The organism is Corallococcus sp. AB030 (assembly GCF_003668965.1).
Taxonomy (GTDB): Bacteria; Myxococcota; Myxococcia; order Myxococcales; family Myxococcaceae; genus Corallococcus; species Corallococcus exiguus.
This window is the reverse complement of sequence record NZ_RAWQ01000033.1, coordinates 1-57,427: the sequence shown is the minus strand read 5'-3', so window position 1 is coordinate 57,427 and position 57,427 is coordinate 1. Positions and strand designations below refer to the sequence as shown.

The following is a 57,427-nucleotide window of genomic DNA, read 5'->3' as shown; positions in this document are numbered from 1 at the left end:
GCGGCGCCGCGCCGGAGATGCGCTCCAACGCGCAGGTGTTCAGCGAGGACCAGAACTGGAACACCAGCATCATCGGCACCACGACGGACTACTTCTCCGTGCGCAGCTGGACCATGGCGAAGGGCGCGCACTTCACGGACGCGGACAACGAGGCCGGCGCGAAGGTGGCGGTGCTGGGCCAGACGGTGGTGGACAACCTCTACGGCAAGGGCTTCAACCCCGTGGGGCAGGTCATCCGCATCAACAAGACGCCCTTCACCGTGATGGGCGTGACGGCGCCCAAGGGCCAGTCGCCCGTGGGCCAGGACTTCGACAACACGGTGTTCGTGCCGGCCACCACGTTCAAGCGGCAGGTGCAGGCGCAGAGCCTGGGCGCGTACATCACCGGCGCGGTGTTCGTACAGGCGGCCAGCGCGGACCTCACGGCCAAGGCCCAGACGGACGTGACGAACCTGCTGCGCGAGCGTCACCGGCTGGGCGAGGACGACGCCAACGACTTCGACGTGCGCAACCTGGCGGAGGTGGCCAGCGGCCAGCAGCAGAGCACGGAGACGTTGAGCCTGCTGCTCGCGGCCATCGCGGCGGTGTCGCTGGTGGTGGGCGGTATCGGCATCATGAACATCATGCTGGTGAGCGTCACCGAGCGGACGCGCGAGATTGGCGTGCGCGTGGCGGTGGGCGCCCGGCCGCGAGACATCCTGGCGCAGTTCCTCATCGAGGCGCTGACGCTGGCGGTGCTGGGCGGCATCATCGGCGCGGCCGTGGGCCTGGGCGTGGCGAAGCTGCTCGCCGCGCAGTTCGGCTGGCCCATGCTGGTCCGTCCTGACGTCGCGCTGCTGGCCATCGTGTTCAGCGGCCTGGTTGGGGTCGTCTTCGGTCTGTATCCGGCGCGCAAGGCGAGCCTGTTGGATCCCATCGATGCACTGAGGTACGAGTGATGCGCGCGCTTCCGTTGACGCTTTCGTTGTGCGTCCTGCCCGTGGTCGCGGGGGCCCAGACGGCCCAGCCCGCCGCCCCGCGGACGCAGGCCCCGGCCGCCCAGGCTCCGGCGACGGCCCCGGCCGCCACGCCGCAGGCCCCGGCTCCGGCAACGCCCGTGACGCCTCCGGCCGTGCAGCAGTCCCTGACGATGTCCGCCGCCGAGGGGCGCGTCATCACCCTGGCGGACGCGGAGGCCGCGGCGCGCCAGTACCAGCCGTCGCTGCGCTCGGCGCAGGCGAGCACCGACGCGGCGTACGCCCGGGTGGACCAGTCCTTCTCCAGCTTCCTGCCGCAGGTGAGCGCCAACGCTGGCTACACGCTGGGCACCAGCAACCGGGCCGTCATCCAGAACGTGCCGGGCAGCGACACCGGCGTGGTGTCCAACTCCACGCGGCGCTTCAGCGGCAGCATCGCCGCCAACCAGCTCATCTACGACTTCGGCAAGACGTCTGGCCGCTACAACGCGTCGAAGGAGTCGGCGGGCGCGCAGGAGAACTCGCAGGAGCAGGTGCTCCAGGACGCGCTGCGGAATGTGCGAACGGCGTACTTCAACGTCCTCACGCAGAAGGCCCTGCTGGGCGTGGCGCGCGAGACGCTCCAGAGCGAGGAGGCCCGGCTCAACCAGGTGAACGCGTCCGTGCAGGTGGGCTCTCGGCCGGAGATTGACCTGCTCCAGCAGCGCACCGCGAAGGCCAACGCGCAGGTGGCGCTCATCCGCGCGCAGAACGCCTATGCCACCGCGAAGGCGCAGCTCAACCAGACCATGGGCGTGGAGACGTCCACCGACTACACCGTGCAGGACGTGACGGTGGCGGCCATCGCGGGCGAGGACGAGGTGCTGGACGCGCTGGTGACGCGCGCGCTGGAGGCCCGCCCCGACGTCGCCGCGCGCGAGCGGCAGATTTCCGCGCAGGAGTCCCAGGTGAAGGTGACGAAGGCCGGCCACCTGCCCTCCTTGAGCGCCACGGGCAACCTGTCCGACGTGGGGGCGAACCCGTTCAACGGCGCCACGCTGAGCGCGCAGGGCGGCGTCCAGCTGAGCTGGGCGCTGTTCCAGGGCGGGCTCGTCAACGCGCAGACGCGCGAGGCCAACGCCAACCTGCGCGACCTCCAGGCGCAGAAGGACGCGCTCCGGCAGCAGGTGCGGCTCCAGGTGGAGCAGGCCCGGCTCAACGTGGTGGCCACGCGCGAGGCGCTCACCGCCGCGGACGAGGCCCAGGTGAACGCGCGCGAGCGGCTGCGGCTGGCCGAAGGGCGCTACCGCGCGGGCGTGGGCAACATCATCGAGGTGAGCGACGCGCAGGTGGCCTTCTCCAACGCCGCCGCCCAGCAGGTGCAGGCGACGTACGACCTGGCCACCTCTCGCGCGGAGCTGGCGCGCGCCCTGGGCACGGTGGAGTTGACCACCCTGGCGTCGCGGTAGCGGCCACGACGCCACTCGGAAGCGGGTGGCGGCGGGGCGTGTATCTGGGCGGCACTGAAAACATGAGCCAACCCTGAAGGGTGGCAGTGGCGGCAGGACGCTTCAGCACCGTAGGAAACGGCGGCTCCAACGTCCTGGGTCACCTCCGGACAAGCCCGTAAACGCGCGGAGATGCACTTCGCGGAGGCTGTTTCCAGAGGGCGCTCCGTCTCAAAAGAGCCATGGGTGTCGGGGTTGCCCGGACTCCGAAAGTCCACCTCCCGCGCAGCGACCCTATGGGTGAACAATGGGAGGCTGACCCGGCAAGTTCTGTCTGTCTGCCTCTATACGTCCTATGCCGTCGGCCAAACGTTTCGGGTCGGCAAGCGAAGGCATGGACAAGAAACTCGCAACCACCATCGGCGCATCGGCACGGGTCGCCCGGGGCCGCATGGAGCTTACGCAGGCCGACGTCGCCGAGCGAATCGACGTGGCCACGGAAGTGTACGGCCGCCTTGAGCGCGGCGGCATGCTCCCCAGCGTCCAGACCCTGCTGAAGCTGTGCCACGAGCTGCACGTCTCCGCGGACGAGCTGCTGGGACTCGCGGCGCAGGGCGCTCCGCCGTCGCGCGCCAGCGAGGCCCCTCCGCCCACGCCGGAGCGTCCGGAAGTGCGCCGGCTGCTGCGCAGCGTGCGTCAGTTGGACCCCGGCCAGGTGAAGCTGCTGGGCCTGGTGGCCAACGCGCTGACGCGGCGGTAGCCACCCTCCACTCCCGCTTCAGAGGTTCGACAGGACGCGATCCAGGTCCGCGGGCCGCACCGGCTTGGTGAGGTGCACGTCGAACCCGGCCTTCAGGGCCTGCTGGTAGGCCTCCGGGTCGCCGTAGCCGCTGAGCGCCACCAGCCGCAGCCCCTGCCCCACGCGCGCGCGCAGCGTCCGGGCCACCTGGAAGCCGTCCATCCCCGGCAGGCCAATGTCCACCAGCGCCAGGTCCGGCGCGTGCTCCAGGGCCAGCTCCACGCCCCGCACGCCGTCCTGGGCCACAGCCACCTGGTGACCCCACAGCTCCAGCAGGTCGCGCATGGACTGGCGCGCGTCCGAGTTGTCCTCCACCAGCAGGATGCGCCGCGCGCGCCGTGCATCCAGGAGGTTCGTCCCGGCCGCCAGGGGGACGCGGTCCGCGGGGAGCAGGGGCAGCCGCACCACGAACTCACTGCCCCGGCCCGGGCCGCCGCTGGTGGCCTCCACGGTGCCGCCGTGCATCCGCACCAGCGTGCGCACCAGGGTGAGACCAATGCCCAGGCCCCCGCGCGAGCGCTCCAGGGACGTGTCCGCCTGGGCGAACAGCTCGAACATGGCGGGCAGCTTCTCCTGCGAGATGCCGATGCCGGTGTCCTTCACCCGCAGCACCGCCTGCGCGCCGCCGTCCACGCCCTCCTGGAACAGCTCCACGGTGACGCTGCCCTCGTCCGTGTACTTGGCCGCGTTGTCCACCAGGTTGGTGAAGACCTGCTCCAGGCGCGTGGCGTCGCCCTCCAGCCACAGCGGCGCGCGCGGCAGGTGGACCTCCAGCTTCAGGCCGCGGGCCTCCACGCGGGGGCGCAGGATGGCGAGCACCTGCTGGAAGGTCGCCGTGAGGCTCACCGGCTCCGTCCGCAGCTCCACCTTGCCCCGGGTGATGCGGCTGACGTCCAGCAGGTCATCCACCAGCCGCGCCAGGTGGTGCGTCTGGCGCTGGATGATGCCGTGCATCCGCGCTTCCTTGGTGTCCGAGGGCCCCTTGCGCTCCAGGATGCCAATGGACGTCATGATGGCGGCCAGCGGGTTGCGCAGCTCATGGGCCAGCATGGCCAGGAACTCGTCCTTGCGCCGGTCCATTTCAATGAGCTGATCCGTGCGCAGCCGGGCCTGCTGCTCCGCGTGGCGCAGGCGCAACAGCGAGCGCACCGTGGCGATGAGCTCCGAGGGTTCGTAGGGCTGGGTGAGGTACGCGTCCGCGCCGCCCTCCAGGCCCTGCACCTTCTTGTCCGGCGTGACGAACGTCGCGGACGTGTGCATCACCGCGATGGAGGCCGTGGCCGAGTTGGCCCTCAGCCGCGCGCAGACCTCATAGCCGCTGATGTCCGGCAGCTTCACGTCCAGGACGATGACGTCCGGGCGGTGCTCCTCCGCCATGAGGAGCGCCGCCATGCCGGTGGCCGCCTCCAGCACGTGGTAGCCGGACATCTCCAGGATGCGGTTGACCAGGTAGCGGTTGGCCTCGTCGTCGTTGACGTTGAGGACCGTTGCCAGACGCGACTCCTCAGCCACGGGAGCTCCCCTCGCGCAGCTCCCGGTTCCCCAGCCCCGCCTTGGACAGTGCGTCGCGGATGCGGGTGATGGCCACCTCGCGGCTGAGCGTGTGCTTGGCCAGGATGGCGGACGTCTCGCGCGCCAGCCGCTGGCGCTCCGGCTCCTGCAACTGGTGGGAGGTGTGCAGGATGATGGGGATGTCGCGCGTGCGCGGGTCCGCCTTCAGTTCGTCCAGCACGTCGAAGGCGGTGATGTCCGGCAGCACGAAGTCCAGGAAGATGAGGTGCGGGGCGTGCTCGCGGGCGATCCTCACGCCTTCGCGGCCGTTGGCGGCCTCCAGCAGTTGGAACTGCGTGTCCTTGAGCAGCTGCTTGAGCAGGTAGCGGTGCACGTCGTCGTCGTCGATGATGAGCACCCGCTCCACCGGCCCGGTGCGCGCCATCGCCGTCAGCTTCTTCTGCAGGCGCACCTCGTCCACGGGCTTGAGCCAGAACTCGTCCGCGCCCAGGGCGCGCGCCTTCTGCTCGCGGTCCGTCACGGTGACGACGAGGACGGGGATGTCGCGCGTCTGCTCCCCGTTCTTCATCTCCGCGAGGAAGTTCCAGCTCGTCTCGCCCTCCAGCATCACGTCCAGCACCATGGCCGCGGGGCGCACGCGCTGCATCGCCTTGCGCGCTTCCTCCACGCTGCGCACGGGCAGCACCTGGAAGCCGGAGCGCGCCAGGTACTTCTCGTAGAGGAAGAGCGTCTGGCGGTCGTCCTCCAGCACCAGCACCGGGGCGCGCGAGGGGTCCAGCGTCTCGCTGCGCTGGGTGAGCCCCGTCATCTCCGACACCTCCGGGTGGACGCGCGGCAGGGTGATGAGGAAGGTGGCGCCTTCCCCCAGCTGGCTCTTCACGGTGAGCGTGCCGCCCAACAGCTCCGTCAGCTTGCGCGCCAGGGGCAGGCCCAGGCCGGTGCCCTTCACGCGCCGCTGCAGGGGGCTGTCCACCTGGATGAACTCCTCGAAGACGCGGTCGTGGTTCTCCGGCGCGATGCCGATGCCCGTGTCCTTCACGGAGAACACCACCGTGTCGCGCGGGCCCCGGGCCGCGGACACCGTGACGGCGCCGGACTCGGTGAACTTGAGCGCGTTGGAGATGAGGTTGCGCAGCACCTGGCTGAGCTTGGCCTCGTCCGTCTCCAGCTCCAGGGGCTCCGCCGACTCCTCGAAGTCGAGCGCCACCGTCGAGTCCGTCGCCAGCAGGGGACGCGTCATGCCGCGCATCGCGCTGATGAGGTCGGACGCGACGAAGCGGGTGTGGCGCAGCGTCGTCTTGCCGGACTCCACCTTGGACAGGTCCAACAGGTCGTTGACCAGCTCGAAGAGCGCCTCCGCGGAGCCGCGGATGAACTGGACCTGCTTCTCCTGCTCCGGCGCGAGGCTGCCGTTGAGCGGGTTGAGCAGCACCTTGGACAGCCCGAGGATGGAGTGCAGCGGCGTGCGGAACTCGTGGCTCACGTTGGCCACCACGCGGCTCTTGATTTCGGACGCGCGCTGGAGGCTCTCCGCCTTCTCATCCAGGGCTGCGTGCAGGGTGCGCACGCCCTTGTTGGATTCCTCCAGCTCGCGGTTGAGGCGGGCCAGCTCCTCCGCGCGGCGCTTGAGCTCGTGCTGTTGGCGCTCCGTCTCGCGGTGGAGCGCGGACAGTTCGCCCAGCGTGGTGCTCACCTGGGTGAGCGCGGTGCCGTAGTCCTCCGGCACCAGGCTGCCCACCAGCGCGATGCCGCCCTCGTGCGGCCGGGCGCGGAAGGCGAACGTCGCGGGCTTGTGGTGGCTCTGGAGGATGAGCTCCCAGCTGTCCACGGCCTCGTCGCGCGCCTGCACGAGCAGCTTCTCGACCTTGCTCTCGCTGCCGTGGCTCGCCAGGCTCTGCAGCGTCTGGCCGGGCTTGACGTCCAGGAGGCGCGCGGCGCGCTCGTCGCGCCAGACGATCGTGCCTTGCGCATCACAGGCCAGAGCCAGCTCGCGGCTGAGGGATTCGAAGATCCCGGAGTCGCGGTCCTCTTCCTTCATCATGAGTGGGTCTCCTCCCACGAATCGGGCGTCCGCGCGAGCAACGTCCGCGCTTCAGGGGGGCCGTCCGCCAGGGCCGCCTCCAAGGCGTCCAGGAGGTGGGGAAGGGTCAGGGGGGACAGTCCCCGTTGGGGCCAGAAGCCCGCGTACCACTGCAGATGGGCGTTCCACAGGTCCGCACGACCCAGGGCGAGCGCATCCGAGAGATAGGACAACTGGAGCCGCACCTCTTGTTCCAGGCGGGGGCGGCTTCCGGAGGGAAGCGGGCCCTCCGTGCGCCGGACGACCACGCTGATGATGGCGGCGGCGTCCGACTCCACGGCGTGGGCGGGGCCGTCTTTGTACCGCAGGGCCTGTCGGGCGGAGTGGACGTAGGTGTGGGGCAGGGAGTCCGGGCCGAAGCCCTCCGCCTGGAGCGCGTGGGCGAGCCCGTCGAAGTGCTGATCCAGGTGCAGCGAGCACATGCCGCGCGTGACGAGCAGGGTGCGCAGCCAGCGCGCGTAGTCCTCGATGATGGCGGGGCGCGCAGCGTCCAGTGCCTGCACGAGGTAGCGCACGTGGAAGACGGCGTCCTCGTCACCGAAGCGGCGGGCGCGCTGGATGCCGTAGCGCGCGGCCCAGAACGGGTCTTCGTACAAAGCCTGAACAGAGTTGGATGCGAGGAACGCGGTCCGCGCTTCCACCTGGAGGCTCACGTGCGGCATGGCGTCAGACCCCCAGGAGGCGGCAGGCGGAGGCGACGAGCTCGCGGACGCTCTTGCCGAAGAAGGACACGGCCAGTTCGTCCTCGAGGACGGGGCCCCAGTCGAAGGCGAGCCCACCCACGGCGATGGGCAGGGACGGGGAGACTTCACGCACCTTGCGCACGGCCTCGCGGACCTGGGGCATGTGGAAGGGCATGGAGACGGAGAGGGCCAGGAGGTCCGGCGGGGACTCGCGCACCATGCGGGCCAGGTGATCCGCGGGCACGTTGGCGCCGAGGAAGCGCACGTTGAAGCCGGCCATCTCCAGGAAGTCGCTGGCCATGCGCGCGCCCACTTCGTGCAGTTCGCCCTCCACGCACGCCATCAACACGACCTTGTCGTTGGACGGGTCGCGGGGCAGGTGGCGGTACAGGTGGGCCAGGACGTACTGGGAGATGGCGGTGGCCAGGTGTTCCTGGGCCACGGAGATGACGTTCTCCTGCCAGAGCCGCCCGATTTCGTACTGGGCCGCCTGGATGACCTCCAGGTGGAGCTCCTGGAGTGGCACGCCGCACAGCAGGCCCTCGTCCACGAGCAGGCGCAGGGCCTCTTGCCGGTTTCCGGAGAGCTGCGCGGACAGATACCGCGCCCGCAGCGAGTCGATGGCAGGGGTCGATTGGAGCACGGGAGCGGGAGGCGGACGGGGCAGGGTAGAGATGTTCCAACTTCCGTTAAACCCCGGAGCGTTCTCCCTCTTCCGTAAGTGAACAGTCCCCTGTCCTGTGGATCGAACGGTCGCTTTTCTGCTTGCAGGTCAAGCGGACTCGCGAGTGGGTCTTGCGGCCTGAACGCGCTTTGCTGGAATTCATGCTTGGCCGCTCTTGCTGGTCTGGTTGGAGCCTCGTGGCCGGTCTGGGCCTGTTGGTGGGCTGCTCGGCTCCGCACCTGGCTTGATGCGCGCACCTAGCGGCTGGATGCGCTGTAGGAAGGCCGGATGCGAGGTCGGATCATGTCGCTGAAGACTGTTGCGTTGGTGCTGGGACTGCTGGGCTGCGCCCGGAGGCCCGAGCCACTTTCGGCGCCAGTGCTTGAAGACCGGACCGTCCGCTTCCCGGTCTCCTCCAATGCCGACGCGGGCGTCATCCTGGCCGGTGTGCCGGTCGTGCTGGATGGCGAGACCCTGCGTGCATTGTCGATTGTCTCGCGGGACCTGTTCCCGATGGGGAGCGCGGCGACGTCCTGTGACAGTCGGCCGGAGTCCTACACGTACCGGGTGCTCCGGCAGGACGGCCTGCTCTTCGTCTTCGTGGACGAGAACCCCGCAGCATGTGGACGGAGGTTTCCGTCGCTCGACTCCGGCGCGAAGTACGCCCTTCGCCCGGACGGGCGCATCCTCCGGCGCGTCGTCGACGGCGTGGACGCGGATGACGACCTGCGGGGCGTGATGCTTCCAGATGGTGGCGTGCAGACCGTCCTCGTGCCCCCGAGCCAGGGCTTGCTTCCGGGGGACGCAGGAGAGTGAGGGCCATGGGTGGGCGGGTGTGCTCCGCTCGCCCAGGTCGGAGCTGGCGGGCGGACGTGCTGGCTTCCTTTCCTGGCCCGGGGTGGCCCGGGTGGGGGGAAACGGGGTAGGCACGCCGCTTTCGTCAAAATGCCGGTGACAGGTTTTCGGGGCACCGGTGTTCCCCTGGTCCAACCGGGAGGCGCGTGCGGTGTCCGTCGATGTGGAGGCCTATTACCGACGCTATGGCCCCCAGGTGCTCCGGCGCTGCCGCTTCCTGCTGCGCGAGGAGGAACAGGCCGTGGACGCCATGCATGACGTGTTCGTTCAACTGCTGCGCTACCAGGCCGCGCTGAAGGACGCCGGGCCCTCCAGCCTGCTGCATCAGATTGCCACCCGCGTGTGCCTCAACCGCCTGCGCGGCTCCAAGCGGCGCCCCGAGGACCGCGACGATGAGCTGGTGCTCAAAATCGCCGCGTCCGGCGACACCGAGGCGCGCACCGCCGCCCGGGGCCTGCTGGACCGACTCTTTGGCCGCGTCCCCGCGTCCAGCCGCGACATCGCCGTGCTCCACCTGGTGGACGGCATGACGCTGGAGGAGACCGCCCGCGAAGTGGGCCTGTCCGTGTCCGGAGTGCGCAAGCGCCTCCGGGCCCTGTCCGCTGTCCTGCAGGAGCTGGAGGCCGCATGACGTCCCCCCACCGCACCCCAGACTGGCTGCTGGAGCGAATCGCCCTGGGGGAGCTGCCCCCGGACGAGCTCGCCGCCGCCCGCGACCGCCTGTCCCGCGAACCCGATGGCCCCGCGCGCCTCGCTGCCCTGGAGGCCGACTCGCGTGCCACCCTGGAGGCCCTGCCCCCCGACCGCGTCGCCCGCGAGGTGAAGGCCCGCTTCGCTCGCGCCGACTCGCCCGCCGCGCCTCGCGCCGAGGCCTCGCCATCGCGCCCTTCCTGGCGCTTCCTGCCCGCCCTGGTGCCGGTGCTCGCCGCCGCGACCCTCGTCGTCCTCGTCCGGCCGGGGGCGTCGTCCCAGGAGCAGGAGGCGCACAATCCGTGGACGGGCACCGGCGGCACTCCCGGCGTCCTGGAGCCCACGCGCAGCAAGGGACTCCAGCCCCGGCTCGACGTGCACCGCCAGGTCGGCACCCGCACCGAGCACCTCACCGACGGCGCCCCCGCCCAGGCCGGTGACGTGGTGCAGCTGTCGTACACCGCCGCCGGCCACGCCCAGGGCGTCATCCTCTCCGTGGACGGCCGGGGCACCGTCACCTCGCACCAGCCCGCGCTGGGAGACACGTCCGCGTCCCTGGAGCGCAGCGGCACGCACCTGCTGCCCCGCGCCTACGAGCTGGACGACGCCCCCGGCTTCGAGCGGTTCTTCCTCATCACCTCGGACACCCCCTTCGAACTGGAGGGTGTGATGGCCGCCGCGCGCGTGCTCGCCGCATCCCCCGAGGCGCGCACCGCGCCGCTGACCCTGCCCACGGGCCTGGGGCAGACCTCCTTCCTGCTGGAGAAGCCCTCCCCATGAGAGCGCTCGTCATCCTCCTGTTCGCGCTGGGCGCGGCCACCTCCGCCCACGCCGCCGAAGCCACGGCCGTGCGCCGGCTGGCCCTGCTCGTGGGCGTCAACGACGGCGGCCCGGAGCGCGTGCGGCTGCGCTACGCGGAGACCGACGCGAAGGCCTTCTCCACGGTGCTGTCGGAGCTGGGCGGCGTGCTGCCCCAGGACCGCGTGCTCCTCACGGACGTGGACCGCGCGGGCGTGCTCGCCGGCTTCGACCGCGTGCGCCGCCTGGCGGAAGGCGTCCGCACCGCCGGGGCCCGCCGCGTGGAGGTGCTGCTGTACTACTCCGGCCACTCGGATGACGAAGGGCTGCTGCTCAAGGGCCAGCGCCTGGACTACGGCGAATTGCGCCGCTCTCTGGAGGGGCTGCCCGCGGACGTGAGAATCGCGGTGCTGGACTCGTGCGCGTCCGGCGCGTTCGCGCGCAAGAAGGGCGGCGTCTCGCGGCCCGCGTTCCTGGTGGACTCCGCCATCCAGGTGAAGGGCCACGCCATCCTCACCTCATCCAGCGCGGACGAGGCGTCGCAGGAGTCGGACCGGCTGGGCGGTTCGTTCTTCACGCACCACCTGCTGTCCGGCCTGCGCGGCGCCGCCGACGTCACCCACGACGGCCGCGTCACCCTCACGGAGGCCTACCAGTTCGCCTTCCACGAAACGCTCGCGCGCACCGAGCGCACGCAGGGCGGCGCGCAGCACCCCAACTACGACATCGAGCTGGCGGGCACCGGCGACCTGGTGATGACCGACCTGCGCGCCACCACCGCGGGCCTGGTCCTCACCGAGCCGCTGGAGGGCCGCCTGTACGTGCGCGACGCGGTGGGCACGCTGGTGGTGGAGGTGCAGAAGCAGTCCGGCCGCGCCACCGAGCTGGGCCTGGCCCCCGGCGCCTACCGCGCCCGGCGCGAGTGGGACGGCGGTGTGTCCGAAGCGGCCTTCACGCTGAAAGAAGGCATGCGCACGCCGCTGTCCCCCGGCGACTTCCTGGGCGTGGGCCACGAGGCCACCGTGATGCGCGGCGGTGGCGGCGGCATGGCCCTGTCCCCCCAGGGCCGCACGATGCTTCCGGTGAACCTGAGTCTCGTGCCGAGCATGAGCACCAACACGCTGCGAGCAGGCCGCGCGCAGGTGGAGAACCGCTTCGCGCTGGGCGTCGTCAACGGCGGCGCGGCGCTGGGCGGCGGGCTGGCGTTGGGGCTCGCGGGCAACGTGTACGACGCGGAGGTGTCCGGCCTGTCCATGGCGCTGGGCTTCAACACGTCCGGCGGCGACGTGGACGGCGGGCAGCTGTCGCTGGTCACCAACGTGGCGGGCGGCGCGGTGCGCGGTGCCCAGGCGTCGCTGGGGCTCAACGTGACCAACGGGGACGTGGACGGCATCGGGCAGCTGGCCCTGGGCGCGAACGTCGCGCGCGGCGCGCTGGGCGGTGTGCAGGCGGCGCTGGGTGCCAACGTCACCACCTCGGACGCCACCGGGCTGCAGCTGTCACTGGGTGTCAATCACGCGAACGGCACGATGAAGGGCGTGCAGTTCACGCTGGGCGTCAACTCCGTGGCGACGGCCGCGCGCGGCATCCAGGGCTCGGTGCTGCTCAACCACGCGCCGTCCCTCACCGGCATGCAGCTGGGGTTGATCAACGTGGGCGGTGACGTGTCCGGCATGCAGCTGGGGTTGATCAACGTCGCGGACACGGTGCACGGCATGCAGCTGGGCCTGATCAACGTCTCCGACGAGGTGAACGGCGTGCCGGTGGGCCTGGTGTCCTACGAGAAGAAGGGCCAGCTGCACCTGGAGGTGTTCGGCAGCGACGTGCAGCTCACCAACCTGGCGCTGAAGTTCGGGGGCAAGCACTTCTACACGACGCTGCTCGCGGGCATTGGCCCGGATGACCGCTTCCAGCGCTTCAGCCTGGGCCTGGGACTGGGCGGGCACATCCCGCTGGGCTCGCGCTTCTGGGTGGACGTGGACGTCGCGGCCAGTCAGGTGCTGTCCACGCGAGACCCGTTCTCCAGCGCGTCCAACAGCCTGCTGTCGCAGGCGCGCGCCATGCTGGGCTTCCAGGTCATGCCCCGGCTGGCCGTGTTCGCGGGCCCTACCTACAACGTGGCGTTCACCTGGGGAGAGCCGGAGTTCGCGAAGCTGACCACGCTGCCGGTGCGCTCGCACGTCATCAACGCGGACACGCGCATGCAGCGCTGGCCCGGCTTCCAGGTGGGCGTGCGGCTCTGAGGCTTTGGAATCCGGCCGGGGCCGCGCAGGACGCGGTCCCGGTGGGAAGGGGCGCGCTCAGCCGACGATGCGGGTGGCGCGCAGGACGATGGCGTCGCCACCGGGGCCGGCCTTCAGCCGCTTGTCCAGCGAGCCCTCCACCTTGAGGCCGGGGCCGCCCTTGGAGGCGCGCTGCATGAGCTCACCCAGCTTCGCGTCGTCCCCGCCCGTGACGGCGGTCAGGTCGATCTCGTGGAGGGACTGGAGCTTCTTGTCCGGCGCGTCCGCGCTGAACAGGTCGTAGTGGTCGCAGGGCGGCGCGAAGCAGCGCTTCCCGTTGTCCTTGACGATGTAGACGGTGCTGGTGGTCATGGTGGCGTCTCCGGGTGAGGGGGTGGGGGCGGCCGTGCCGGGCTCGTTGGCGGCTCCCGTGGGCGCGTCCACGTCGGTCCGCTTCAGGTCGGCGGGGGCCTCCGCGCCGGACACGTCGCTGGAAGGCTGCGCGGTGGGGGACGAGGGCGTGCTGCACGCCACCGGGCCGAGTACGAGCACGGCGGACAGGAGCAGGGAGCGGGCGTTCATGGCGACTCCGGGAAGGAGAACGGGGGTGCCCTCCTACAACGCGGGAGGGGCACGGCCGGGTCCACTCTGCCCGGCCGCGCGCCCGCCCACCAGGGCAACAGGGGCCTTTTTCCTGCATGTCCCACCTGGACACCCGGACAGTCCGGAACCGGGCGGAGCATGCCCATTAAGGGGTGCCAAGACGGTGGAAGGGCCCCCCCGTTCGTTGTACACCCGCGCCCCAAGAGATCGGCCTCCGGGGCCGTGACCTGTAAGGACGCCCACGATGGAATTCCGCATCGCCGCCGACGAGCTGAAGAAGGCCCTCTACCGCGCCCAGGGCATCGTGGAGCGCAAGACGACGATGCCCATCCTCGCCAACGTGCTGCTCACGGCGAACAAGGGCAGCATCACGGTCACGGCCTTCGACCTGGACATCGGCATCGTGTCCGAGCACCCGGCGGACGTGTCCAAGCCGGGCGCCGTCACCCTGAGCGCGAAGTACGTCTTCGACATCGTGCAGAACCTCCCGGACGCGGAGGTCACGCTCAAGAAGCTGGCGAACAACTACGTCGACATCTCCTCCGGCTCCGCGCACTTCAAGATCGTCGGCATGGCCGCCGAGGAGTACCCGAAGCTGCCCAAGGAGGAGAACGCTCCCCTGGTGCAGATCTCCGGCAACGTGCTGCTGGAGATGATCAAGAAGACCCAGTTCGCCATCTCCAGCGACGAGACGCGCTACATCCTCAACGGCGTCTTCTTCGAGCCCCAGTCCAGCGGCAAGGTTCGCATGGTGGCCACGGACGGCCACCGGCTGTCGCTCATCGAGCGCGAGATGTCCGGCGACTTCAAGCTCAAGAGCGGCGTCATCATCCCGCGCAAGGGCCTGATGGAGCTCAAGCGCCTGCTGGACGAGGCCCCGGACGCGGAGTGCCACCTGGGGTTCGCGGAGAACTCGGCGCTGTTCAAGAAGCCGGGCCTCACCATGGTGATGCGCCTCATCGACGGGCAGTTCCCGGAGTACCAGCGCGTCATCCCCAAGGAGGGCGAGAAGGTCGTCCTCGTGCCCAAGGTGCGCCTGCTGGAAGGCCTGAAGCGCATCGCGCTGCTGTCCGCGGACAAGAGCAACGCCATCCGCATCGGCCTGGAGAAGGGCAAGCTGCTCATCACCGCCAGCAACCCGGACCTGGGTGAGGCGCGTGACGCCCTGGACGTGGACTACCAGGGCAACGACATCACCATTGGCTTCAACGCCCGTTACCTCATGGACGTCCTGGGCGTGACGGAGACGGACGAGGTCAGCTTCGAACTGGGTGACGAGCACAGCCCGGGCGTGCTGCACGGCCCCGGCGACCGCAGCTTCACAGCCGTGGTCATGCCCATGCGCGTCTGAGCCGACACAGTCGTCCAACTTCCCACGTCGGCGGGACGTCACCGTTCCAAGTCCGACGCTCCGCGCCATGGGGAGGCCTGCGCCCGGCGCGAGGGGCCCTTATGATGAGGGCGTGGCCACCCGTCCAGACGACCTGAGAGCGCGGCTGGAGGACCGGGCGGACCTCCTGGAGGCCACGCGCCTGCGCTACCGCGCACTCAAGGGCGTACTGGAGTCCTTCTTCTGGAAGGACCGGATCCGCAACCACTTCGAGCTGCTGCGCGAGGTGGCCGCCGACCAGCCGGAGGTGGACGCGACGCTGGCCGCGATGAGGCGCCGCGTGGAGGCGGAAGGCTGGCCACCCAACGCCGCCCCCGTCCGGTTGATGCACGAGGTGGAGCGCCTGCGAGAGGCGGTGGAGCGCGCGGCCGAGAAGCGGCTGTCCGCCAGTGCCTCCCCGGGTTCCGACGACGAAGACACCGCGGAGGAGGACGGCGGCCCCACCACGCTGGGAGAGCGGCTGCTGCGCCTGGAGACGAAGGTGCTGGACGCGGCGCCATTCCTGGGCGGCCGCGTCTGGGCCCAGGCGGTGGAGCTGTTGCCGCGCAACCTGCCGGAGCTGCGCGCCGCATGCGCCGCGGGCGAGGTGTTCGAGCGAGTGTTCATGCGCCCGGTGACGGAAGGGGCGCCGGCCTTCTCCGACGATGAGGCGCGGGAGCTGGCCCGAGCGCTGCCGCTGGGCGCCGCCGCGCTGGTGGCGCTGTGGGAGCGGCTGGAGCGCTACGACAGCCGGGGACGGGTGAAGGACTTCCTCCAGCGGCGCATGCGGCGAGCACCGACGCGGGTGGCGCGCAGTGGGCCGGAGCTGCTGTTGCACGCGGCCTTCTGGCACGACGTGGCGCGGGTGCGGGTGCGCGCGGTGCTGGAGGCGGAGCTCGCGCCGGTGGTGCCGCGCGAAGCGGAACTGCCCACGCTGCTGTCCTGGCGGGCCGCACTGTCGGAAGACCCGGCGCTGCGACTGTCCGCGCGGAGCGTCTTCACGGAAGGGCGCGCGGGGTTGGTGGAGACGGCGGCGGCGCTGGCGGCCCTGTCTCGCGAGCGGCCCCGGGGCGCGTGGAGTGAAGAGGTGGCGTGGTCGCGGCTGGAGCAGGCCGCGATGAGGGCGCGCGCGGAGGAGGGGACGGAGGCGGAGGCCCTGCGGGACGCCCTGCGCCTCTTCGTGATGCTGCGAGGCCAGGCACGCACACCCGCGCGGCTGTTCTCGCCGGAGCACGCGAAGCCCGCGGGGGGCGACGTGGCTCGGAATGGGGACCTGGTGGCGCTGGTGCAGGCGGCGCGGCACGCGGCGCTGCGGCAGGGCGGCTGAAGACAGACACCGGTTTGAGGGGGGCGGAAGGCTTCTGTTAGGTTGGGTGGGCCCGTTTCCCTTTCTCTGTCGCAATCCCCGCCCATGACCCAGCCTGTTCCTCCGCCGTCCGATGACGCGGCGTCGCTCCAGTTCGACCGCGCCGAGTTCACCGAAGCCCCCTCGGCACCGAAGTGCTCCGTCTGTCAGCGCGCCATCAAGAGCGTGTATTACGACCTGAACACGCGCCTGCTGTGTCCCGCGTGCCGCGAGGACGTGGAGGCGGCGATGACGGGCGGCTCGAAGGCGAAGCGCTTCCTGACGGCGTCGGTGTTTGGCTTTGGAGCGGCCATCGCGGGGGCGCTCCTCTACTGGGGGGTGGGACTGACGGGCTACAACATCGGCCTCATCGCCATCGCGGTGGGGTGGATGGTGGGGACCGCGGTGTTCAAGGGCTCGGAGTCGCGCGGCGGCTGGGTCTACCAGGTGTTGGCGGTGGGGCTGACGTACTTCGCGGTGGCGGCCTCGCTCGCGCCGGATGTCTACAAGGAGCTCACGACGCAGCCTCCGGCCGAGGTGGCCACCGACGCGCCGGCGGAGGAAACGGAGGCGGTCTCCCCCGCGGTCAACGTGGTCCTCGCGGGAGTGATTTCCGTGGCTGCGCCGGTGCTGGTCGGAATCAACAGCCCCCTCTCCGGGCTCATCTACGGCTTCGCGTTGTTCGAGGCGTGGCGCCGCACGAAGCGGACGGAGCTGAACATCGCGGGGCCGTTCAAGCTGGCGGAGGCGCCGGCCGAGGGTGAAGCCGCACCGGCGGAGCAGGAGCGGTCCGTTGGCTGAGGCGCTCGCGGTATCGCTCCTCACGCAGCGGTGTGAGGGGTGTGGTTCGGAGCTGGCGCCCCGGCTGCTCACGTGTCCGTCGTGCCGGAAGCTGGTGCACGGGAAGCGACTGACGCAGCTGGCGGCGGATGCGCAGGCGGCGTCGCAGCGGGGCGCTCCGATGGAGGCGCTGGCGCTGTGGCGCGAGGCGCTGGAGTTGTTGCCGCCGGACACGGCGCAGCACGCGCAGGTGACGGCGCGGGTGACGGCGCTGAGTCAGCAGGCGGATGCGCTGGGGTTGGCGGCGCCGCTGGCGGAGGCGGAGCGCAAGCGTTCGGGGATGCCGAAGGTGTTGGCCAGCATGGGCGCGGTGGGCCTGATGCTGTGGAAGTTCAAGTTCGTGCTGGCGCTGCTGTTGGGCAAGGGGAAGCTGCTGCTGCTCGGGCTCACGAAGGCGAGCACGCTGTTCTCCATGCTGTTCGCGGTGAGCGTGTACTGGACGGTTTGGGGTTGGCGCTTCGCATTGGGAGTGGTGGCCTGCATCTACGTGCACGAGATAGGGCACGTGGCGGCGCTGCGGCGGCTGGGCATGAAGGCGGACGCGCCCATGTTCATCCCGGGCCTGGGGGCGTTCGTGCGCCTGAAGCAGAATCCAGTGGATGAGCGCGAGGATGCGCGCATGGGGCTCGCGGGGCCCATCTGGGGCAGCGTGGCGGTGGTGGTGACGTTGGTGGCGGCGGTGCTGACGGGGTGGAAGGTCCTGGGCGCCATCGCGCACTTCGCGGCATGGATGAACCTGTTCAACCTGGTGCCGGTGTGGCAGCTGGATGGTTCGCGAGGGTTCCGGGCCCTGGCGCGCCAACAGCGGTGGCTGGTGGTGGCCGTGGTGGGCGCGACGTGGTTCGCCACGGGAGAGAACATGCTCCTGCTCGTCGGAGGGGTGGCGGCATACCGAGCCCTGCTCACGCCTTCGTCGGAGAAGGGCGACCTGCGCACCCTGGTGGAGTTCATCGCGCTGGTGGTGGGCCTGGGCGCGCTGGGCTGGGCCGCGCAGCACTGGACGGGAGCGACGGCGAAGCTGTGAGAAGACTCCTGCCAATGTAATTCCCACGGTCTCCATCGTTTCCCTGGTGAGAGAGGGAGATTCAACGATGCTGACCGTGGCGCAGGCATTTGAAAGGTTCATGCAGTCCCTCGAATTGCGCGAGGGTGAGGAACGCGAGGCGAAACGGCAGGAGCGTCAGGTCTTCGACGCCGTGCGCCGCCATCTCGGGCCCAAGGAATCCATCCTCTCTGGGTCCTATGGCCGGAACACGGCCATCCGGCCTCTCCACGACATCGACCTCTTCCTTATCTTCCCAGGGGGAAATGGAAGGGGAGAGCCGCTCTCGCCCGAGGCGTTCCTGCTACGCGTGAAGCATGCGCTCGAGGCGGAGTTTCGCGGCAAGGAGGCGCGCTTGCAGAACCGCTCGGTCAATATTGACTTCACGGGGACGGGCATCGGTTTCGATGTGGTCCCTGCAATCGAAGACCCGAGGCAGCGAAACCTCTACCACATCCCTGATCTGGACAGGGACACGTGGATCCTGAGTGACCCCCGTCGTCATCAGGCGATCTGTGACGCCGCGAACGAGCGCGCGAAGAAGAAGCTGAAGCCGCTCATCAAGGCCGTCAAGCGCTGGAATCAGCAACAGGGCCGGCCGGCGCGTTCCTTTCAGCTGGAGGTCATGGCCTACGAAGGCATCGCCACCCTGCCACAGGGAGCCAGCTATGCAGAGGGCATGGCGCACCTGTTCAAGTTCATGAGCGGGCGCGTCGAAGAGACGTGCCTGGAGCCGGCGGGGATTGGGCCTCCCGTCAACGCTGGAATCAGCCAGGGAAAGCTCCAGCAGGCCCAACAACGGCTTTCAGGGGCGTTGCGCCAGGCGGCCTGGGCGCTTGAGCAGGAACGCAGGGGGCAGATGGCTTCGGCGAACGAGGTCTGGCGCGAGCTGTTGGGACCCGACTTTCCGGTGAGGTAGATGCCATGCCCCTGCCGCGCGAGCTGACGCTCCAGTTGTTGCGTTCAGACAATCCCGACCAGGCGTATGCCTTCAACGGCAAGTCGCAGGGCTATACCGCAATCGACATGAACGGTCGGCCCGGACACGCCGTGCTTCCTTGGGACAAGGTGGCATCCGTGCAGCAAGCCTTGACTCGGTCGCACATGACGGAGGTAGAGCAGGTCCAGGTGGGGACGCTGCTGCGTGAGTTTCTAGAGGGGGCCCTGAAGAATCTGGGAGGCTGGGCGGCTTACGAGGCGGAGTTGCGCCGGGCCGAAGCCCAGGGGGAACCCGTACTGCTGCGGCTACGGCTCAGCTCGGTGGAACTATTCAACCTTCCTTGGCCCTTGACCCGGCTCTCGGACCAGCGCCGGCTGGGAACTCTCAAGTCCTGTGTCATCGCGTTGGAGTGGGTCGGACAGCCTCGCTTTCCGTCTCCAGGGACAGAGCCTGGGAGAGTGTTGTTCGCTTGGTCGGACGCGGGCGGACCCGTTGGTGATGGTCAGCACCTGGATGCTCTACGGCGTGCCTGCCCTGATTTCGACTCACGCGTGGATGAGTGCCCGGGCGTGAGCCTTGCGGCGCTCCGGGAGCGTCTCGATACCGCAATGCATGAAGGCAGGCCGTACCGGATCCTCCACCTTCTCTGCCATGGGACGAGGCTGGGTGAAGGGAGCTATGGGCTGGTTGTGTCGGATCCAGCTTGCGGTCAGAGGCCAGTGCCCATTGGGCTACACGCCCTTCCGGACCTGCTGGGCGGTGCGCATGCAGCCAACCTCCACGCGGTAGTTGTGAGCGCCTGCCACAGTGGGCATCCCGGAGAAATGGGGAGCATGATTGGAGGCGTTGCGCTGCCCCTTCATCAGTTGGGGATTCCAACGGTTATCGCATCCTTGATGCCCCTCTCGGTGGCGGGCTCAGTGGCGCTGACAGGTGCGTTCTATCGGGAGCGCTGCCAGCAGAAGCGCTCCCTCCAGGAGGCCTATCAGGCTGCACTGGCAGCGCTTCCAGCCGGCTCGCTCGATTGGGCTTCGCTCCAGTTCCTCGTGTCCCCTTCGAAGGAGCCTGAGGTGGCGGAGGGCCAACGCGTGCTCTTTTCCGACAAGGAGGGGCTGCCCATGGAGTTCTCAGGTGATCTCTCCCTAGCGTACGAGCTGAACTACAACGTTCCATCGTCCACGGTGCAGCGAGCACTGGGGGCAGGCGCAAGGGCCGCCCAGGACGTTCTGGTCCTTCAACCGCTTGGCAAGGTGGGAGAGTTCCTGCCCTCTTCCCCCGCTGAATGGCGCAAGGCTCTTCACCGCGCGGAGGCACTCACTGAGGCCCTGGGACCCAGGACTTCCCAGGTTCATCTCTTCGGACGCGCGCCCCTGCCCTTGATGTTCCACCTGGGGTGGCGTTTGAGCCAGATGGGTCTCAAGGTCTACCAGCCGCGAAGAGCGGGGAGTGATGAGTGGAGCTGCTACTACGACTCGGGTAGGACCGTTCCCCTGCCAATGGAGCCGTACTTCAAACAGGAGCCCTGGCCGACTCCGGAATCCTGTCACGAAGCCGGGGGCCGCTTGGCCATCTCCGTGGAGGTATCCCTGCCTGTCATCGAAGCGGACCTCGCTCGCTGGCTAGGGCATGAGCGACCTCCAGTCCTCCTTCGCCTCGTCGTCGCTGGAGGACCCTCCCAGACCGCGTTGAAGGGACCCGACGACTCCGCCCGGGCAATGGATGAGTTCTGGCACTGCCTGGAGCGCATCCGGGAAACACTGCCCCAGGTACAGGAGATCTGGCTGGCAATGGCCTGTCCGGCCAGCCTCGCGGCGGCCCTGGGGCGTGCCTACAACCCGAAATCACAGCCCCGCCTCAGGCTCTTCAACTTCCGGAAAGGGCCCGAAGGGTACGTGGAGCTGCCCTGGAACCCGCAAGAGGCCCCGAAGAAGCGGCGGCGATGACCCACCGTGGTGCGCGCGAAGGCCGACGTAACATCCGCCTGGTCCTCCGTTTCCCTGGTGGGGAAGGACCGGAGATGCGGTCATGACGAACGCCGGGGAGCGCGTGGCCCTTAATTACGACCACTGGCAGGACAAGTACTACCAGCTGTTGATGCCCATCGCGGAGCGACTCTGCCGGGGTGCCAAGGGGCTGGATCCCAAGGACCTTGTGCAGGAGACCCTCCTGCGCTTCATCAAGCACGTCGCGGGCTCCCTGAACGACCAGGGAGATGAGTCCATGGATGGATGGCTCATTGCCGTGATGAACCGTCACTTCGTGGACCTGCAGCGGAGCGCCATGGGTCGGAAACGCGCCGAGGACGACCCGACCATCACCCGCTGGACCCTGGGGCAGGGGGAAAGCACGTCCACCTATGAGCGCATCACGTCAGAGCGCTTCGATCGGGCCGTGGACCAGCTCCCCCAACTGCAGCGCGTGACCTTCCTCCTCCATGTTCAGGGTCTGGGCAACCAGGAGATCGCCAGGCGCCTGGGCGTCAAGCCGAATGCCGTGGCCAAGCGCTTGTTCGATGCGCGCCAGCGGTTGAACGAACTCCTCCTGCCTTATGTCGATGAAGGAACCCACTGATGTCCAAGCCCTGCGACCAACTGCCGCTCTTCGCGGATGGAGACCTGCCGCTCGCGGAGTCCCAGGCGTTTGGCAGACACCTGGCGGACTGCGCGCACTGCCAGACGGAGCTGACGCGGCACCTTCAGCTTGATCAGATGGGACGGCGCTACCTGGAACGGCACGGGCCCATCACCATTCCGTGGCACGCCATGCCCCGCAACCGATGGCTCGCCGCAGGGGCGGTCCTGGTCGCGGTCGCGCTCGGTGTGCTCCTGGGCGTGGGTGGAGTGGGCCGGCGGGTGTCCTCCCCAGAGCCCGCGCTGTGGGCTGGGACGTCGCGGGCGTTGGAGGCACGTGTCACCTACCCGGGAGCGGACCAGTACCGCCGACCTGCCCAGTCGTTGATGGGTGGAGCCACGCCCGCCACTCCCACAGGTCGACCTCTGGCGGTGATGAGTGAGCTGGAGCGACGGGGAGACCTGTCCCAACTCGTGGCCGCGTACCTGACCGCGGGTCCCCCAGAGCCCGATAACGCGAGGGGGCTGCTGCAACGGATGCAAGCCGAGCGGCAGGGGGATCCGGCCGACGTGCTCAGCGACCTGGGCGCGGCCTCCTACGCCTCCGCGAAGAAGACCCAGGGGTCTGCCTCGACGCTGCTCGAACTTCGAGAGGCTTTGCGACTGCTCCATCAGGCCCTCTTGCTCAAGCCCACCCATCTCCAGGCACACTGGAACCGCGCACTCGTGTACCGGGACCTGGGCCTGCCGTTGCTGGCCATCCAGGACCTGGAGGCTGTCGAGGGGCAGGAGACCCACCCCGGCTGGCGTGCCGAGGCCCGTGAGAAGCGCTTGAAGCTCGCGGAAGTGACGACGCGTCAGCAGCGATGGGAGGCCGCGAACAGCGCCGGTGCCGAGCTCGTGGCGCGCGGTGCCCAGGCGCTCGATGAGGCCATGCGGTACGCCGACGTGCCGATGATGCGGCGTGACTTCTACCATGCGGTGCGAAGCCGCACCTCGCGCGAGGAGGTGCTCGCGCTCCTTCCTCTGGCGGAAGCCCTGGACGCGAAAGCGGGACAGCAGACCGTGCTGGCAGACTATCTCCGCACAGTCGCGAGCCGGGACTTTTCGCGCCGAGCCTCCCTGGCGGAGGCCTACGGCCGGTGGGTGCTGGGGACGGTGGAGCCCTCTGGAAAGGAAGCCCTGCTGCGCGCCTTCCTGGCCTCGAACGAGGAGGACATCACGCTGGGCGCGTTGGTGATGTTCTCTCCCCGCGGTCCCGACTCGGAGTATGGGGAGAAGCTGATCGCGTTGGGCAACAGCAGCCCGGACCCCTGGTTCAAGGTCCTGGCGCTTCAGGAACGCGCGGACCGCTCTCGCCAGAAGGATCGATATGACCTCGCGCTCTCGGACCTGAAGCAGGCGCTGGAGCTCTGCACACAGGAGCACCTCGTCTATCGGTGCACGGAGGTTCGCAACGACCTGGCATATGTGTCCGGCTGGCGCTTCCAGCTCCAGGATGCAGAGCGTTTCGCCCGTGAAGGGCTCACCCAGGCGCGGCTGGGGCAGTGGGAGCAGGAGCGCATGTTGCTCCAGGCGCTTGGCAGCGTGGCTCGCATGTCCGCGGATGTGACGTTGGGCCGGGCCTATTTCGGGGAGGCCTTGCTGATGGGGGGCGGGAAGGGGCTCGCGCGCGACATCCATGAGAATCTGGCGCATCTGGCCATCACGGCGCTGGAATTGGATGTGGCGCGGGACGAAATCAACCAGGCTCTGGCCACCGGCCTGCCGTTGACCCAGCATGGAGTGGCAGCACTGGCGGACATCGCCCGGACCCATCGTGTGCCCGGAGACGTGGAGGCCGTGCAGCAGGGCTTGGCTTCGGATCCCCCGGTGACGGAAGGCCAGCGCGCCTTCGTCAAATCCCTGCAGGGGCGATTCCTCCTCGATGTGGATCCGGCGCAAGGGCATGCGCTGCTGATGGACGCCATCGAACAGGCGACACGTGCCGAGGCTGCGGCCAGCGGGGCCGGTTGGACGGACATCACGGCGCAACATGCCCGCGCCTACGGCTTCACTTCCCTCATCTTTGACGATGCCCGGAGATCGGACTTCCCGGCGGCCCTCGCACGCTTTGGGAACGAGCTGGGCTTCGACACGCCGGGAAGTTGTGTCCTGGGCCTCACCGAGGACACGGAGCGACAGTTGTTGGTGGGTCGCGGCGCGGATGGACAGCTCCTGAAGCAGTACATCCCGACGCGGACAGAGCGGATGCCGGTGGACATGGCCGACGTGGTCCCCCCGGACATGGTGAAGGCCCTACGTCCCTGCGGCTCGGTGGATGTGCTGGCTCGGCCACCCCTCCAGGGCCGTTCGGGCCTGCTGCCCGCGGACATGGCCTGGCGCTACCGGGCACTGGCCGCGGCGCGACAGCCTCCGGTGGGGCGGGGCACCCACCTGGTCGTCAACGAGGTCCGTTACGCCGAACAGCGCAACGAATCGCCATTGCGGTGGACCGCGCGTATCACGCCCGACGAGGACCTGGTGACCCTGACAGACCTGGCGGCCACGCCCAGCCGCGTGCTGGCGGAAATGCCCAAGGCCTCGGAGATCGACCTGGCGACCCATGGGAAGGTCGCGCCGGGGCCGAAGAGCACCTACTTGTTGCTGGCGCCCGAGACGAACGGCTCGGACATGCTGACCGAGGAACTCATCCGCAAGATGAAGCTGCTCAAGGCCCCCCTGGTCATCCTCGCGGCCTGTGATGCGGCACGGGGCACGACGGCCCTCCACGAACTCGGCAGCCTCCCCAATGCCTTCCTGGCCGCAGGGGCTCGCGGCGTGGTGGCGGCGACCTTGCCCATCCCCGACGAAGACTCGTCCGTGTTCTTCGGGAACGTTCGGGACCGCCTTCGCGCGGGAAGCCCGCTTGGCACGGCGGTCCGCGACGAACGGCAGCAGTGGTTGCAGCGAAGTGCATCCAACAACTGGGTCAACGGGGTCCTGGTCTTCGAATAGGCAGAAGCCGCCCGAACGCAGTCAACATCTTTCAGGAGAAGAGACAATGCATGGGAAGGCATTGAAGCCACAGGTGTATTCGAAGTGGGATGGCCGCCCGTTCTTCGAGGGACAACCCGAGGAGGGACGTCAGGTCTACATCGAAACGTCCACGAAGGGGTTCGTCGGGTCTGGGGTAATGGACGGAGTGGACCGCATCCTCTTTGAAGTGCATGGCACTCATTTGGAGCGTCCCCGCTTCGAGGCCCAGGTGCGGTCGGAGAGCGCCGCGGTCTTCCTGGGTCCTCCGCCGACCGACACCAATGCGGGGGGCACCAAGGCGGGCTCCGGCACGGACCGTCCCGGCCTGACGCTCCCCGAGGCCGAGAAGGCGTCGGCGCTCCGCCAGGGCGCGGAGGGCACCGCGAAGGTTCCGGCGCCCGCCGAGCGGCTTCCCGACGCGAAGAAGGAGAAGCCGTGACCTTCCAGCTGCTGCTGGCCCATTCCGGGAGCGGAAGACCCGTCCTGGAAGAGGGCCTCCCCTGGGAAGCTTTCGCGGACGCGCCGGCGCCGGCGCCGGTGCCCATTCCCTCCCATCTCCACAACTTCGCGGGACCGCCTGACCAATTGCGTGAACAGCGCTGGGCGCTGCTGGTCCCGGACACGCCGCGGGGGCGGGCCGTGGAAGTCCGTCTCGCGCGCCTGTGCGAACTGCGGTCCCAGGAGCAGGGTGCTCCAGTGGAGACCTACCGGGTGCCGCCAGGAATGGATGCGGTCCAGGCTGACGACTTCCGTGTTCGGACGTTGCACTCCTGGTCGCGTCCCGAGCGGGACCATGCGAGGTATGTGTTGCTGGCGGGAGGGTTGGATGAACTCTCGCTGGAGCTACAGACATCCCTCGTGGAGGACGGTGGTTGCTTCGTGGGCCGCCTGGCGTTCGATGAAGAGGCGGACTACTCGTCCTACGTCGAGAAGGTCCTGGCTCACACCTGTGTCTCCGAGCCGCACCGGCGGGCCCGTGCGGTGTTCCTCGCCGTCAACGACATGTCGCTCGCCACGCGGATGGGGCAGCGAAATCTTGTCGCGCCGACCGTCGGGCGGTGCCGGGAGGAGCACGGTCAGAACCACTTCCCCGCGAGCGAGTTCCTGGAGGAGACGCTTCCGGAAGGGGGGCTGGAGCGGCTCCTTGAAGTGGCCGGAGCGGCTGTTCCGAGCCTGCTCTTCACGATGAGCCACGGACTGGGTGCACCCGAAGGAGGCTGGAGCAGCGCGCTGGGCCAGCGACAGGGGCAGGGCAACATGTACATGGGGGGAGGCGTGGTGTTGACGCCAGAGGAGCTCCGGCGCCGGCCGTTCCTGCCGGGCGGTGTCTGGTTCTACTTCGCCTGCTTCGGGGCGGGCACTCCGCTCCAGAGTGTGTATGAGCCCTGGATGAAGCAGTTTGTGGAGTCCGGGAAGGCGTCTCCACGCATCCTGGAGAGCATCCGCCAGTCACGCCCGCAGGACGGCCGCTCGTTCAGCGCGGCCCTGCCCCAGGCCGCGCTGGCGAATCCCGAAGGTCCGCTCGCGGTCATCGCCCACCTTGACATGGCCTGGATCCACGCCTTCCACGACGTGCTGACGGGTCAGTCCCATGCCTACCGGCTCGAGTCGGTGATGACGAAGTTGCTGCAGGGCTATCGCGCGGGCGTGTCTCTCCAGATGCTCCTTCGTCACGCGGGCCAGTTGGACGCACAGCTGAGCCGGCACTACCAGCAGGACGCCGCGAAGCCGTCCAAGGACCCCTTGCCGCTGGACGTGCGCATCCAGCGAGCACGCCTGTGGATGGAGCGGCACGACGTCACCCGCTACGTCCTCTTGGGCGACCCGGCGGTGCGGCTCGTGGAGCCAGGCTGAAGGCCGGTGATGGGCGCGGGTAATAACGGCCGCGCCCATCGTGATCTTCATGCCATGAGCAATCCTCTTCCCACCTACTTCATCGACTTCCTCCAGAAGATCCGTCCCACCCCCGCGCAGCGCGCCGACATGATCCAGGGACACTCGCTGCTCCGGAAGCGCCTGCAGGAGGACACGGTTCTGGTTCCCGGGTTCGTCGGCATGTTCCTGCAGGGCAGCTACAAGCGGCGCACGGCGGTACGCCCCAAAGATGGGAACCGCGCGGATGTTGACCTCGTCGTGGTGACCCGGATGAAGGAGTCCGAGTTCACGCCCGACCAGGCGATGGACTGCTTCGAGCCCTTCCTGAAGCAGCACTACCCGGGAAAGTACCAGCGGCAGGGCCGCTCCTTCGGTATCGAGATGTACAGCGTCGAGATGGATCTCGTCATCACTGCGGCGCCGACGGAGGCGGAGGCCGGCATCTACAGCGACCTTGCGAAGGGTGAAACGCTGGTTCGTCTTGACGAGGAGTCTTCGGAAGAGCCCTTGATCAAATCCGATCAGGAGGAGGAGATCTGGAAGGCGCATTTGCTGCGCATTCCCGACAGGGCGGCGGGGGCCTGGCAGGACACCCATCCGCTCGCGCAGCTGCGCTGGACGAATCAGAAGAACGCTCGGACCTCCGGCCACTTCGTCAACGTCGTCAAGGCGCTCAAATGGTGGCGGTTGGTCCACCTGAAGGAGCTTCCCGAACGCCCCAAGAGCTATCCCCTGGAGCACCTGCTGGGAGATTGCTGTCCCGAGGGCATCACGTCCGTGGCCGAGGGCGTGGTGCGGACCCTGGAGGACTTCCATCGTCGCTATGGAGGGCATGTGGCTGCCGCGCAGGTTCCGTACGCGCAGGACCGGGGCGTGGACCAGAACGTCATGGCACGCATTTCCAGCGATGACTTCTCGAAGTTCCATACCCAGGTGGGCGTCGCCGCGAAGCTGGCGCGCAAGGCCTTCGAGTCCCCCGACGCCCAGACTGCGGCGCCGCTATGGCGGGAGCTCTTCGGAGACAAGTTCCCTTCCGCGCCCGAAGGAGGACCGAAGAAGTCGTTCACTCCCCATGAGGGAGGAAGCGGGAGCGTGGATTCCGGCAGGTTCGCGTGAAGCAGGTGCCGGAGCTGACGGAGGACCTGCGCATGGGGCGGCGGGTTCTGGATGGTCGATCCGACGTCGTGCTGCTCGGTGACCTGTGGTGGGACTCGGAGACGTCGGTCTGGGTGCTTCCGCTGCGCGTGCGGGCTGATACTCGGGGAAGCACCATTCCTGAGTGGACGGAGTGGTACTTCTTCATCGACGCGAGCTATCCCCTGGGGCGCATCGACGTTCATCCGTCGAAGACCGGGAGCCTCGAAAAAACCTATCCGCACCAGCGGTTGAACACGCCGGGGCCGGCCACCCGGCCCTGGCGCGATGGGCTGCTGTGCCTCCAGACGGGAAGGGCGTCTCTCGGCTTCAGGGTGGAGGAAGAGGAGGCTCGCGATGCCGCGGGCCGACTCGAGTGGTATGTCCACGCGCTTCAGGAGTGGCTCATGGCCGCGGCGCGCGGTCAGCTCCTTGCCCCGGGACAGCCCTTCGAGCTTCCGGACCTGCCTATTCGGGACCGTGCCCGGGTGGTCTTCAGTGAAGGTCCCGAGACGTTCTCCCTCTGGAACGCGCTCACGGATTCACGCGGGTGGGCAGAACTGGTGCCCTTGCCCGGCAACCCACGGGTGTTCGCGGTGCGCGCCTTCTATTCGTTCGAGGGGCACTGGCTGTTCTCACTGGAATGGGGAGATCTTCTCAACAGGGTCCCGCGCAAGCGACGTGTGCGGATTCCATGGATGCGCTGCAAGGAACTCCCCCTGCTCCCTGTCCACGCCGCGCCCACCACCTGGCAGGACCTGGAGCGCGCAGCCAAGGCCCAGCATTGGGACTTGAGGGACGACTTGATGGCGTTCGCTGAGCGACTCCGGGATGGAACGAGGCACCTCTGCCTCATGGGCTTCCCTGTGTCCGCGAGGGTAGGAGAGCCCGCCGTGCGGACGCACTGGTGGGCGGCGCGGCTGCCGGTCTTCTCCCACGGAGACGTGGCGCTGCGCGGGTACTCTCGCACCGTGCGGAACCGTCAGGCGTATGACCTGACGAACCTGTTCGCCAGACCGCTGCCTGTGGATTGGCTCCAGACCGATGACTGGGCTCCCGAGGAGCTTCGCAGCCGTGGGGCGCTGCCGGAGGAACTGCGGCGTTCATGGATCCTGCTGCTCGGTGCGGGATCGCTGGGGTCCGCGGTCGCGGAGATGCTGGTGCGAGGAGGCGTGTGCCGACTGGTCGTCATGGACCCTGACATCGTCGAGGGTGGCAACCTGGTGCGGCACACGCTGGACCTGACGGAGGTGGGAGCCTCCAAGGCCCGCGCACTCGCGGAGCGGTTGCGTTCCATCAGCCCGGACCTCCAGGTGCATGCCCTTGCGCAGTCGTTGGAACTGGCGCCCCAGCAGCCCCACTGGCTCGTGTCCCGGTGCGAAACGGTCATCGACTGCACTGCTTCCAATGATGTCCTCGAAGCGCTGGCGCGAATCACCTGGGATGAGCCCCGGCTCTTCTTCTCCGCGTCCTTTGGCGTAGGGGCGCGGCGGGTCCTGTGCTTCAGCGCCACTGGCACATCTTTTCCCGTGAAGTCTTTCTGGGCGCAGTGCGGGGAATGGATCCGCGAGGACTACAAGGAGTTGCTTCGCACGGACCTGCCACGAGAGGGCGTTGGGTGCTGGCATCCGGTCTTTCCTGCTCGGGCGGATGACGTGATGCTGGCTGCGGCCCTCACCGTGAAGGCATTGGTGCGGTCCGCGAAGCTGCGCCCCATGACCCGGGTGGAGACGTATTCCCGCGAAGGGACAGACGATGACTTCCAGGGGGTACGCCGAGGGGACGGCACAGATGCGCATGCCGGACCTTGAGTTTCATTCAGAGGATGCGTGCTTCCAGGTGCACCTGCCCCAACCCCTGCTGCGAAAGCTGCTCAAGCTCTGCCGGGCTTCTGAGCAGCACGAGACAGGCGGTATCCTGGTGGGGCACTACTCCGAGGCGCTCGACTGCGCCCGGGTTCGCAGGGTGTCCAGCCCACCGCCGGATTCGAAGCGAGGACTGGCATGGTTCGAGCGTGGAACGAAAGGACTGCAGGCGCTACTCGACCGCAGCTGGAGTTCCCGCCGCGACCACTACCTCGGGGAGTGGCATTTCCACCCGTTCGCGGCGCCGATCCCCAGTGCAACGGACTTGAGGCAGCTCATGTCGATTGCCCGCGATCCTCGCTATCGGTGTCCGGAGCCGTTGTTGCTGATTGTCGGTGGGGACCCGGCGGGAGAATGGTCCGTCAGTGTCCACGTCGTTCCCCGAGATGCCGAGGCGGTCCCGCTGCCGCGGGTGTGAGTGCGTCTTGGGGCGTGTCATTCCTGAGCTGTCATCCGTTTTTCATGTGACGTGACCCCATGGGCGAACAAAGCGCATCTCGAATGCAGGGCGACCGCTACCAGCACCTCTTCAGCTGGTACGTGTTGCTGTCGCTGCTGGACGAAGACAGTCCGTTCGCGTCCGCCTTCGTCGAACATCCCGAGGCGGGCGCGGCGGACGACGTCACCCTGCACCCTCGCCCTGGTATGAAAGCGGCCAGCCGGTACATGCAGGTGAAATGGCATGTGGACCACCGGGCGCTCTACACGCTGGAAGGGTTGACGGAAACGGTCGGCCGGGGACGGTCGCTCCTCCAGAAGCTCTTCGCGTCCTGGAAGACACTGCGCGAACAGGGGCCCGTGGAGGTGTGGCTGGTGAGCAACTGGCCCGCGGATCCAGAGCTGGGTCGATACCTCCAGGGGCGGGACTGGAGCCTCACCGAGGACTTCTTCGCGGAGGCTCCGACCGGGGTGCTGAAGATGGCTCGGATGCGATGGCTGGAGCACCTGGGGGTGGAGTGGGACGTCCTGCGCGTCTTCTGCGCGGACCTGCGGTTCCGCCTGGGCCTGGCGAGCATGGTGGAAATGGAAGAGCGCGTGGATGAGCGCATGCGCATGCACGGGCTGAGGCAGGGCCCGGAGCCCCGGGCCATCGCGTTGGATGGGATTCGGGAGTGGATCGAGGCCGGTGGCGAGGCCAAGCGGTTGGATAGGGCGAAGCTCCAGGTCTTCATCCGGGAGCGTGGGCTTCTGTCGCCGAGGACCGACACCCCAGGCGTGGGGTTGTGGATCCACGGGTGGGCCAGGCGCCAGTGGCGCGAACCACCGATGGTGGAATTGGACTGGACGCAGCAGTTCAACAGGGAAACCCGAGAAGTGCCGTCGGAGGCGGTCTGGCGTGAGCGATTGCTTCCTGAACTGCGAGAGGCCCGAGGCAGGCTGGCATCCCGACCACCGGAGGCGCTGATCGACTTCCGGGGCAAGGTGCCGTTGTCGGTTTCGCTGGCCGTGGGTGCCTGTTTCCCGGAAGTCGCGGGCGATCGCTTCCGGGTGGAACAGGCAACACGCGGCGAAACGGTGCTGTGGCGCTCGGACGCGACGCCAACGCGGCGGGAGCTGCGAAGCACCGAGCGAGAGGGAACACCGGACGCGAAGGACCTGCTGGTGGTGTTTCAACTCACGGGTGACGCGGGCCCGGACGTGGAGCGGTTCGAAGCCGAGCATCAGGGGCGCTTCCGCGCGGTCCTGGTGCTGGAGCCGGATGGAGGGCCGCACGATGGTGCGGTGGGCTCTGACGGAGACGCAGTCGCCTTCGCGGTGCGGGCACGTGAACTCATCCGTCAGTCCCGCGTCCGGTTTCGCACCGCCACCACGCACCTCATCCCCTACGCCCCAGCAGGCTGCTGCCTCTTTCTGGGCCAACGCCTCAATGCGATGGGCCTGGTGGTGGCCTACGAGCGGACTGCCAAGGGCGGTTACGTCCCTTTCTGGATGATGGAAACCGGGTGAAGGTCCATCCGCCTTCCAGTCGGCGCCACTCGCGAAGCCCCTCTCTGCTGTCCGCCTTCGTCGAGGGCCGTCAAGTCAGACCACCCTGGTAGTCATTGTCTCGCATGGCTGCGCGGTGGCTTCACGCAAGGCGAGGGGGCGATTCATGGGCGGAAGATGGGGCGTGGTGCTGTGTCTTCTGTTCTGGGCATGGCCTGACCGAGTGGCCGCACAGGAACTGGAACCGCCCAATGCCGCGGAGGACTGGCACTTCCTGACCCGGCTCGACGTGTCGACCCTGGCCCTGCTGCCTGGCGGCGACAGCGGGACACGCGAAGGTTTCATCCAGTTCGGTCCTACCCTGATGCTGGATGGTGGCGCGGGGTTCGGCGTCAACCTGGGGGCGCCGGTGCGGCTGCGCCTGTGGGGCGGCGTACGGAACGCGGGTGCCTTCCGCCAGGAAGACTGGGACAGTCTGTCCGACTGGGGGCAACTGATTCGGGCCCTCAAGCTGGGGTCGAATGAAGCGCCCCTGTCGCTGTGGATGGGGGCGCTGGAGCGCTACAGCCTGCTGTCCGGGCACCTTGTGCGGCGCTACTCCAACCGCATCAACCCCGACTACCACCCGGCGGGTGGCTTCCTCACCGGGACGCTCGGCCCCCTCTACGTGGAGGCGTTTGCCTCGGACGTCCTGGGTGCTCGGCTCTTCGGGGCGGAAGCCGAGGTGGACCTGGAGCACGTCCTCTTCGGGCGGCCCGTCCAGGCCGGAGGATACACGCTGGCCGTGTCCGCGGTGCACGAGAGTGGCAAGGGAGAGGGGACCTCGCCCAAGGTCACGCTGGCCCACCTGGATGGGACCGCGATGGTGTGGACGCGTCCGGGCTTCGAACTGCACCTGCTGGCCGGCTGGGGAGGCCAGCCTGGAACGGGTGGCGCATGGGGCGCGGTGGCCGGAATCGGTGCGGACGTGGAGAGCCCCGCGTTGAATGCGCGGCTGCGCTTGGAGGCGCGGCGGCAGCACGGAGGCTTCCGCCAAGATGCCTTTGGCCCGGACTACGAGCTGGCGCGCTTTCGGGCGGTGGGCGCTTCCAGTCAGCCCCTGGCGAAGGCGTCATTCCCGGACGGGGGATCTGTCTACGCCGAGGCAGACGTGAGCTGGGACGCAGAGCAGTTGGTGGGAAGGGTGCATCGGCACCTGACCTTCTCCTGGGCGGTGGAGGTCTTCACCTGGGGGCGCGTGGACACGGACGGACGCCTCGCGCTCCAGCTCTTCGATCGGAACCTGGAACTCGCCGCGAGCGTGCTGGGAATGGGCCTGGGCCAGCCGGGGGCCCGTGTCCTCGTGTCCGGAGACCTGCGCTGGCGCTTCGCAGGCAGGCTGTACGCGCTGGGGCAGGGAGGGACGCTGTTGTTCCCGGAGGCGGACGGGGCGCTGCGTCCGGGTGCCTATGCCTCGCTGGGTGTGGGAGTCGACAATGCGCGCTGAGGTGATGCTGCTGAGCGCGGTCCTGCTCGTCACGGGCTGTGTTTCCACAAGGCCGCAGTCCGGGCACTCCAGCGTCCTCAATCGAGGCTCGGGGGTCGCGCCCTTGCGTCGTCATCACGCAGAGCGCTCCCTGGACACGGAAGCCGCACGGAGCACACGGAGCCAGGTCGCCGCGCGGGCCGTCCGTCACGGCACCGAGGAGGCTGATGCCTTCGAGCGTTTGTTGATGCTCGCGGGGCTGGCCCCCTGGGACGAACTGCCCCTGCGTGCGTCCGCGCTGACGCCAACGCAGGCCGCGCGATTGTTGTCGGTGTTGCTGAAGAAGCCCGTGACCCTGGGCAACTTCCCGCCTCGCATGGGCGCGAGCCTGCTGCTGCGTGAGGTGCTGGAGGGCAGCAGCGTGTCGCGGGAAGAGCTCTTGCGCCGGACGACCCGCCTCGAACGGCTCGCGGTGTTGAGGCCCGACGGCTATCTCGCGTGGGTCATCAACGGGCGTACGCAGCAACGCGTGGGGCCGGTGGAGTGGAAGGACGGAGCCTTCGTCGCGCTGGGCTTCGAGCTGGGGCGCTTCTACGTCAACACCGGTGGCGTGTTCCGGCCGACGGGTGAGCAGCTCCAGCCCGTGTTCAATGGGTTCGTCGTGGAGGTGTACGACGACGCGGACATCCTCGGCCGCTCACTGGACGGCGACGGGGACGCGTTCTTCGAACTGGCCATGTCCATCGGGAAGTTCCTCACCGCTCCAACGGACAGCCTCCTGGCTCTTCAACACCTGCCAGAGGGCATCGCCGCCCTCGTCGCTTCCTCGCCCGAGTACCTGGAGCGCTTCACCTTCATGACGCGAGGAGAGCAGGTCAGGGCAGTCGCGAAGCTGTTGACGGCGCTCTATGCCGGAGGAGGTGTCGCGAAGGGCTCCACTGGCGCTCTGACCACGGCGATGGGAGGCGCGGACGCCATGCTCCCCGTGCTGTCCCTCACCGGCGAGGGGGCGCTGGTGATGGAGCGCGTCGCGATTCCAGTGGGACGGATGGCCCACGCGGTGGGGACAGGTGTTGGAGGGCTGTATGTCCTTGCCTCGGCGGAGCCAGGGGGCGGAAGCGGCTTGAAGGTCGCGCCACCCGAGCGTGTGGTGAACGACCTCAAGGACTTCTCGGGGAAGCGATTCCAGGCGGGCGCAGAGACGTTCCTTCTCGACAAGAAAGGGCTCCAGCACATCCTCGAGCGGCATCACCCCCGGTATTGGGATGGGACGACGAAAGAGGCGCAGAGTTTCTTTGGCGCGAAGATGGGCTTCGAGGACGTGATTCGTGCCATCGAGGCGGTCCTTCAGCAGAACCGGGCGCGGATGGTCGGGCGAGGAACACGCGGGATGTACCAACTGAGGGGGACTGTCGATGGAGTAGAGTACGTCCTGGGACTCAACCAGGGCCGAGTCGGTCAGTTCTACCCCCGATAGGTGAAGCAAGACGCATGGTCCAGATCGCCACCTACTTCAGGCAAGGAGAGGTCTTCGTACCAATCGATGCCTTCGTCGGCCCCATCCCCGACGAGGACTACATCGAGGGCGCGATGGAATTCTCCATGGGTGGGCGCTCGATGTTGACCCGCCAGGAGTGGGACTACATCGATCAGCTGTGGGCCTATCTCGTTGGAGGAGTGGCCGACCTTCAAAGGGGGGAAACGTTCCAGACCTTCTTCCCCGATCAACCCATCGAACTGAGCATCACACCCGATGGGGTCGGTGGGCATGCCACGATGCGTGTCGTCATCGGGGGAGACGTTCGCGAGGCATCCGTAGAACTCGCCGTCCTTGTTGCCGAGGTCCTGAAGGAGGCCAGGCACTTCTTCGAGCGGATTCAGAAGGTGCTGCCCCGGGAGGCCTACCAACAGACACTCCAGGAAATCTCCACGCTGGAGCGGATGCAGGGCTCAGCCTGAAGCCGCGCGCTTCCACCCGCCCCCACCAACCGAGCGTCACCCGCTGAATCCCGCGCCCCGCCGGCCGCCGCATCTGTAGTACGAAGGTCGGCCCCTTCACGGTGACGCTGTGCGCCTCCTCTCGCTCCAGGTCCAGGACTTCCGCAACCTCCCGGCGGTGCAGCTCGCACCCAGCCCCCACTCGACCATCGCCGTGGGCCAGAACGGGCAGGGGAAGACCAACCTCCTGGAGGCGCTCTACTTCCTCGCCACCCTCAAGCCCCTCCGCGCCGGACGCCTCTCCGAACTCGTCCGCTGGGGCTCCCAGGCCGCTCGCGTCACCGGCCGCTTCCTCCTCAAGGGCGCCGAGCGCGAAATCTCCGTCGAGGTCGGCGGCGGTACCCGCCAGGCCCTCGTGGACGGCAAGAAGGCCGCCAGCCTCGAGGACTACTTCGGCGGCGTCTCCGTCGTCGCCTTCACCCCGGATGACCTGGAGGTCATCAAGGGCGGCCCCGACTCCCGCCGCGCGTTCCTCGACCGCGCCGTCTTCAACCGCTTCCCCGCCTTCCTCCGGGAAAGCCGCGAGTACGCCCGCGCCCTCAAGAACCGCAACCGCCTGCTGCGTGACGGCGCCACCGTCGACGCCGCGTACCTCGACGCTTACGACGAGACCCTCGCCCGCGCGGGCGCACGCCTCTACGCCCGCCGCCGCTCGCTGATGGCCGAGCTCGCGCCCCGCGCCCAGGCCACCTTCGCGTCCATCGGCCGCACCGTGGACCCCGCCGTCTACGGCTACCACCCCGCGCACCTCGGCGCCGACTTCGCCCACGCCGACGAGGCCGCCCTCGCCTCCGCCCTGCGCGAAGCCCTCTCCGCGCGCCTGCGCCGTGACCTGGACCGCGGCTTCACCTCCGTGGGCCCGCATGTGGACGACGTGTCCGTGACGCTGGGCGGCCGCAGCGCTCGCGCCTATGCGAGCCAGGGCCAGCAGCGCGCTTTGGTGCTGGGTTGGAAGATTGCCGAGATTGAAAACCTGGAGGCCGCCATGGGCTTCCTCCCCCTGCTGCTGCTGGATGACGTCTCCAGCGAGCTGGACCCCGAGCGCAATGCCTATCTCATGGGCTACCTCGCCCGGAGCGGCGCGCAGGTCTTCCTCACCACCACCGACGCGGGGCTCGTCCGAGCCGCCGCCGCCAGTGACTCCCTCTGGCTCACCGTCCACGCGGGACAGGTGGCCACCGAGCCTCCGTCACAACCCTAGTGCACCCGCCGCCGGTGCCAGGGCCAGTGCACCGACCGGCGCGGATGGTGGGGCAATTCCTGCCGCGTCACGTGCCCGAAGTACTCGAAGCGGAACTCCGCCCAGAGCAGCCCGAACGCCACCGCGAACAGGAACACCGCCATCGTCAGCCACCACACGGTGCTCGTCGCCAACGCGACGATGAACAACACCCCCAGCGCCGCCGCCACCCCCAGCGACACGTCGCGCAGGCGCTTCGACTCGCTGAACGCCATCCCCATCGCCAGCATGGAGAGCGCCAGGAGCGGCCACGCCAGCCAGTACGAAGTGCGCGCGTACAGGTTGGCAATCGACAGCAGGAACAACCCGAATCCGAATATCGCCAGTCCGCCGTCCATCGAATCCTCCTCGGGAGAATCCCCGGCTCCCGGCTGAACATGGGACCTCCTCTTGTCCCCATGCACCCCGACTCCCCCAGTCCGACCGGGGACACGGCGGGAGAGCGACCCCGGTACCTCCTCCGGAATAGACGACGCCTGGCCCCGGTCTCCTTCGTGTTCCCACGAACGCGTGCGCACCTGTCGCCCGGAGCCCGTTCGGGGTGCCGGGCCCTCGGCAGGCGCGCGTCCGTGAGTCGACGTTCGCTCCGACGAAGTTCTTGCGGACCTGCCGGGCGTGCACCATGACCATGCCCGCCGTCCCACCGGGCGGACCCGGGACGAACGAAATGGTGCCATGTCGCGCTTGCTGCTGACGCTCGTGCTGTCCGCCCTCCTCGCGGGGTGCCACCGCGCGACGTTCGAGGACTCGGTGCTCCGGAAGTCCGACGTGAAGTACCGCGTCGGCCCGCTGTCCAACGACGTCTGGGAGCGCCGCGGCTTCGACGACAACGACCTGGCCTTCGTGGAGCGCGGCGACACCGGCCGCGTCATCGCCACCAACTCCACGTGCCGGGACCATGACGACCCGTCCCTCCAGGTCCTCACGAAGCACCTGCTCATGGGCTTCACCGAGCGCCAGGACCTGGGCCAGCGCACCTTCACCCTGGACGACCGCGAGGCCCTGCGAAGCCGCTACGTCGCGAAGCTCGATGGCGTGCCCGTGTCCCTGGAGCTCGTGGTGGTGAAGAAGGACAACTGCGTCTTCGACTTCAGCTACGTCGCCCCCGTGGGCGCCGCCGACGCGCGCATGGCGGACTTCGAAAGCCTCTTCCAGGGCTTCCGCGCGGAGCGCCAGCGATGATGCCCGAGGGGAAGCTCTTCTCCGGCGGCACCAGCCTCAAGGAGCGCCTGCGCGAGCGCATGGAGTCCCTGGGTGCCCTGTCCGTCATGACGGGCCAGGTGTTCAGCCGCGCCGTGCGCCCCCCCTACGACTGGGCCGGCCTCGTCTTCCACACCGAATCCCTGGGCGTGCGCTCGCTGCCCATCGCGCTGCTCACCGCGACGTTCGCCGGGCTCGTCATCTCGCTCCAGTTCGGCTACTTCCTCGCGCGCTTCGGCGTGCAGTACACCGTGGGCCGCGTCGTCATCCTCACGCTGTTCCGGGAGCTGGCCCCCGTGCTCACCGCCCTCACGGTGGGTGCGCGCATCGGGTCCGGCATCGCCGCGGAGCTGGGCTCCATGACCGTGACGGAGCAGGTGGACGCCATCCGCGCGCTGGGCGCGGATCCGTTGCGCAAGCTGGTGGTTCCGCGCGTGTTCGCGTGCCTCATCGTGATGCCGGTGCTCACCGTGTTCTCGGACGTGGTGGGCCTGGTGGGCGGCGCGCTGGTGGTGCGTTCCCAGTACGGCATCTCCCTGGACCAGTTCTTCCAGGGTGCGCTGGACGCGGTGCTGATGGGCGACTTCGTCTCCGGCGTCATCAAGGGCGCCGTGTTCGGGCTCATCATCGGCCTGGTCGGCTGCTTCAAGGGGCTGGCGGTGGAGGGCGGCACGGAGGGCGTGGGCCGCGCCACCACGCAGACGGTGGCCATCACCTCCGTCACCGTGTGCCTGGCGGACTTCTTCATCACGAAAATCACGCTCTACTTCTGAAGCCGCCCGCACCATGCGCAAGGCCCGCCACCACCACCAAGACCCCGCTGTCCCGTTCAGCTTCCGCAAGCCCACGCCGGGCGAGGAGCTCATCCGCTTCGACGGGCTCATGAAGCAGTTCGGACCCAAGCGCATCTACGACGGCGTGGACCTGGACGTGCGCGCCGGGGAGACGCTGGTGGTGCTGGGCGGCTCCGGCGTGGGCAAGAGCGTGCTGCTCAAGTGCCTCATCGGCCTGCTGCACCCGGACGGCGGCAGCATCCTGTTCGAAGGCTACGACCTGGCGAAGTTCTCCGAGGCGCAGTTCCTGGAGGTCCGCAAGCACGTGGCCATGGTGTTCCAGGGCGCGGCGCTGTTCGACTCGCTCAGCGTGGCGGACAACGTGGCGTACCCGCTGCGCGAACACTTCCCCACCATGTCCCGCGCGGAGATCCAGAAGCGCGTGGCGGAGAAGCTGGAGCTGGTGGACCTGCCCAACACGGAGAAGCTGATGCCGTCGGACTTGTCCGGCGGCATGCGCAAGCGCGTGGGCCTGGCGCGCGCCATCGCCACGGAGCCGGAGGTCATCCTCTGGGACGAGCCCACGACGGGCCTGGACCCCGTCACCACGCAGACCATCAACGAGTTGATTGAGTCGATGAAGCAGCGCCTGGGCGCCACTTCCATTGTCGTCACGCACGACATGGTGAGCGCCTTCGTGCTGGCGGACCGGATGGCCATGCTGGCCAACCGGAAGATCGTCCAGGTAGGCACCCCGGAGGAGATGCGCCGCTCCCAGGTGCCGGAGGTGCGCGCCTTCATCGACGCGCGCCGCCTGGAGTTGAACCCCCGGGGAACACCATGAGTCTCTTCACGTCGACCTCGAAGGAGAAACGCCTGGCCGTGCGAGCAGGCCTCTTCGTCGCCGTTGGCCTCGCCGTGGCAGGCGTCGTCGTCTTCTTCATCGGCCGCGAGTCCAACCTCTTCCAGCGCCAGGTCATCTTCCACACCTACTTCCCGAGCGTGGACGGCCTGAGCGACCAGTCCCCTGTGTGGATTGGCGGCCTGAAGGTGGGCCGCGTGAACAGCGTGTCCTTCTCCCAGGACCTGAAGGACAGCCGCCTGCAGGTGGAGCTCCAGGTGGCCAGCGCCTACGCCAGCCGCATCCGCGCGGACTCCGTGGCCCGCCTCACCAGCATGGGCGTCCTGGGCGACAAGGCGGTGGACATCTCCCTGGGCAGCGCGGACAAGCCCGCCGTGGAGCCCGGCGGCGTCATCCAGTCCAGCAGCGGCGGGGACCTGTCCAGTCTCATGTCCAGCGCCAGCCGCGTGATGGAGAACTCCGTCGAAATCAGCGAGTCCCTCAAGGACGCCGTGAAGGCCTACTCGAACCCGGACCTGTCGCGGGACCTGGCCCGGAGCATCGCCTCGCTGCGCAAAATCATAGAGGAGGTGGAGAAGGGCAACGGCGCCCTGCACGCGCTCATCTATGACCCGCGCACGGGCCAGGAGGTGAACACGCTGCTCGCCAACGCGTCCGGCGCCGCGAAGCGCATGGACGGCGCCCTGGGCCACGTGGAGGCCATCCTGGCCGAGGTCCGCCGCGGCGACGGCACCGCGCACGCGCTCATCTACGGGCAGGACGGCGCGGTGGCCATGCGTGAGCTGGGCGCGGCCGCCGGCCAGCTCGCGGGCCTGCTGGAGGACGCGAAGAAGAGCCCCAACGGCGCCGTGCACCAGCTCATCTACGGCGACGCCAAGGGCATGTTCGCGGACCTGGGCAGCGCCGCCGCGGACATCAAGACCATCACCGCCACCGTGGCCAAGGGCGACGGCACCCTGGGCGCGCTCGTCAACGACCCCACCGTCTACGACGACCTGCGCGAGGTGCTGGGCAACGTGAAGCGCAACCGCATCCTCCGCGCCCTGGTGCGCTTCTCCGTGAGCAACCGCGAGTCCCTGGACCAGGTGGGCGCCCCCCAGACGGCGCCCACCCCGCTCACGCCCGCCCCGGACGCGGGTGACGCTCCCGCTCCGACGCCCTGAGTAACTGTTTGAGCACATACTGTTTTACGATGTTTCCAGGACTGTCCGTGGATTGACTCTGGAGTCACTAAAATCGTATTCCTGCTCCCCCCTACTTTTCGAGGAGTTGGGAAACCATGCTTCGTCACGTCGCGCAGCGCAGTGGCCGTATCGCGGTGGTCGTTGGCACCCTGATGTCCCTGGTGGGCTGTAACAACAATGCCCCGACCACCGAGGAGCAGACTCCCGCTCCCGCGGAGGAGACCACCAACGCGCAGGCCATCCCGCACCGTGGTTGTGCGACCGTTGAGCCGTCGGCTGACGAGAAGCTGGAGATCGAGGCGGCGATCGCGGGCCGCGTGTCGGCCAAGCGCGCGGTGGGTTCGGTGAACGTGCCCGTCTACTTCCACGTCATCCGCAAGGGCACGGGCGTCGCCAACGGCGACGTTCCGGACTCGCAGATCACCGCGCAGATGAACGTGCTGAACGCGGCGTACGCCAACACCCCGTTCAAGTTCACGCTGGCCGGCACGGACCGCACGACCAACACGTCCTGGTTCGCCCTGGCGCAGGGCAGCACCAACGAGAAGAACATGAAGAACACCCTGCGCAAGGGTGGCAAGGAGTCGCTGAACATCTACACGGCGAACCTCAGCGGCGGCCTGCTGGGCTGGGCGACCTTCCCCTCCAGCTACAGCAGCCAGCCGAAGATGGACGGCGTGGTCATGCTCTACAGCAGCGTCCCCGGCGGCACGGCGTCCCCCTACAACCTGGGCGACACGGGCACGCACGAAGTCGGCCACTGGGTGGGCCTGTACCACACGTTCCAGGGCGGCTGCTCCGCCTCGGGTGACTCCGTCAGCGACACGCCTCCGGAGGCCTCGCCCGCGTACGGCTGCCCCGCCGGCCGTGACACCTGCTCCGGTGGCGGCGCGGACCCCATCTACAACTTCATGGACTACACCGACGACAGCTGCATGAACCAGTTCACCGCCGGCCAGAGCGCCCGCGCGGACAGCCTGACCGCGACGTACCGCTAGAAATAAACAGCGCGGCTGTGGCCGATGTGACGACGCCGGGGTCTCCGTTCAGGGGGCTCCGGCGTTTTCCATTTTCGGGTTGAAACACAGACTCGCCGCGTCCCGGCCCGGACGCGATGTCTGTTTCATCCGTGCGCCGGTGTTTCACTCATTCGCGAGGAGTTGGAGACACATGCTTCGTTACGTCGCGCAGCGCGGTGGTCGTGTCGCGGTGGTCCTTGGCACCCTGATGTCCCTGGCGGGTTGCAGCAGCAACGCCCCGGCCCCCGAGGAGCAGGCCCCGGCGGAGGAGTCCGCCACCCAGCAGGCCGTCCCGCACCGTGGCTGCGCGACCATCGAGCCGTCCGCCGACGAGAAGCTGGAGATTGAAGCGGCGCTGGCGAACCGCGGCGTGCACGCGAAGCGCGCGGTGGGTTCGGTGAACGTGCCCGTGTACTTCCACGTCATCAACAAGGGCACGGGCCTCGCCAACGGCGACGTTCCGGACTCGCAGATCACCTCGCAGATGAACGTGTTGAACGCGGCGTACGCCAACACCCCGTTCACGTTCACGCTGGCCGGCACGGACCGCACCACGAACACCCAGTGGTTCGCGCTGGGTTCGGGCTCCGCCGCGGAGAAGAAGATGAAGCAGGCCCTGCGCAAGGGCGGCCCGGAGTCGCTGAACATCTACACCGCCAACCTCAAGGGCGGCCTGCTGGGCTGGGCGACCTTCCCCTCCAGCTACAGCAGCCAGCCGAAGATGGACGGCGTGGTCATGCTCTACAGCAGCGTCCCTGGCGGCACGGCGGCCCCGTACAACGAGGGCGACACGGCCACGCACGAGGTCGGCCACTGGCTGGGCCTGTACCACACGTTCCAGGGCGGCTGCGCCAACCCGGGTGACTCCGTCAGCGACACGCCTCCGGAGGCCTCGGCCGCGTTTGGCTGCCCCGTCAACCGCGACACCTGCGCGGGCGGCGGCGTGGACCCCATCTACAACTTCATGGACTACACGGACGACAACTGCATGAACCAGTTCACCGCTGGCCAGGTGACCCGCGCGGACAGCCTGACCGCGACGTACCGCTAGTCCATCCCTTCGCTTCCTGAAGTCCATGACGCCGGAGTCCCCACCGCGGGGGCTCCGGCGTCTGTGTTTCCAGCGTGGACAAGCCGGGCCCGCGCTGGCCACAGTGGGGGACCGCCCTTCGGCTGTCCGGAGGGGGCCTTCAGGAGGAGTGGCGCCGTGAGAGACCTGTTGATGATTCCCGGGCCGGTGGACGTGGACGCGGACGTGTTGCAGGCGATGTCCGGGCCGGTGCCCGGGCACCTGGACGCGGGCTTCATCGCCACCTTCGGCCGGGCCCTGAAGCGCCTGCGCGAGGTGTCGCTCGCCCCCGGCGCGCAGCCCTTCGTCGTCTCCGGCAGCGGCACGCTGGCCATGGAGCTCGCCGTGGCCAACCTCATCGAGCCCGGCGACCGCGCGTTGGTGGTGAACACCGGCTACTTCAGCGACCGCATGGCCCACATCCTGGAGCGTCACGGCGCGAAGGTGACGCACGTGCGCGCGGCCAGCGTGGGCAGCGCCCCGGAGGTGGCCCAGGTGGAGGCGGAGCTGCGGAGCGGCGGCTTCAAGCTGATGACCGTCACCCACGTGGACACCTCCACCGCGGTGCTCGCGCCCGTGGAGCCGCTGGTGAAGGCCGCGCGCCAGTACGGCGTCCTGGCCGTGGTGGACGGCGTGTGCGCCACCGCCGGCGAGTCCTTCCAGCAGGACGCGTGGGGCGCGGACGTGTACCTCACCGCCAGCCAGAAGGCGGTGGGCGTGCCGCCGGGCCTGGCGCTCCTCACCGTGAGCCCTCGCGCGCTCGCCGCGTGGAAGGCGCGCAAGGCGCCCGTCGCCAGCGTGTACGCGGACTGGGCGGAGTGGCTCCCGGTGATGGAGGCCTACGAAGCCGGCAAGCCCGCCTACTTCGCCACCCCGCCCACGTCCCTGGTGTGCGCGCTGGACGTCAGCCTGGGACAGATCCTGGCGGAGGGCATGGAGGCCCGCTTCGAGCGCCACCGCCGCATGGCCCGCGCCTTCCGCGCCGCCTGGAGCGCGCTGGGCCTGCGGCTCGTCCCCACCTCGGAGGCCGTGGCCGCCAACACCTTGAGCGCCGTGTACTACCCGGACGGCGTGGACGCGACGCTCGTGGGCCGCGTGAAGGCGCAGGGCGTGGCCATCGCCGGCGGCCTCCACCCGGAAATCAAGACGCGCTACTTCCGCGTGGGCCACATGAACCGCGTCAGCGCCGGGGACGTGCTCGTCACCGTGGGCGCCATCGAGCGCGCCCTCCACGCCGCCGGTCACCGCGCGTTCGCCCCCGGAACCGCCGTCGCGGCCGCACAATCCGCGCTCTCCGGGTAAGACCCGGAGTGTGGGGTCTGGCCCTCAGCTCTTTCTCAGGGTATAAGAAAGCCCGTTCGCACTCCCATTAGAATTGAGTAATCCGGGAGATAATGGCAGGTACTTCCTGTCTTACTGGGATTTCTTGCCGTTCTGATGGAATTATGTGATTGGGCTGCACGGTGTGAGCGGGGCGTGGGCCCCGGCACCTGTGAGGGGGAAGGGCTGCGCTGGCGGATGGACCCACGAAACGGGGGCCAATTCCAGCGCCTGAAGTGGAAGTGGAGGTCGGTATGGATCGCGGACCGGTGGAAGGTTCGACGAAGGCGGCGGGCTGGGCGGCGGAGTGCGCGGCGTGGCACCTGACGGAGCGGTGCCTGGCCGCGACCCCGGAAGACGGGGCGCGCGGGATGTTCTTCCAGGGCGTGGTGGGGGTGGTGAACTTCCTCCAGGGCGAGGAAGCCGGAGCACGGTGCCTGGCGGCGTCCGGGTTGAAGGAGCTGAACGCCGCGGAGCTGTACCCGGTGACGCTCTTCCTGGAGATGTCCGCCGAGGCGACGCGGCTCCTGCGCCCCCAGCTGGGCGACTGGGAGCAGGCGCTGCGGTACATCGGGACGCAGGCCACGGTGGACTTCCTGGCCTCCATGTTCGGCCGGGACCTGATGCAGGCGGCCGGCCGCAACCCCCGGCGGATGCTCCAGCACATGATCGAGAACTACCGCGTCGCGGTGAGCTACGGCGAGCGCAGCGTGCTCTGGACCGGGGACAACAGCGCCCGCTTCGTGATGCGCCGGGACTTCATGCCCGCGCCGTACCACGAGGGCGTGCTCCAGGCCGCCCTGGAGGCCGTGGGGGCCCAGGACGTCCAGGTGCATGGGCGGCAGCTGTCCCTGCTCGATACCGAGTACGACGTTTCCTGGTAATCCGGGGCTGTTTCACCCTCGTGGGGTGGGGCGCTGGCGCGGGACGTTCACCAGCCAGCGCTCGGTGCTGAACGTCCGCCATTTCTCCCGCTGGCGTGACAGGGAGGGCCACTAGCATGTGGTGAAAGCGGCCCACACCCCACGGGAGGAGCAACGCGAATGGATGCAGCACGAGGCTCCCGGCCGAAGGGGCGATGTCAGTCCCCTGGGCTGATGGGTGGGGCCCGGGCATGACGCCCTTCCGGCTGTTGCTCGTGGAGGACAGCGTCAACGACGCGGCGCTGGTGACGGCGGAGCTGGAGCAGGCGGGCTACCTGCCCATGGCCCGGCGCGTGGAGACACTGGAGGCGCTGCGCGAAGCGCTGGCCACCGGACCGTGGGACCTGGTGCTGTGTGACTACCGGCTGCCGCGCTTCAACGCGCTGGACGTGCTGTCGCTCCTGCACTCGCAGGGGCGGGACGTGCCCCTCATCGTCCTGTCCAGCCAGCTGAGCGAGGACCAGGCCGTCACGCTGATGAAGGCGGGCGCGCGCGACTGCTTCTCCAAGGACCGGATGGCCCGGCTGGGCCCGGCGGTGGCTCGCGAGCTGGAGGAGACGCGCGTGCGGCGCGAGCGCGCGCGGGAGGAGGTGGACCGCGACATCCTGGCCAAGGCCAGCGAGCTGCTCACCGCGTCCCTGGAGCAGGCGGCGCGGCTGGATCAGCTGGTGCAGCTGATGGTGCCCCGGGTGGCGGACTGGTGCGCCTTCTTCCTCCAGGACCCGGACCAGGGCGGCCTGCGGCTGGTGGCGCTGGCGCACCCGGACGCGGAGCGGCGCGCCCATGCCTGGAAGCTGGACCAGCGCTTCCCGCTGGACCCCCAGGCCGCCGCGGGCCCCGCGTACGTGCTGCGCACCGGTCAGCCGGAGTTCATGCCGGACGTGCGCAAGCGCCCGGAGCCCATCACCAAGGACGTGGCGCACCAGCGCGCCATCGACGGGCTGGGGCTGCGCTCGGTGGTGAACGTGGCCCTGCCCGGCAACGATGGTCGGCTGGGCGTGCTGTCCATGGGCACGCTGGGCGAGCGCACGCTCGCGCCGGTGGACCTGTCGCTGGCGCAGGAGCTGGCGCGCAGGACGGGGCTGGTGCTGGAGAACGCGCGGCTCTTCCAGGAGGCGCGCGAAGCGGTGCGCCTGCGCGACGAGTTCCTCACCGTGGCCGCGCACGAGCTGCGCACGCCGCTCACCACGCTGCGGCTGCAGCTGGGCACGCTGTTGCAGCGCACGGAGGCGCACAAGCTGGAGCCGGACGTGGTGACGCGCCTGGAGCGCAGCGTGCGCCAGGTGCGCCGGCTGGGCACGCTGGTGGAGGGCCTCCTGGACGTGTCGCAGCTGTCCAGCGGCGAGCTGTCGCTCATGCCCGAGCGCTTCGACCTGGAGGAGCTGGTCTCCGAAGTGCTGGACCGCTACCAGGCGGAGGCCCGCGCGGCCGGGTGCGAGCTGCGCCAGTCGCCTCGCCGCGGACTCTGGGGGACGTGGGACCGGCTCCGCGTGGACCAGGCCGTGGCGGCGTTGATATCCAACGCGCTCAAGTTCGGTCCGGGACGGCCGGTGGAGGTGGACGTGGGGCGGGAAGAGAGCTTCGCGCGCATCCAGGTGCGCGACCGGGGCATCGGCGTGCCCGTGGACCAGGTGGAGCGCATCTTCGAGCGCTTCGGCCGCGCGGTCAGCTCGCATTCGTATGGAGGCCTGGGCCTGGGGCTCTACCTCGCCCGCCGCGCCGCGGAGGCGCACGGCGGTCGGGCCTGGGCGGAGCCCGCCGCGGGAGAGGGCGCGCGCTTCACGTTGGAGCTGCCGCTGGAGAAGGAGTCGCGCGAGTGAGTCGGCCGGTGTTGGTGGTGGATGACGACACGGACCTGCGGGAGGCGCTGGAGGAAGTGCTTCGCGACGCGGGTTACACCGTCTTCGGAGCGGGCAATGGGCTGCAGGCGCTGGAGGTGCTCCGCCGGGAGCCGGTGACGCCGTCGCTGGTCCTGCTGGACATGATGATGCCGGTGATGGACGGCGCGACCTTCGGCCGGCAGATGCGCCAGGTGGAGGCGTGGCGGGACATCCCCGTGCTCGTCTTCTCCGCCTCCGCCAACGCGCGCCAGGTCGCGGAGGAGATGGGCGCCTGCGGCTACCTGCGCAAGCCGGTGGACGTGGAGACGCTCCTCAAGGCCGTGGCGGCCAACAAGGCCTCCGAAGCCTCCTGACACTCCGGGTGTGTCTTCTCGCGCGGGCGGCCCTGCTCGCGCGTGTTGACGCTGCGCGAGACGCCTTGGTAAGTGCATCCTTAACACTTTCCCGGCGAGGCCTGTCCGATGAATCCCCACATGCTCGCCCAGCTCCTGGTCCAGCTCATCGTCATCATCGCGGTGTCCCGGCTCATTGGCCGGGGTGCTCGTTGGCTGGGGCAGCCCCTGGTCATCGCGGAGGTGGTGGCGGGCATCGCGCTGGGCCCGTCACTCCTGGGCTGGCTGGCTCCGGGCGCCATGCACTGGCTGTTCCCGCCGGAGTCCATGCCGTTCCTGAAGATGCTGGCCGAGGTCGGCCTGGTGCTCTTCATGTTCCTCATCGGCCTGGAGCTGGACCCCAAGCTGTTGAAGGGGCGGGGGCACGCGTCGGTGGCCATCAGCCACTCCAGCATCGTCGTCCCGTTCGCCCTGGGTGCGGGTGCGGGCGCGCTGTGGCTGTACAAGTCGCTGTCCAGCCCGGACGTGCCGTTCTCCTCGTTCGTGCTGTTCATGGGCGTGTCCATGAGCATCACGGCCTTCCCGGTGCTGGCGCGCATCCTCACGGAGCGCGGGCTGATGCAGTCGAAGCTGGGCGCCATCGCCATCGCGTGCGCGGCGGTGGACGACGTGACGGCGTGGTGCATCCTGGCGTTCGTGGTGTCGCTGGTGCGCGCGTCGGACCTGGCGCACGCGGGGCTCACCACGCTGTTCGCGCTGCTCTACATCGCCTTCATGCTGTTGCTGGTGAAGCCGTTCCTCGCCCGGCTGGGCGCGCGCGTGGCCAACCGCGAGGGGCTCACCCAGAACGTGGTGGCCATCACCCTGGTGCTGCTGCTCGGCTCCGCGTGGACCACGGAATACATCGGCATCCACTCGCTCTTCGGCGCCTTCATGTTCGGCGCGGTGATTCCCAAGGAGGGCGGGCTGGCGGTGGCGCTGGCGGAGAAGCTGGAGGACGTGGCCGTCGTGTTGCTGTTGCCCGTGTTCTTCGCCTTCAGCGGCCTGCGCACGCAGCTGGGCCTGTTGGACACCCCGGAGGCGTGGCTCACGTGCGGCGTCATCATCGTCCTGGCGTGCCTGGGCAAGTTCGGCGGCAGCGCGGTGGCGGCGCGCCTCACGGGCCTGCGGTGGCGGGAGGCGGGCGCCATCGGCATCCTGATGAACACGCGCGGCCTGATGGAGCTCATCGTGCTCAACCTGGGCCTGGACCTGGGCGTCATCTCGCCCACGCTCTTCACGATGATGGTCATCATGGCGCTGGTCACGACCTTCATGACCACGCCGTTCCTGCGCCTGCTGTATTCGCCGGAGGAGCAGGCGCGCGACCAGCTGCTGGGCGCGCCGGAGCCAGCGCTGCCCCCATCCGCGTACACGGTGCTGCTGTGCGTGTCGCACGGGCAGGCCGGTCCGGGCATGGCGGTGCTGTCCCGCGCGCTGTCGGGCGAGCGCAACGAGGCGAACCTCTACGCGCTGCACCTCCTGTCCCCGGAGCGCTCGCTCAAGGCCCGAGGGGAGGAGGCGCTGGATCCCACCGCCGCGTCTGGCGGAGCGCTGGCGCCCCTGGTGGGCCGCGCGGAGAAGCTGGGGCTGTCCGTGCGCACGCTGTCGTTCGTGTCGTCGGAGCCCGCGCGGGACATCTGCCGCACGGCGCAGGCGAAGCGCGCGGACCTGGTGCTGCTGGGCTGGCACAAGCCGCTCTTCAGCCAGACGGTGCTGGGCGGCACGGTGCACGAGGTGATGCAGGAGGCGGGCGGCACGGTGGCGGTGCTGGTGGACCGCGGCCTGTCGCAGGTGCGCCGGGTGCTGGTGCCCTTCGTGGGCAGCCGGCATGACCGGGCGGCGCTGGCCCTGGCGCGGCGGCTGGTGAAGCAGGCCGGCGCGGAGGTGACGGTGCTGCACGTGACCTCTCCCGAGGGCTCGGGCGCGGGCCGCGCGCAGGTGGAGGAGCTGTTCCCCGCGGACGAGGGCGCCTCCGTGAAGCTGAAGGTGGTGCGCCACGCGTCGCCGGAAGAGGCCGCGCTGGAAGAAGCGAAGGCGGGTTACGACCTCGTGGTGGTGGGCCTGGGGACCGAATGGGGCCTGGAAGACCGGTTGTTCGGCGTTCAGCGCGAGCGAATCGTGCGCGACGCGCCCGCCTCGCTGCTGCTCGTGCGTCACCCGGAGGGGGCGCCGGTGCTGGCCCAGACTCCGGAGCAGGCCCGGACGCAGGGCGCGACTCCAGAGGCGGCGCAGCCGCTGAGCGCGCGGAGCTGACCGCCATGCACCTGGGTGCCACGCTGCGTCTCCTTCGGGTGGACGCGGGGTTGTCCCTGCGCGACCTGGCGCGCCGCATCGGCGTGTCCAGCGCGTACCTGAGCCGCGTGGAGAACGGCGTGGACGCGCCGCCCACGCAGGAGCGGCTGACGGCCATCGCCCGGGAGCTGGACGTGCCCCCGGGGCTGCTGATGGACGTGGCCAACCGGGTGAGCCCGTACGTCGCGGGCTACCTGGAGGACGTGCCCGCCGCGGGGACGCTGATGTTGGACATCGCGCGGCGCAAGCTCACCGGCGCGCAGCTGGCGCGCGTGCGGGCCTTCCTGGACGCGGAGTTCCCCCTGCGTGAGGTGCGCGGCAACGAACCCGTGCCCCCGTTGGGGCCGCTCCTGAGCGCGGAGCGGGTGGTGTTGCAGCTCTCCTGCGGGGACTACGAGGACGCGCTGGACGTGGCGGCCGGACGGCTGGCGGCGGCCCTGCCCGGAGTGGACGGGGCGGCGCTCGCGGAGGGCCTGCGCCAGCGCGAGGGCACGGCCCCGTCCCAGGTGGGCAGCGGCGTGGCGGTGCCGCACGCGTTCGTGCCCGGCGCGGCCCCGGTGGCGGCGCTGGTGACGCTGGCCCGGCCCCTGAAGGTGGACGCGCCGGACGGCCAGCCCCTGCGGCTGGTGGTGGCGCTGGTGGACGGCCACGTGGGCCGCGCGAGGCTGATGCGGCTGGCGCACGTGGCCCGGCTCGCGGGGCGCGGCCTGGCGGACCGGCTCCACGGCCTGGAGGAACCCCAGCGGGTGCTGGAGACGCTGGAGGAGCTGGAAACGCTGCGCTAGCGCGCCTTCAGCGCCCCTGGGGCACCCAGTGCTCCCAGGGGCCCAGGTCGCGGTAGCCCAGGTGGCGGTACACGCGGATGCCCGCCGGGGTGGACTGGAGCACCGTCGCGGTGCACCCGCGCTTGCGGGCCTCGGAGATGATTCCGCGCATTACCGCCGACGCGAGCCCCAACCCCCGGGCCTCCGGGTGGGTGGCCACCAGGTACACGCCCGCCGTGTCCGCCACGTCCACCGCCAGCCCGCAGGACAGCGCCCGGCCGTGCTCGCGCGCCACCACGGTGTGCACCGGCAGGCGGGGCGGCCGCTGCCACACGGAGAGGATGTCCCGCCACTCCGTGCCGTAGGTCTGGACGTTGATCTCCACCAGGTCGTCCATGTCCTCCACGGGCTCCACCGGCACCCCGGGCGCCGCGTCCGGCAGCTCCTTCAGCCAGGCGCCCATGGCCACCACGGTGAAGTCCGGCCGGTAGCCCGCGGCGCCCAGCACCCGCGTCGCGTCCCGCTGCCCCGGCGTCAGGGTGACCCGCCAGCGGGGCAGCCCATGCCCCCGGTAGAAGTCCGTGATGGCCGGCAGCGCGGCCGCCAGCGCGTCCGCGTCCGTGAAGAGGACCTGCTGGAAGTGCGCGTCCTGGTAGCCAGGCAGCGCGAACGCGTCCACGCCGGGGAGGTGCAGGTGGCGCAGCGGGCCGCGCTCGGCCTGGAGGCGTTTGAAGGCGATGAGGTTGGTGTGCAGGCGCAGGGTGAGTTCGGCATCCGTCATGCGTGCCGGCCAGCCTATGCGCGGGGACGACGGCCAAAGAACAGCCCCGGAGGAAAGGACGCGCACACCGTGCGCCAGGGGGTTAGGTTTCCATCCCTTTTGGGCCCGCCACCATGACCCCGCGCTTCTTCTCGTTCGATCCACGTCCCACCCGAATCGGCCTCACCCTGGGCGCGTGCCTCCTGGCGGTCCTCACCGCCTGGGCCCTGGCGGACTACCGGGGCGGCGGGGGGCTGGTCGCCATGGCGCGGGCCGGCATCAGCGCGGGCCTGATGTTGACCTTCCTCGTCTCCGTCCACCGCCTGCGCCCTCGCGCGCAGTGGGGCATCACCCTGGACGCCGCGGGCGTGCGGGTGGCCCGGCCCTTCAGCGGCCAGTCGTTGGAGTTGCACTGGGGACAGATTGATTCCGTGCGCCGGGTCGGCCGCAAAGGGAGCGTGCTGGGCCTGTTCCTCAAGGAAGAGGGAAGGGTGCTCGTCACGCGACATCTTTTCGCCCGCAAGGCTGTTTATGAAGAGTTGATCTCGGCGCTGGAGGACCGCCTCCCGCCCTCGCGTTTTGACGCCTGATTCATGAATCTTTCCGCAGCCTTGCGTGGGCTCCCAGAGCTTGTCCGGGATGCCCGGTGGTGGTAGGCACAACGGGCTTGAGCCCTGTCGCAACGGCAGCCTTTCCCAAGGACACGCTTCACATGGAAAAGACCCCCGCTACCGGTGTCGCGCCGGCCGCGCCGCCCGCCGATTATGGGACGGACGCCATCACCAAGCTCGAAGGGCTGGAGGCCGTCCGCAAGCGCCCCGGCATGTACATCGGCGACACGATGACCTACGGGCTCCACAAGCTCGTCTACGAGGTCGTCGACAACTCCGTGGACGAGGCCCTGGCCGGCCACTGCACGGACATCGACGTGGTCATCCACGTGGATGGTTCGCTCAGCGTCCAGGACAACGGCCGCGGCATTCCCGTGGGCCCGCACCCCGACCCCAAGTTCAAGGGCAAGGACACGCTGGAAGTCGTCCTCACGGAGCTGCACGCCGGCAGCAAGTTCGGCAACGGCGCGTACAAGGTGTCCGGCGGCCTGCACGGCGTGGGCGTCACCTGCGTGAACTTCCTGTCGGAGTGGTTCAAGGTCCGCGTCCAGCGCGCGGGCAAGGTCTACGAGCAGTCCTACGCGCGCGGCGTGGCCAACGGTTCGCCCCAGGAAGTGGGCACCACGGACAAGCTCGGCACGACCATCCACTTCAAGCCGGACACGCAGGTCATGGAGACGGTGGACTTCAACTTCGAGACGCTCAGCCAGCGCCTGCGCGAGCTCGCGTTCCTCAACGCGGGCCTGCACATCACCATCCGCGACGAGCGCACCCAGAAGGAGCACGACTTCAAGTTCGACGGCGGCATCTCCTCCTTCGTGGAGTACCTCAACAAGGCGAAGGAAGCGCTGCACGACAAGCCCGTCTACATCAAGTCAGAGCGCGAGGGCGTGTCGCTCGAAATCGCCATGCAGTGGAACGATGGCTACGACGAGCGCATCTTCACCTTCGCCAACAACATCAACACCCACGAGGGTGGCAGCCACCTGTCCGGCTTCAAGGCCGCGCTCACGCGCACGCTCAACAGCTACGCGGAGAAGGGCAGCCTCTGGAAGGACCTGAAGGAGACGCCCACGGGTGAGGACGCGCGTGAAGGCCTGTCCGCGGTCATCTCCGTGAAGCTCTCCAACCCCCAGTTCGAGGGCCAGACGAAGACGAAGCTGGGCAACAGCGAGGTGAAGGGCCTGGTCGAGCAGATGGTGAATGATCAGCTCGCCAGCTTCCTGGAGGAGAACCCGCCGCTGGCCAAGAAGGTCGTGGCGAAGATTGGCGACGCGTGCCGCGCCCGCCTCGCCGCGCGCAAGGCCCGTGAGACGGTGCGCCGCAAGGGCGTGCTGGACGGTGGAGGCCTTCCCGGAAAGCTCGCGGACTGTCAGAGCCGAGACCCGCACGAGAGCGAGCTGTACATCGTGGAGGGTGACTCCGCAGGTGGCTCCGCGAAGCAGGGCCGGGACCGGCGCAACCAGGCCATCCTCCCGCTGCGCGGCAAGATTTTGAACGTGGAGAAGGCGCGCTTCGAGAAGATGCTGACCAGCGCCGAAATCGTCACGCTCATCACCGCGCTGGGCACGGGCATCGGGGCGGAGGACTACGACCCGGAGAAGGCGCGCTACCACCGCATCATCCTGATGACGGACGCAGACGTGGACGGCAGCCACATCCGCACGCTGCTGCTCACGTTCTTCTACCGGCAGATGCGCGAGCTCATCGACCGGGGCTACGTCTACATCGCGCAGCCGCCGCTCTACAAAGTCACGCGCAACAAGAAGGACAGCTACGTCAAGGACGAGCGCGCCCTCAACGAGTACCTCCTGAAGATCGCCGCGGAGCACTGCCGGGTGAAGACGCCGGCCGGTGAGCTGGGCGGCAGCGACTTCAAGGCGCTGCTGGAGAAGGTCATCACCTACGAGGAGCGGCTGGAGAAGCAGGCCAAGCGCCGCGACGCGCGCATCGTGGACGCGCTGGTGCAGGCCACCCAGCTGCGCGCGGAGATGCTGGCGGACGAGGCCGCGGTGAAGGTGGAACTCGACGCCATGCGCGACTACTGCCAGCGGCGCATGCCGGAGGTGATGGGCCGGCTGTCCACCGACCTGCCGCAAGACGCGGAGAACCAGTCCCGCAAGCTGGTGGTGACCACGGACGTGAACGGCTCCATGCGCGAGTCCGTGTTCGACCACGCCTACCTGTCCTCGCCGGAGTACCTGGAGCTCGTCGCCCTGCGCGAGGTGTTCCACTCGCTGGGCAAGGCGCCCTACCTCGTCCAGGTGGACGCGGGCGAGGTGTCGGCGTTCTCCGTGCAGGAGGTGCTGGCCGCGGTCCGCAAGGACGCGCAGAAGGGCCTGGGCCTGCAGCGCTACAAGGGTCTGGGCGAGATGAACCCGGAGCAGCTCTGGGAGACGACCATGGACCCCACCCGCCGCACGCTGCTCCAGGTACGCGTGGAGGACATGGTGGAGAGCGACGAGATCTTCTCGCTGCTCATGGGTGAAGCGGTGGAGCCGCGCCGCGAGTTCATCGAGCGCAACGCGCTGGACGTGCAGAACCTGGACATCTGAGGTTCGCCACACGCAGTGCCTGAAGCACTACGCCGGGCCCAGGGGACAAAGACCCGTGGGCCCGGTGCCGTTTTCGGCTCCGCGCCCACGTGCCCTTCCCATCCTTTTCGAGCCGGGCCGCGGAAGTGACGCACGGCGGCCCCCGTGAGCCCTTACGGAAGGAACCTGGCAACCAGTGACCAGCGCGAGGACGCTCCCGCGCGCATGTTGAGGATGGCGGTGATGCCGATGACGCCCGCCATGGCGGCGAGGTTCGCGATGCCGCCCACGTCCAGCGCCCGCATCGTCTTCGCGGCCTTCTCCGGCGTGCTCGCGGTGGGCGTGAGGCCCGTCTCCACCGGGACGGCGCCCTCGGGGGCCTGCTTCGCCAGGTAAGCCCCGCCGAAGACGTTGGCCGCGCCCAGCGCCACGGTGGCGCCCAGCAGCACGTCCTTCGCGATGACCAGCCCGCGCGTGGTGCGGTCGATCTCCCGGCCCGTCAGCCGCGAGCGGCCCACCAGCCAGGTGATGGCCGCCAGGCCCACGGACGCGGCGTTGACGATGTTGAAGCCGTTCCACGCGGCGTTCACCACCTGTCCCCGCTCCGCGTGGGAGCCAATCACCTTCACGGCGGGGTTGAGCGCCACCTTGCCGAAGAGCGAACCGCCGAACCCCACGGCGAGCCCCAGGTTGTGCAGCACCAGGCCGGTGGAGGACAGGACAGGCATCATGAACGGACTCCAGAAGAGAAGAAGTGGATGTCCGTCAGGGTAGGCACTGCCCTTTCGCGCGGGACTCGCGCGTCAGGGGGGCACTGGGGAGTGGATGCGACGGCCGCCTGCTGGACGTGCTCCCGGGCGGGTGCCCGGGTGCCTGTCCGCTATCGCTCGGAGCGCTTGGCGCCGCGCAGCGCCTCCGCGCGTTCCTTGCGGGACATGTTCGTCACGTCGACGATGTCGAAGTCGAGCGCGCCCTGGTTGTCCCCCAACTGCAGGTCGGGGAAGACGCAGCGCAGGTCCTCCACGCCGGACACCTGGTAGCGCTTGCCCGTCTCGAAGAGGCGGTGCGAGCTGCGCACGGACCCGGCCTTGGGGCCCTTCTCCACGCACAGCACCGTGTGCACACGGCCATGGGTGCCGGAGCGCACCTCCGCGAAGTCGTCGCGCACGGTGAAGGCGTAGGTGGACTTGGGGTTGAGGCCGCGCAGGTGCATCTGGTGCTGGGGCTTCACAACCAGGGCGTTCTTCTCCGGCTCGAACAGCACGGAGCGGGGCGGGATGTACGCGGACTGCCGCAGGTGCACGCGGATGGAGCCGCGGTTGTCCTCGAGGCCGGTGTCGTCCAGGGCGAAGAAGTGGAGCTTCTTCGCGCCCTTGAGGGTGCGCGGCGCGCTGCTGATGAAGCCCACGGTGTTGTCCGCCGGCAGGTCGCCTTCCGCGTAGTAGACGAGCGTGCCGGACGCGGTGCCGTCGCCGTCCGCGAACGCCGCGCTGCCCTCGGTCCACACGGAGTAGGCGGCGCCGGGCGACACGTCGATGGTGGCCGTGGGGTACTCCGGCAGCGGCAGCCCGTTGTACATGGGGCGCAGCACCAGCAGGCGCGTGGGGTAGTCCGCGCGCCGCATGTCGCGGTCCTTGTCGTTCGCCAGCGGGTCGGCGGCGGGCTCGGTGGACCCGGTCCCCGCGTCCGTGGTGGCCAGGCCTCCGTCCAGATCCAGGGAGGTGCCCGCGTCCTCGCCAGCATTGACCGCGGCGACGACGGCGCCCGTGCCCGCGTCCGTGGCCTCAGCGCCCGCGTCGAGCTTGTTGGAGGTGGGAATCTCCGACGCCATCTGGCTGGTACCGGGCGCCACCTCCAGCTCCGCCTTGACGTGGACCTCCGCCTGGTTGGGCGTGAAGCGCCGCGTCCAGGCGCGGTAGCCCGGGCGGGTGACGACGATGGTGTGGGGCGTCCGTTGATCCGCGCCGATGATGCGGCTGGGCGTGTTCCCCACCGGCCGGCCATTGACGACGACGGAGGCGCCCTCCGGCTTGGAGGTGATCCACAGGACGACGGGCTCGTTGGAGACGTCGCCCTCCTCGGCCGGGGACAGGAAGTGGATCAACAGGCCGATGACGAGCAGCACGCCGGTGATGCCGAACACGACCTTGCTCAGCTGGCGCACCTGCTTCGTGCGCTTGCCCTCGCGCTCGGCGGCCTCGGCGGCCAGCATCTCACGCGCGTCGTCCGCCGTGGTGCGGGCGCGCGGGGCCTCCTTCTCCTCGGGCTCGGGCGGCTCGGGCGGCCGCGGCGATTCCGGCGCGATGGCCGTCTCCACCGGCGTGTCATGCGGCGCGGCCAGCGTGGGCAGCGCCCGGGGCATCGCCGTGGGCTCCGTGCCCCCGTCGGTGTCCGGCTCGGCGGCAAGCTCGGGCGGCAGGGGGCGGCGGCCGGTGCCGGTGTTCTCGCGGGTGCCCCCTGGCGTCGTCACGCGGCGCACGCCGGTGGTGCTCCTGCGCACGGCGGTGGCCTGGGTGGCCGAGCGGCGCGGGGCGCCATCCGTGGAGGGGCGCAGGCCGGGCGAGCTGCCGGAGGCGCGCACGCCGGGGCTGGAGGGCCGCGCCACGCCCGGGCTGGACGGGCGGGACACGCCGGGGCTGCCGGGGTTGGACGACCGGCCGTTGCTGGACGGCATCCGCGCGCGGCCCTGGGACGGCTCCGACGACGGCGACTGCCACGCGGCCAGCTGCTCCTTGAAGCCGGGCGGCAGCTCCACCTTGCGTCCCTCGGCGGCCAGCTCCTCCGCGAAGAGGTACGTCATGAGCTGGCTCAGCATCGTGGGCGTGAAGCGCGGCGTGTCCCGGTAGAGCAGCTCCACCGCGGACTCGCTCAGGTCCTTCGCCGTCTGGTAGCGGGCCTCGCGGTCCACCGCCATGGCGTGCGCGACGATGGTCTCCAGGTCCTCGCCAATGGCCGGGTTGACGGCGGACGGGGGCAGGCAGTCGCCCTGGATGATGCGGGGCAGCACGGTGACGAACTCGCCCTCGAAGGGGCGCCGGCCGCAGAGCATCTCGTAGAGGACGATGCCCGCCGCGTACACGTCCGTGCGCGCGTCCAGGTCCTGACGGCCCTGCGCCTGCTCCGGGGAGAAGTACGGGTACTTGCCCTTGAGCGTGCCCGGCGACGTCCGGGCCTCCACGGCGCTCGTGGCCTTGGCGATGCCGAAGTCGATGACCTTGACCTCGCCCTCATAGGAGATGAGGACGTTGTCCGGGGACACGTCGCGGTGGACCAGGCCCAGCAGCTGGCCGTCCTCGCCCACGTGGCGGTGCGCGTAGTCCAGGCCCTCGCACAGCTTGCCGACGATGTGCAGCGCCAGCGGCTGCGGGAAGAAGCCGACGCCCGCGCGCGCCGCGCGCCGCAGCACCTTCGACAGGGGCTGGCCGTGCACCAGCTCCATGGCGATGAAGTACTGCCCGTCCACCTCTCCGAAGTCGAAGACCTGCGCGATGTTCCCGTGCGTCAGGCCCGCCACGAGGCGCGCCTCGCCGATGAACATCTCCACGAAGTCGTGGTCGTCCACGAAGTGCGGGAGGATCTGCTTGATGACGCAGGGCTTGGTGACGCCCATCGCGCCCGTCATACGCGCGCGGTAGGTGACCGCCATGCCTCCCGCGGCAAGCTTGGAGACCAGGACGTACTTGCCGAATTGCTGGGGACTGGGTTCTGCCACGGGCGGGGAGGCGAGGCCGGGTTTGGGGAAGCCCCAGCATACTCGCCTTCCACCGAAAGTCCCGACCGCGCTCGCATGGCATGCGAAGATTTCGCTCCGGGTGCTGTCCGGCCAGGAGCGGACGTCCTGGTGGGTCGGAACGGCCCTCGGGAGTGACGCGATGTCCCAGGTGGGTGGGAGGGGGGCGTGAGGCGGACTGTTGCGCCGGTTCACACTTCTTCACGCTGCTTCGTTCAGCGCATTCCGGGGGCGGGGTTATCCTGTCTCTTATAC

Annotated in this window: 48 protein-coding genes (1 of these 48 cut by a window edge); 39 read left to right on the top strand and 9 right to left on the bottom strand. The window is 69.2% G+C overall.

What is annotated here, in order from left to right; translation table 11 throughout:
• The 3 genes from D7Y15_RS11380 to D7Y15_RS11370 all read left to right on the top strand — a co-directional run.
• A protein-coding gene (locus tag D7Y15_RS11380; protein ID WP_120580989.1) for an ABC transporter permease crosses the window boundary here: on the top strand, window positions 1-938 show its 3' portion. 295 nt of this gene lie to the left of the window's left edge; 938 of the gene's 1,233 nt are visible here — the last part of the coding sequence; the start codon falls outside the window, past its left edge; its stop codon occupies window positions 936-938.
• Complete coding sequence (locus tag D7Y15_RS11375) at window positions 938-2,404, top strand: TolC family protein (RefSeq protein WP_121752565.1); 1,467 nt, start codon at window positions 938-940, stop codon at window positions 2,402-2,404. The genes D7Y15_RS11380 and D7Y15_RS11375 overlap by 1 nt, the downstream gene beginning before the upstream one ends.
• Before the next feature lie 373 nt (window positions 2,405-2,777).
• Window positions 2,778-3,143, top strand: a complete 366-nt coding sequence (locus D7Y15_RS11370) for a helix-turn-helix transcriptional regulator (protein ID WP_120580991.1) — start codon at window positions 2,778-2,780, stop codon at window positions 3,141-3,143.
• 18 nt (window positions 3,144-3,161) lie between these two features.
• Here D7Y15_RS11370 and D7Y15_RS11365 read toward each other — a convergent pair whose 3' ends face one another.
• From D7Y15_RS11365 to D7Y15_RS11350, 4 genes are read right to left on the bottom strand one after another with little or no spacing between them, the layout of a single operon-like run.
• Window positions 3,162-4,694: a response regulator gene (locus tag D7Y15_RS11365; protein WP_120580992.1), complete on the bottom strand. Its 1,533-nt coding sequence runs from the start codon at window positions 4,692-4,694 to the stop codon at window positions 3,162-3,164.
• Window positions 4,687-6,735, bottom strand: coding sequence for a hybrid sensor histidine kinase/response regulator (locus D7Y15_RS11360; RefSeq protein WP_120580993.1), 2,049 nt, complete (start codon window positions 6,733-6,735; stop codon window positions 4,687-4,689). The genes D7Y15_RS11365 and D7Y15_RS11360 overlap by 8 nt, the downstream gene beginning before the upstream one ends.
• Entirely contained in the window at window positions 6,732-7,436 is a 705-nt protein-coding gene (locus tag D7Y15_RS11355; RefSeq protein WP_121752564.1) for a hypothetical protein, read from the bottom strand. The genes D7Y15_RS11360 and D7Y15_RS11355 overlap by 4 nt, the downstream gene beginning before the upstream one ends.
• 4 nt (window positions 7,437-7,440) lie before the next feature.
• Window positions 7,441-8,100 carry a B12-binding domain-containing protein gene (locus D7Y15_RS11350; RefSeq protein WP_121752563.1) on the bottom strand — a complete coding sequence of 220 codons (660 nt, stop codon included), beginning with the start codon at window positions 8,098-8,100 and terminating at the stop codon, window positions 7,441-7,443.
• A 309-nt stretch (window positions 8,101-8,409) separates the two neighbouring features.
• On the opposite strand from D7Y15_RS11350, the gene D7Y15_RS11345 reads away from it, so the two are divergent.
• The 4 genes from D7Y15_RS11345 (at window position 8,410) to D7Y15_RS11330 (ending at window position 12,707) form a co-directional block, all read left to right on the top strand.
• The gene (locus D7Y15_RS11345) at window positions 8,410-8,937 is read left to right on the top strand and encodes a hypothetical protein (protein WP_121752562.1); all 528 of its coding nucleotides are present in this window, start codon (window positions 8,410-8,412) and stop codon (window positions 8,935-8,937) included.
• A gap of 190 nt (window positions 8,938-9,127) precedes the next feature.
• Complete coding sequence (locus tag D7Y15_RS11340) at window positions 9,128-9,607, top strand: RNA polymerase sigma factor (protein ID WP_121752561.1); 480 nt, start codon at window positions 9,128-9,130, stop codon at window positions 9,605-9,607.
• Window positions 9,604-10,446, top strand: coding sequence for an ActD-like protein (locus tag D7Y15_RS11335; protein WP_120577934.1), 843 nt, complete (start codon window positions 9,604-9,606; stop codon window positions 10,444-10,446). The genes D7Y15_RS11340 and D7Y15_RS11335 overlap by 4 nt, the downstream gene beginning before the upstream one ends.
• Window positions 10,443-12,707, top strand: a complete 2,265-nt coding sequence (locus D7Y15_RS11330; protein ID WP_121752560.1) for a caspase family protein — start codon at window positions 10,443-10,445, stop codon at window positions 12,705-12,707. Before D7Y15_RS11335 ends, D7Y15_RS11330 begins: the two co-directional genes overlap by 4 nt.
• Before the next feature lie 57 nt (window positions 12,708-12,764).
• Here D7Y15_RS11330 and D7Y15_RS11325 read toward each other — a convergent pair whose 3' ends face one another.
• A complete protein-coding gene (locus D7Y15_RS11325; protein ID WP_121752559.1) occupies window positions 12,765-13,268 on the bottom strand; it encodes a DUF6748 domain-containing protein in 504 nt (167 codons plus the stop codon).
• A gap of 265 nt (window positions 13,269-13,533) precedes the next feature.
• On the opposite strand from D7Y15_RS11325, the gene dnaN reads away from it, so the two are divergent.
• The 18 genes from dnaN (at window position 13,534) to D7Y15_RS11235 (ending at window position 35,877) form a co-directional block, all read left to right on the top strand.
• Window positions 13,534-14,640, top strand: a complete 1,107-nt coding sequence (gene dnaN, locus D7Y15_RS11320) for a DNA polymerase III subunit beta (protein WP_121752558.1) — start codon at window positions 13,534-13,536, stop codon at window positions 14,638-14,640.
• A gap of 112 nt (window positions 14,641-14,752) precedes the next feature.
• A complete protein-coding gene (locus D7Y15_RS11315) occupies window positions 14,753-15,985 on the top strand; it encodes a hypothetical protein (protein WP_233604899.1) in 1,233 nt (410 codons plus the stop codon).
• An 84-nt stretch (window positions 15,986-16,069) separates the two neighbouring features.
• Window positions 16,070-16,804, top strand: a complete 735-nt coding sequence (locus D7Y15_RS11310) for a hypothetical protein (protein ID WP_120577939.1) — start codon at window positions 16,070-16,072, stop codon at window positions 16,802-16,804.
• Window positions 16,797-17,867 carry a site-2 protease family protein gene (locus D7Y15_RS11305; protein WP_121752556.1) on the top strand — a complete coding sequence of 357 codons (1,071 nt, stop codon included), beginning with the start codon at window positions 16,797-16,799 and terminating at the stop codon, window positions 17,865-17,867. The genes D7Y15_RS11310 and D7Y15_RS11305 overlap by 8 nt, the downstream gene beginning before the upstream one ends.
• A gap of 67 nt (window positions 17,868-17,934) precedes the next feature.
• Window positions 17,935-18,804, top strand: a complete 870-nt coding sequence (locus D7Y15_RS11300; protein ID WP_120577941.1) for a nucleotidyltransferase — start codon at window positions 17,935-17,937, stop codon at window positions 18,802-18,804.
• Between the two features lie 5 nt (window positions 18,805-18,809).
• The gene (locus D7Y15_RS11295; RefSeq protein WP_233597121.1) at window positions 18,810-20,768 is read left to right on the top strand and encodes an SAVED domain-containing protein; all 1,959 of its coding nucleotides are present in this window, start codon (window positions 18,810-18,812) and stop codon (window positions 20,766-20,768) included.
• An 82-nt stretch (window positions 20,769-20,850) separates the two neighbouring features.
• A complete protein-coding gene (locus D7Y15_RS11290) occupies window positions 20,851-21,396 on the top strand; it encodes an RNA polymerase sigma factor (protein WP_120577942.1) in 546 nt (181 codons plus the stop codon).
• On the top strand, window positions 21,396-24,392 hold the full coding sequence (locus D7Y15_RS11285) for a CHAT domain-containing protein (RefSeq protein WP_233597122.1): 2,997 nt from the start codon (window positions 21,396-21,398) through the stop codon (window positions 24,390-24,392). Before D7Y15_RS11290 ends, D7Y15_RS11285 begins: the two co-directional genes overlap by 1 nt.
• A gap of 46 nt (window positions 24,393-24,438) precedes the next feature.
• On the top strand, window positions 24,439-24,852 hold the full coding sequence (locus tag D7Y15_RS11280) for a hypothetical protein (protein WP_121752555.1): 414 nt from the start codon (window positions 24,439-24,441) through the stop codon (window positions 24,850-24,852).
• A 200-nt stretch (window positions 24,853-25,052) separates the two neighbouring features.
• The gene (locus tag D7Y15_RS11275) at window positions 25,053-26,267 is read left to right on the top strand and encodes a hypothetical protein (RefSeq protein ID WP_233597123.1); all 1,215 of its coding nucleotides are present in this window, start codon (window positions 25,053-25,055) and stop codon (window positions 26,265-26,267) included.
• A gap of 9 nt (window positions 26,268-26,276) precedes the next feature.
• Window positions 26,277-27,404: a nucleotidyltransferase gene (locus tag D7Y15_RS11270; RefSeq protein ID WP_233597125.1), complete on the top strand. Its 1,128-nt coding sequence runs from the start codon at window positions 26,277-26,279 to the stop codon at window positions 27,402-27,404.
• Window positions 27,401-29,233 carry a ThiF family adenylyltransferase gene (locus D7Y15_RS11265; RefSeq protein ID WP_121752554.1) on the top strand — a complete coding sequence of 611 codons (1,833 nt, stop codon included), beginning with the start codon at window positions 27,401-27,403 and terminating at the stop codon, window positions 29,231-29,233. Before D7Y15_RS11270 ends, D7Y15_RS11265 begins: the two co-directional genes overlap by 4 nt.
• Window positions 29,214-29,705, top strand: a complete 492-nt coding sequence (locus D7Y15_RS11260; protein WP_158629039.1) for a Mov34/MPN/PAD-1 family protein — start codon at window positions 29,214-29,216, stop codon at window positions 29,703-29,705. The genes D7Y15_RS11265 and D7Y15_RS11260 overlap by 20 nt, the downstream gene beginning before the upstream one ends.
• 83 nt (window positions 29,706-29,788) lie before the next feature.
• Complete coding sequence (locus D7Y15_RS11255) at window positions 29,789-31,234, top strand: SAVED domain-containing protein (RefSeq protein ID WP_233604898.1); 1,446 nt, start codon at window positions 29,789-29,791, stop codon at window positions 31,232-31,234.
• A 145-nt stretch (window positions 31,235-31,379) separates the two neighbouring features.
• Complete coding sequence (locus D7Y15_RS11250) at window positions 31,380-32,699, top strand: hypothetical protein (RefSeq protein ID WP_121752551.1); 1,320 nt, start codon at window positions 31,380-31,382, stop codon at window positions 32,697-32,699.
• Complete coding sequence (locus D7Y15_RS11245; protein WP_121752550.1) at window positions 32,689-34,155, top strand: hypothetical protein; 1,467 nt, start codon at window positions 32,689-32,691, stop codon at window positions 34,153-34,155. The genes D7Y15_RS11250 and D7Y15_RS11245 overlap by 11 nt, the downstream gene beginning before the upstream one ends.
• 14 nt (window positions 34,156-34,169) lie before the next feature.
• A complete protein-coding gene (locus D7Y15_RS11240) occupies window positions 34,170-34,637 on the top strand; it encodes a hypothetical protein (RefSeq protein WP_120577952.1) in 468 nt (155 codons plus the stop codon).
• 109 nt (window positions 34,638-34,746) lie between these two features.
• Window positions 34,747-35,877: a DNA replication/repair protein RecF gene (locus tag D7Y15_RS11235; RefSeq protein ID WP_120577953.1), complete on the top strand. Its 1,131-nt coding sequence runs from the start codon at window positions 34,747-34,749 to the stop codon at window positions 35,875-35,877.
• On the opposite strand, the gene D7Y15_RS11230 is transcribed toward D7Y15_RS11235, so the two are convergent.
• Window positions 35,874-36,254 (bottom strand): hypothetical protein, encoded by a 381-nt coding sequence (locus D7Y15_RS11230; protein ID WP_120577954.1) that lies wholly within the window; start codon window positions 36,252-36,254, stop codon window positions 35,874-35,876. The genes D7Y15_RS11235 and D7Y15_RS11230 overlap by 4 nt on opposite strands.
• Window positions 36,255-36,591: 337 nt before the next feature.
• Between D7Y15_RS11230 and D7Y15_RS11225 the strand changes: the two genes are divergently transcribed.
• From D7Y15_RS11225 to D7Y15_RS11170, 12 genes are all read left to right on the top strand, one after another.
• Window positions 36,592-37,098 carry a hypothetical protein gene (locus tag D7Y15_RS11225; RefSeq protein ID WP_120577955.1) on the top strand — a complete coding sequence of 169 codons (507 nt, stop codon included), beginning with the start codon at window positions 36,592-36,594 and terminating at the stop codon, window positions 37,096-37,098.
• Window positions 37,095-37,889: an ABC transporter permease gene (locus D7Y15_RS11220; protein WP_121752549.1), complete on the top strand. Its 795-nt coding sequence runs from the start codon at window positions 37,095-37,097 to the stop codon at window positions 37,887-37,889. The genes D7Y15_RS11225 and D7Y15_RS11220 overlap by 4 nt, the downstream gene beginning before the upstream one ends.
• A gap of 13 nt (window positions 37,890-37,902) precedes the next feature.
• Window positions 37,903-38,733: an ABC transporter ATP-binding protein gene (locus tag D7Y15_RS11215; RefSeq protein WP_120577957.1), complete on the top strand. Its 831-nt coding sequence runs from the start codon at window positions 37,903-37,905 to the stop codon at window positions 38,731-38,733.
• Window positions 38,730-39,914 carry an MlaD family protein gene (locus tag D7Y15_RS11210; RefSeq protein WP_121752548.1) on the top strand — a complete coding sequence of 395 codons (1,185 nt, stop codon included), beginning with the start codon at window positions 38,730-38,732 and terminating at the stop codon, window positions 39,912-39,914. The genes D7Y15_RS11215 and D7Y15_RS11210 overlap by 4 nt, the downstream gene beginning before the upstream one ends.
• 116 nt (window positions 39,915-40,030) lie before the next feature.
• Window positions 40,031-40,933 (top strand): zinc metalloprotease, encoded by a 903-nt coding sequence (locus D7Y15_RS11205; RefSeq protein ID WP_121752547.1) that lies wholly within the window; start codon window positions 40,031-40,033, stop codon window positions 40,931-40,933.
• Between the two features lie 172 nt (window positions 40,934-41,105).
• On the top strand, window positions 41,106-42,005 hold the full coding sequence (locus D7Y15_RS11200; RefSeq protein ID WP_120579781.1) for a zinc metalloprotease: 900 nt from the start codon (window positions 41,106-41,108) through the stop codon (window positions 42,003-42,005).
• Between the two features lie 156 nt (window positions 42,006-42,161).
• Entirely contained in the window at window positions 42,162-43,325 is a 1,164-nt protein-coding gene (locus tag D7Y15_RS11195; protein ID WP_121752546.1) for an alanine--glyoxylate aminotransferase family protein, read from the top strand.
• A 272-nt stretch (window positions 43,326-43,597) separates the two neighbouring features.
• The gene (locus tag D7Y15_RS11190; RefSeq protein WP_120579783.1) at window positions 43,598-44,227 is read left to right on the top strand and encodes a TIGR02265 family protein; all 630 of its coding nucleotides are present in this window, start codon (window positions 43,598-43,600) and stop codon (window positions 44,225-44,227) included.
• Between the two features lie 230 nt (window positions 44,228-44,457).
• Window positions 44,458-46,086, top strand: a complete 1,629-nt coding sequence (locus tag D7Y15_RS46555; protein ID WP_233607298.1) for an ATP-binding protein — start codon at window positions 44,458-44,460, stop codon at window positions 46,084-46,086.
• The gene (locus D7Y15_RS11180; RefSeq protein ID WP_120579785.1) at window positions 46,083-46,460 is read left to right on the top strand and encodes a response regulator; all 378 of its coding nucleotides are present in this window, start codon (window positions 46,083-46,085) and stop codon (window positions 46,458-46,460) included. Before D7Y15_RS46555 ends, D7Y15_RS11180 begins: the two co-directional genes overlap by 4 nt.
• 108 nt (window positions 46,461-46,568) lie before the next feature.
• On the top strand, window positions 46,569-48,734 hold the full coding sequence (locus tag D7Y15_RS11175; protein ID WP_121752545.1) for a cation:proton antiporter: 2,166 nt from the start codon (window positions 46,569-46,571) through the stop codon (window positions 48,732-48,734).
• Window positions 48,735-48,739: 5 nt separating this feature from the next.
• Window positions 48,740-49,558 carry a helix-turn-helix domain-containing protein gene (locus D7Y15_RS11170; RefSeq protein WP_120579787.1) on the top strand — a complete coding sequence of 273 codons (819 nt, stop codon included), beginning with the start codon at window positions 48,740-48,742 and terminating at the stop codon, window positions 49,556-49,558.
• Between the two features lie 7 nt (window positions 49,559-49,565).
• Here D7Y15_RS11170 and D7Y15_RS11165 read toward each other — a convergent pair whose 3' ends face one another.
• The gene (locus tag D7Y15_RS11165; protein ID WP_120579788.1) at window positions 49,566-50,318 is read right to left on the bottom strand and encodes a GNAT family N-acetyltransferase; all 753 of its coding nucleotides are present in this window, start codon (window positions 50,316-50,318) and stop codon (window positions 49,566-49,568) included.
• A gap of 113 nt (window positions 50,319-50,431) precedes the next feature.
• On the opposite strand from D7Y15_RS11165, the gene D7Y15_RS11160 reads away from it, so the two are divergent.
• Both D7Y15_RS11160 and gyrB read left to right on the top strand, forming a co-directional pair.
• Window positions 50,432-50,887, top strand: a complete 456-nt coding sequence (locus tag D7Y15_RS11160; protein WP_120579789.1) for a hypothetical protein — start codon at window positions 50,432-50,434, stop codon at window positions 50,885-50,887.
• Window positions 50,888-51,009: 122 nt separating this feature from the next.
• Entirely contained in the window at window positions 51,010-53,463 is a 2,454-nt protein-coding gene (gene gyrB / locus D7Y15_RS11155; RefSeq protein WP_120579790.1) for a DNA topoisomerase (ATP-hydrolyzing) subunit B, read from the top strand.
• Window positions 53,464-53,615: 152 nt separating this feature from the next.
• Here gyrB and D7Y15_RS11150 read toward each other — a convergent pair whose 3' ends face one another.
• Both D7Y15_RS11150 and D7Y15_RS11145 read right to left on the bottom strand, forming a co-directional pair.
• A complete protein-coding gene (locus D7Y15_RS11150; RefSeq protein ID WP_120579791.1) occupies window positions 53,616-54,173 on the bottom strand; it encodes a hypothetical protein in 558 nt (185 codons plus the stop codon).
• A 149-nt stretch (window positions 54,174-54,322) separates the two neighbouring features.
• Window positions 54,323-57,154 (bottom strand): serine/threonine-protein kinase, encoded by a 2,832-nt coding sequence (locus D7Y15_RS11145; protein ID WP_121752544.1) that lies wholly within the window; start codon window positions 57,152-57,154, stop codon window positions 54,323-54,325.
• Between the last annotated feature and the right edge of the window lie 273 nt (window positions 57,155-57,427).

Coding starts and splice junctions, on each gene's coding strand:
- D7Y15_RS11375 (WP_121752565.1), top strand. CDS start 938: ATGCGCGCGCTTCCGTTGACGCTTTCGTTGTGCGTCCTGCCCGTGGTC.
- D7Y15_RS11370 (WP_120580991.1), top strand. CDS start 2,778: ATGGACAAGAAACTCGCAACCACCATCGGCGCATCGGCACGGGTCGCC.
- D7Y15_RS11360 (WP_120580993.1), bottom strand. CDS start 6,735: ATGATGAAGGAAGAGGACCGCGACTCCGGGATCTTCGAATCCCTCAGC.
- D7Y15_RS11355 (WP_121752564.1), bottom strand. CDS start 7,436: ATGCCGCACGTGAGCCTCCAGGTGGAAGCGCGGACCGCGTTCCTCGCA.
- D7Y15_RS11345 (WP_121752562.1), top strand. CDS start 8,410: ATGCGAGGTCGGATCATGTCGCTGAAGACTGTTGCGTTGGTGCTGGGA.
- D7Y15_RS11335 (WP_120577934.1), top strand. CDS start 9,604: ATGACGTCCCCCCACCGCACCCCAGACTGGCTGCTGGAGCGAATCGCC.
- D7Y15_RS11330 (WP_121752560.1), top strand. CDS start 10,443: ATGAGAGCGCTCGTCATCCTCCTGTTCGCGCTGGGCGCGGCCACCTCC.
- D7Y15_RS11325 (WP_121752559.1), bottom strand. CDS start 13,268: ATGAACGCCCGCTCCCTGCTCCTGTCCGCCGTGCTCGTACTCGGCCCG.
- dnaN (WP_121752558.1), top strand. CDS start 13,534: ATGGAATTCCGCATCGCCGCCGACGAGCTGAAGAAGGCCCTCTACCGC.
- D7Y15_RS11310 (WP_120577939.1), top strand. CDS start 16,070: ATGACCCAGCCTGTTCCTCCGCCGTCCGATGACGCGGCGTCGCTCCAG.
- D7Y15_RS11300 (WP_120577941.1), top strand. CDS start 17,935: ATGCTGACCGTGGCGCAGGCATTTGAAAGGTTCATGCAGTCCCTCGAA.
- D7Y15_RS11295 (WP_233597121.1), top strand. CDS start 18,810: ATGCCCCTGCCGCGCGAGCTGACGCTCCAGTTGTTGCGTTCAGACAAT.
- D7Y15_RS11290 (WP_120577942.1), top strand. CDS start 20,851: ATGACGAACGCCGGGGAGCGCGTGGCCCTTAATTACGACCACTGGCAG.
- D7Y15_RS11285 (WP_233597122.1), top strand. CDS start 21,396: ATGTCCAAGCCCTGCGACCAACTGCCGCTCTTCGCGGATGGAGACCTG.
- D7Y15_RS11280 (WP_121752555.1), top strand. CDS start 24,439: ATGCATGGGAAGGCATTGAAGCCACAGGTGTATTCGAAGTGGGATGGC.
- D7Y15_RS11270 (WP_233597125.1), top strand. CDS start 26,277: ATGGGCGCGGGTAATAACGGCCGCGCCCATCGTGATCTTCATGCCATG.
- D7Y15_RS11260 (WP_158629039.1), top strand. CDS start 29,214: ATGCGCATGCCGGACCTTGAGTTTCATTCAGAGGATGCGTGCTTCCAG.
- D7Y15_RS11255 (WP_233604898.1), top strand. CDS start 29,789: ATGCAGGGCGACCGCTACCAGCACCTCTTCAGCTGGTACGTGTTGCTG.
- D7Y15_RS11250 (WP_121752551.1), top strand. CDS start 31,380: ATGGGCGGAAGATGGGGCGTGGTGCTGTGTCTTCTGTTCTGGGCATGG.
- D7Y15_RS11245 (WP_121752550.1), top strand. CDS start 32,689: ATGCGCGCTGAGGTGATGCTGCTGAGCGCGGTCCTGCTCGTCACGGGC.
- D7Y15_RS11240 (WP_120577952.1), top strand. CDS start 34,170: ATGGTCCAGATCGCCACCTACTTCAGGCAAGGAGAGGTCTTCGTACCA.
- D7Y15_RS11230 (WP_120577954.1), bottom strand. CDS start 36,254: ATGGACGGCGGACTGGCGATATTCGGATTCGGGTTGTTCCTGCTGTCG.
- D7Y15_RS11225 (WP_120577955.1), top strand. CDS start 36,592: ATGTCGCGCTTGCTGCTGACGCTCGTGCTGTCCGCCCTCCTCGCGGGG.
- D7Y15_RS11220 (WP_121752549.1), top strand. CDS start 37,095: ATGATGCCCGAGGGGAAGCTCTTCTCCGGCGGCACCAGCCTCAAGGAG.
- D7Y15_RS11215 (WP_120577957.1), top strand. CDS start 37,903: ATGCGCAAGGCCCGCCACCACCACCAAGACCCCGCTGTCCCGTTCAGC.
- D7Y15_RS11210 (WP_121752548.1), top strand. CDS start 38,730: ATGAGTCTCTTCACGTCGACCTCGAAGGAGAAACGCCTGGCCGTGCGA.
- D7Y15_RS11205 (WP_121752547.1), top strand. CDS start 40,031: ATGCTTCGTCACGTCGCGCAGCGCAGTGGCCGTATCGCGGTGGTCGTT.
- D7Y15_RS11200 (WP_120579781.1), top strand. CDS start 41,106: ATGCTTCGTTACGTCGCGCAGCGCGGTGGTCGTGTCGCGGTGGTCCTT.
- D7Y15_RS11190 (WP_120579783.1), top strand. CDS start 43,598: ATGGATCGCGGACCGGTGGAAGGTTCGACGAAGGCGGCGGGCTGGGCG.
- D7Y15_RS46555 (WP_233607298.1), top strand. CDS start 44,458: ATGACGCCCTTCCGGCTGTTGCTCGTGGAGGACAGCGTCAACGACGCG.
- D7Y15_RS11175 (WP_121752545.1), top strand. CDS start 46,569: ATGAATCCCCACATGCTCGCCCAGCTCCTGGTCCAGCTCATCGTCATC.
- D7Y15_RS11170 (WP_120579787.1), top strand. CDS start 48,740: ATGCACCTGGGTGCCACGCTGCGTCTCCTTCGGGTGGACGCGGGGTTG.
- D7Y15_RS11165 (WP_120579788.1), bottom strand. CDS start 50,318: ATGACGGATGCCGAACTCACCCTGCGCCTGCACACCAACCTCATCGCC.
- D7Y15_RS11160 (WP_120579789.1), top strand. CDS start 50,432: ATGACCCCGCGCTTCTTCTCGTTCGATCCACGTCCCACCCGAATCGGC.
- gyrB (WP_120579790.1), top strand. CDS start 51,010: ATGGAAAAGACCCCCGCTACCGGTGTCGCGCCGGCCGCGCCGCCCGCC.
- D7Y15_RS11150 (WP_120579791.1), bottom strand. CDS start 54,173: ATGATGCCTGTCCTGTCCTCCACCGGCCTGGTGCTGCACAACCTGGGG.